The sequence below is a fragment of the Methylobacterium sp. XJLW genome (assembly GCF_003254375.1).
GTDB classification, from domain to species: domain Bacteria; phylum Pseudomonadota; class Alphaproteobacteria; order Rhizobiales; family Beijerinckiaceae; genus Methylobacterium; species Methylobacterium fujisawaense.
Genome location: NZ_CP016429.1, coordinates 6,435,233 through 6,492,903, shown reverse-complemented (window position 1 = coordinate 6,492,903; position 57,671 = coordinate 6,435,233). Strand labels below are relative to the sequence as shown.

Below are 57,671 nucleotides of genomic sequence, written 5' to 3'. Positions count from 1 at the left end.
CTTTCACGTCCCGGACCCGATCCGAACCGGTGTCGGCCCTGGGCGTCCTCAGTCAGACCTCTCCGGCACCGCCCGGCGGCGTGACCGAGCTCCATCTCGCCATCCTGCTCGCGACGGCCTCATGCAAGCCGCTCGGCGCGCGGGCCGAGACGCCATCGACCCGTCCGCCACGGCACCCCCGCCGCGGATCCACCGCCCGCCAGACTTCCAAGGAGTCCACCGTGAAGACCGTCTCCACACTGACCGGCGCAATCGCCGCACTGCTCCTCTCAGCCGGCCTCGCCGCGGCTGCCCCGTGCACGACCGGGACCACCACGAACAGCACGAGTCACCAAGCCGGAGATGCCTCCTCGAACGTCGATGGTGGCTCGACCGCGAATGTGACACCGGGCGCCAAGGCCGAATCCCCGGGCACGGTCGGCGCGATGAACAACGTGGGCGCGCAAGCGAAGCCCTCCACGAACCAGGCCAAGGCGCCGGAGGGCAAGGTGATCAAGCCCGGCGACGACGATTGCTGAGGACGGGACCACGGCACCCCGTTTTCGCCTGAGCGACGCCCGCGGAGGAGCGCGCGTCGCTCAGGTTCGTGAATTCCTGGGCTCGGCATATCCAGGGCCCCTGCGAGACCCTCGCCACCCCCAGCGCAGACGCTGGGCGCGGGGAGGGGGGCCGGCTCTGGCCTCGCCGTCCGCACCCTCGTAGCGGTTTTTGGGGATACCGGTGCCGCTGCACCGACGTGGCGCCGGCCAATCTCGACACCGGACCGGCTGGTCCCCGTCGACAAGCGGCCGGCTCGGATCGTGGCCGGCGCGACTGCCGTCATCCTGTCCGCGGGATCGCCATGGCCATTCGGCGGTGAGCGTCACCGGTTCAGATGATGACGCACCCAGCGCGTGGCGTGCTCGAGGGTGGGGAAGGCATCCACCCGCACGCCCTGGAGCGGTCCGAACCCCGCCTCCAGGAACCAATAACCCGGATGCGCATGCTCGGGTGCATCGAGGCGCACCAGCACGCCAACCAGCAGGCCGTTGGCGATTATCAGCATGCCGTCGCGGTCAAGGCTGCCGGTGTCCACCGCGATCGGCTGAAGCTTTAGCACGAGCAGCGTCTCGACGTTGCCCCGCCTGGCCATTCCTATCCTCCTTCGGCGCGGCCGGGCCAGCTCAGGTCACGCCGCTCGCCCCAGCGCGTGTTGCGCAGGTGCAGGTAGTTCGGCGTGAAGTCGCAGAACGCCTTAAGCCGCTCGACGTCGAGGATGGTCAGCACCCGCTGCTTGAGATGGATCAGGCCGAGGGCGCGCAGATCGCCCAATGTCCGGTTCACGTGCACGTCGGACAGGCCCATCGTCTCGGCAATCTCGGTCTGCGTGAGCGGGAACGCGTAGCTGTTGTCGGTGACCCGTCCCACCGCCTCCAGGCGCATCAGAAGTTCGCAGAAGAGGTGCGCGATGCGCGGAGCCGGAAGGCGCCCGCCGATGTTGACGAGCCACTCGCGCAGGACGGCGCCGTCGACCAGCGAGCACCACCAGAAGGCGCGCGCGATGCTCGCGTGGTGCGTCGCGGTCTCATCGATCGCCTGGCGCGGGATGTCCACGACCTGGCATGTCGAGATCGTGCCGATGGCGTGGTCCATCTCGTCCAGGATGAAGACGTTCAGGTCGCAGAAGTCGCCGGGCACGAGCAGGGCCATGATCTGGCGCTGGCCGCCCGGCAGGACCTTGTAGCGGCACGCGAAGCCGTCGAGGATGAGGAGGACGTTCTCGGGCTTGTCGCCCTCCTGAATCAGATCCTGGCGAGCCCCGACCTGCCGGACCTTGATCACCAAGCCGTTCAGGGCCCAACGGGCCTGATCGGAGAGGGGCTCGAAACTCTCGAGCTTGCGTGTCAACGCATGCTGCATCGGACCGCCCTCCCAAGTGAGCGGACGGCGCGACCGTCGGGGCGCGGCCCATGGGAGGAACGCGCTGCCCGGTCTGAGTGATCCCCGGCGAAGATCGGAAGTTCGACCCCGGACCTTTGCGCCCAAAGCGGCGAGCACCGGCCAGATCGAAAAGAAGCCCCGCGGCCCGGAGGGGGCTGCAGGGCCTGAGTGGGTTCGGGTCGGAAGAAGCCGTGCGGGCGATGAGGAAGCAAGGAACGCTCGCGGTGTTCGCTGCACTCACGTCACCGGGCAACAGCCAGATGCTTGTGCCAGGAATCGTGGAGACCCATTCGGTCAAAAAGCAGGATTGCGCGAGATTTTCCGATCTCAGCGCACTCTATTGGTGGTTTAATTCAAAAATAACACCTCTTGGGATCGCGTTAGCGATGATCCGACTCACGTCGATGACCGGGATCGGACCTTGCGCCCTCAACCCCACAAGGCGCTGAAGGTGCGTTCGAAATCCCCGATCAAGGTCCGGTTGCAGAAGCGGTGCAGGACGGGGCCGTCCGTCGTTCCCTCGCGCATCTCGATCGACTCGGTGTTCTGGTCGTAGGCGAAGGTCAGATTGCGGCCGCCGAGGGTGGTCGACAGGATGGCTTTAGCGCTCGCCGCATCCTGCATCATCTCGGTCGATCCCGGCGCGGCGCGCCACATGATCCCGCCGAGCAGCGCCAGGGTGACCGCCTTCATCTGCAGGTCCTCGGCTTCGGATTGCGCGATGACGCGCACCGCGTAGCGCCGCACGGCGTCGAGGTCAGTCGTCTCGGACCGGACCGGGGCGAACAGGGCCATCGGCTTATTCCCGTCTTGTCGTTATCTCGGTTGCACCGGTCGCGGTGGCGGAATAGCCGCCCCACCCCTCTGTCGAAACGGGCGACGTGCCGCCCCAGCCCTCGGCACCCCACGTCGCGAGGCGCAGCGTCGTATCGACCGAGCCAAGGTCCTTCAGGATGCCCATGACGCGGTCACGCTGAGCGTCCGCGACCACGAGGTTCAGCATCGCCGCGCCCAACCTCAGCTGCGCGCAGCAGGCGTCCAGCGCCTCAGGAGGCACGCCACACGTCTCGAGCCGATCCCGGAGGGCCTGGCCCCCGCCGGTATCCGGCGCGTCCGCCTCGGCATGGTCGGCATCCGGATCGGGAGGATCGACCACGAGCCGGATCGCCTGCTCGGGGATGCCGGCCGCGACGAGCGTGGCTGTCGCGGCCTGTGCCTTTCTCCGGCTCTCATAGAGCGCGAAAATTCCCAACCTCGCGGTCGCACCTTCCCGCGAGGGGAGGGGCTCCTCCGGCTGAGCGGCCGAATGGCCCTCGGACGCGATCTCCGTCCGCGCCGCGGCGATGAACGCGGCCTGCTGGTCCACGCTCAGCGCGAAACCGGCGCTCATCGTGGATCCCGCCATAGGGTCAGGATCCGACCACATCCGGTCGCCCGGCCCGTTGTCGAGGAAGTTACGCTGCGCGCGTTCGAGCACCGCAGCCTCGACCGGATCGTCGTTCGCCTTCTCAGCCGCGGTCATGGATTGACGCTGCGCAGGGCAGGCTGCGGGTACGCCGGATTCCCGCCCGGCACGCCCGTGCTGTTGGCCGATGACGGAGTGTCGGCTTTGCCGGATTCGGAGCCGGTGATCTGCTTGCGCGAGGCCGCTTGGCTTTGGCTGGCATAGTCCGGCGGTGCGGTCGCCCCCTGCCAGATCATCAGCCCCGCCAGGGACGTCAGCATCAGGCCGACACTGACGATCAGGACGTAGAGGGCGGGCCGACCGCGCTTGCCCTGGCGGCTGTCCTGTCCGGAAATATTGTCTGACACACCTGAACCTCGCTGGCTCGAATCTGTCGAGCCTGGGCGAACAACGTGCGATGTATGACCGAAGTTCTAGCCGTGTGACGTTATGAGCCTGTTATTTCAAATATTTACTGCATAAGATGTCAAATGATCATTATCGAGTATTCATTTGACCTCATACTGCGGAGAGGCCTCCGTCGTGATGGCCGGAACTTGAGGATCGAACCATGTCGCTCATGATGTCCGTCGCCCTGGCCGTGGCAGCCGCCGGGGGCGCCCTATCCCTGGTGATGGATTCCGGCGCTTCGGTCTCCGAGCAGATCGCGGGTTCGAATCTCGCCTTCTTCGGAGGCATCGGCGCTGTGGCGCTCGGCGGATCGGCCGCGTTGGTCTCGATGGTGACCGGTTGACGCTCGCGCCGATGCCGCGCGCCGGGCGGACCCGGTCTGCGCGGCCGGCTTCGGTCGCCCGACACGCACAAGAGGGCCGCCCGCCCGTGTCTCGGGGAACAGGCGCGGCGGTGCGGCCGCCGCGCCCGATGTCAGCCGTGCGGCTTGAACACGACCTTCGTGCAGTTGTCGGTCTTGTCCCGGAACGCTTTGTAGAGCGCCGGACCTTCCTCCAAATTGGTGGAACGGTGGCTGATGATGAAGGACGGATCGATATCCCCGTTCTGGATGTGCTCCAGCAGGGGCTTCATGTAGCGGACCATGTGGGTCTGGCCCGTCTTGAGGGTGAGACCCTTGTTCATCAGGACGCCGAGCGCCACCGGTCCGACGGGACCGGCGAAGACACCCGGCATCGAGACGTTGCCGCCGGGACGGCACGCCAGGATCGCCTGATTGAGCGCGAAGGGCCGCTCCAGGCTCACCGTGTGCTCCATGATGGCGGAGGACACTTTCTGGAGGGTCGTGTCCGCCCCGTGGGATTCCATCCCGACGGCCTCGATCACGGAATCGGGCCCCAGGCCGTGGGTCATCTCCATCAGCGTGTCCTGCACGTTCTGCTGGCCGAGGTCGATGGTCTCGGCACCGGCCTCACGGGCCAGCGCCAGCCGCTCGGGCACGCTGTCGATAGCGATGACGCGCTTGGCGCCGAGCAGGTAGCAGCACTTCACCGCGAGCACGCCGACCGGGCCGCAGCCCCAGATCGCGACCGTGTCCTCCGGGGCGATGTCGCAGTGTTCCGCGGCCTGGTAGGCCGTCGGGAAGATGTCGCTGAGGAACAGGACCTGCTCGTCGCTGAGGCCGTCCGGGACGACGATGGGGCCGACATCCGCGTAGGGCACGCGGAGATACTCGGCCTGGCCGCCCGCGAAGCCGCCGGTGATGTGTGAGAAGCCGAACAGGCCGGCGAGCGGATAGCCGTAGGTCTGCGCCTGGAGCTTGCCGTTCGGGTTTGTGCGCTCGCAGCAGCTCCAGTTGCCCCATTTGCACTGCCGGCACTCGCCGCAGCAGATCGTGAACGGCACGACGATGCGGTCGCCGACCTTCAGCTTCCGGTTCTCACGCCCGACCTCGATGACCTCGCCCATCGTCTCGTGGCCGAGGATGTCGCCGCATTCCATGGTCGGCATGAACCCGCCCATGAGGTGCAGGTCCGAGCCGCAGATGGCGCAGGCGGTCACCTTGATGATGACGTCCCGCCCCTCCTCGATCTTCGGGTCGGGCACGGTCTCGCAGGTGATCGTACCGCGGCTCTGCCAGGTGAGTGCCTTCATCGCAAATATCTCCATCGCCAAACAGCGGCGCTCTGAAATCAACCGCCATTTCACGTCGAATGATCCGGATAATTCCGCACCTCATTCCGGCAAATTACGTTGCCGATTATTTATTCATAGGATCGGGATCGATCGCTGAACTCCGGTGTTGGCATATTGCAGTGCGTCATCCCCCCGCGATCCGACGCCATCACGACGCATGCGCCGAGGACCCGCGCGCCGCGCGCCTTCCAATCGGAACAGACTCGCCCCGCGACACGGGCCGCGCCGCTTCCGATCGATTCCGCTGATCGCGGCGCACGTCCTCTCACTCGTAAGGCTCACAGCATGACGCGACGCACTGACTCCCGCACATGGCTCGTTCCGGCGCTGCTCGGATCGGCCGCGGCCCTGGGCGCGTCCGCGCTCTACGCGGCGACGATGACACGCCGGGCGGAACGGGAAACGCCACCCGTCGGCTCATTCCTGACCGTCGATGGTGTCCGCCTCCACTACCTGGAGCGCGGCCAAGGCGAGCCGCTGGTGCTCATCCACGGCAACGGCACCCTGATCCAGGACTTCCTCGTCAGCGGCATCGTGGACGACCTCGCCAAGCGCCACCGGGTCATCGTGTTCGATCGCCCCGGCTACGGCTACAGCGACCGGCCGCGCGGCTTCTGGACGCCCCGCGCCCACGCCACGCTCTTCCAGAAGGCGCTGCAACAGCTCGGCGTCACGCAGGCCGTCGTCCTCGGCCATTCCTGGGGCACGTTGGTCGCGATCGCTCTCGCGCTCCAGGCACCGCGGCTCGTGCGCAGCCTCGTGCTGGCCTCGGGCTACTACTATCCGACGCTGCGCGCCGACGTGATCCTGGCTTCGCCGGTGGCGATTCCCGGCATCGGCGACCTGCTGCGCCACACGGTCTCGCCGCTCGCAGGACGCCTCATGATGCCGGCCATGATCAAGGGGCTGTTCGCCCCAGCCGCCATCCCCGAGCGCTTCGCGCGCAGCTTTCCGACGGCCATGATGCTGCGCCCGCTACAGTTGCGCGCCTCGGCGGAGGATGCCGCGATGATGACGCCCGTCACGGTCGAGCTGCAGGCGCATTACCGGGATCTGAACCTGCCCGTCGTGATCATCACCGGTGGGGACGACCAGATCGCCGATGTCGGCCGCCAGTCGCGGCGGCTCCACCACGACGTGCCCGGCAGCGAGCTCGTGATCGTGCCCGGCATGGGCCACATGATCCATCATCTCGCACCCGAGCGTGTCGTCGCGGCCGTAGAGCGCGCGTCGGAGCGGATCCGTCCGGCGGCCTGAGGGAGGACGCAGCCATGCGGATCGAAACCTGCTTCCTGTTCGACCTCGACGGCACGCTCGTCGACAGCGTCTACCAGCACGTCCTCGCCTGGAATCAGGCTCTCGACGCGGAGGGGATCTCCCTCTCGGTCTGGCGCATTCACCGGAAGATCGGCATGAGCGGCGGCCTGTTCACGAACCAGCTCCTGCGGGAGACGGGGCGGGAGATCAGCGACGCGCATGTCGCCAAGCTGGGCCGGCTGCATGCAGAAGCCTACGGACGGCTCTCGGGGCAGATCCGGCCGCTCCCCGGGGCGAAGGCACTGCTCGATACCCTGACGGCGGCCGGGATCCCCTGGGCGATCGCCACGAGCGGCCGGATGGAGACGGCCCGGGTCAATCTCGACGCGCTGGGCGTCGATCCGGACCGGGTCCCGGTCGTGACGCGCGACATGGTCAAATACGCCAAGCCCGACCCGGACCTGTTCCTGGCGGCCGCCGACCGCCTGGGCAAGCCGATCGAGACGGCGGTGATCGTCGGCGATTCGATCTGGGACATGCTGGCCGCACGCCGCTGCCGGGGTCTCGGCGTCGGCCTCCTCTCGGGCGGCTACGGCACCGAGGAGCTGGAGCGGTCCGGGGCCATACGCGTCTACGAGGATCCGGCGGATCTGCTGGACCATCTGGACGAGGTCGGCGGACGTCGCTGATCCGGGGCGGACATCTGGGTGGCAACCGGCTCCGGCGCCCCGGCGCAGGGGAGTCAGGGCACGCGTTTTTGCGCCGTCCTCGCGTTGCGGACGAGACCAAGCACCCCCAGAACGCCGGCGCCCAGGCAGGCCGCCAGGATCAGCGAGGGCCGGATGCCGCTGCGGACGGAGGCGCGCTCCAGAGCGACTTCGAGGCTGCCGGCGAGATTGGCCGCCAGCGGCACCGCCCTGGTGTCAAAGAACAGCTTCGCTTCCGAAGGCCCCTCGGACTTCTTGAGCATGTAATCTCTCGTGACGGTCAAACGAACCTCCGTTAAAGAACACTATTTTCGCGAACAATTTAATGCGTCGGCGTGTTGAAATGTAAACGCGTCCCGAGCGCCGGTGTTTCCCAAAGTTTTTCAGGCCAGGAGTTCTACCCTTGGACAAGTCCGTATTCAGGCCCTACCGCCTTCCCTCCGGCGGATGGGGCTCGGCGCGCTCGGTCGGCAACATCCTCCGGCAGGAAGGCGTACTGGCGAGCGGGCCGATCGCGCTGACCCGCCACAACAAGGTCGACGGCTACCAGTGCAACAGCTGCGCCTGGGTGAAGCCCGCGAACCCGCTGCCGTTCGAGTTCTGCGAGAACGGCGTGAAAGCCATGGCCTGGGAACTCACCGCCCACCGCTGCACGCCGGACTTCTTCGCCAAGCACACGGTCACCGAGCTGCTGGACTGGGACGAGTACGAGCTCGAGCAGACCGGCCGCCTCACCCATCCGCTGCGCTACGATGCGGCGACCGACAGGTACGTGCCGGTCTCCTGGGGCCACGCCATCGAGGAGATCGCCCGCGAACTCCTGGCCGTGGAGGACCGGAAGACCGGCACCGTCTTCTACAGCTCTGGCCGCCTCTCGAACGAGGGCAGTTACCTCTACCAGCTCTTCGCCCGGCTCTACGGCAACAACAACCTGCCGGACTCGTCCAACATGTGCCACGAGACGACCTCGGTGGCGCTGCCGGTCAGCATCGGCCAGGGCATCGGCACCGTCTCGCTGGACGATTTCGCCAAGTCCGACTGCATCCTGTTCTTCGGCCAGAACCCGGGGAGCAACTCGCCCCGCATGCTCCACCCGCTGCAGGAGGCCAGCCAGCGCGGCGTACCGATCATCACCTACAACCCGCTGCGCGAGCGCGGGCTGGAGCGGTTCCTGAACCCGCAATCGCCCGCCGAGATGCTGAGCCGCACGGAGACCCGGATCAGCTCGCAGTACCATCAGGTCAAGGCGGGTGGCGACCTCGCGGCTTTGGCGGGAATCTGCAAATCCGTGCTGGACGCGCACGACGCTTCGCTGGCGGCCGGCGGCCCGGCGATACTCGACGAGGCCTTCATCCGGGAGCACACCCACGGCTTCGAGACCTTCGCCGACTGGTTGCGCGGCCAGGACTGGGACGCGCTGGAGCGCCGCTCCGGACTGCACCGGGCCGACATGGAGGCGACCGCGAAGGTTTACGGCGCGGCGAAGGCGACCGTCGCGGTCTACGGGATGGGCCTGACCCAGCACCAGGCCGGAGTCGAGACCGTGCAGATGCTGGTCAACCTGCTGCTGATGCGCGGCAATATCGGCCGCAGCGGCTCCGGCATCTGCCCGGTGCGCGGCCATTCCAACGTGCAGGGCCAGCGCACGGTGGGCATCACCGAGAAGCCCGAGCTGTTCCCCCTGGACCGGCTCGGCGCGCAGTTCGGCTTCGAGCCGCCGCGGGAGGCCGGCTACAACACCGTGGAGGCCTGCGAGGCGATCCTCAGGGGCGAGGTTCGGGCCTTCGTCATGCTGGGCGGCAACTTCGTCCGCGCCATTCCCGACCACGGCCAGATGGAGCCGGCCTGGCGGCGGCTGCGGCTGACCGTCAACGTGATCACCAAGCTCAACCGCAGCGCCCTGCTGCCGGGCGCGGTCAGCTACATCCTGCCGGTGATCGGCCGCCTGGAGATCGACGAGACCACGAAGGGCCAGCAGGTCCTGTCCATGGAAGACACCTCGGCCTGCGTGCACGGCAACCGCGGCCTGCGGCGCCCGGCCTCGCCGCACCTGATCAGCGAGATCCGGCTGATCTGCGAACTGGCGCAGCGGGTGCTCGAGCCCAACCCGCGGGTCCGCTGGGAGGATTACAGGACCGACTACGCGGAGATCCGGAAGGAGATCGGCGAGACGCTGCCGGAGTCCTTCTGGGACTACGAGCGGCGCATGTGGGAGCCGGGCGGCTTCCAGCGGGACCTGCCGGCCAAGCGCCGGGACTGGCACACGGAGACGGGCCGGGCCAATTTCGTCACGCCGACCGGCCTCGACGAGGATGCCGACATGCCCGAGGTCGGGCACGATTCCCTGCGTCTGATGACCTTGCGCAGCAACGACCAGTTCAACACCACGGTCTACGGCTACGACGACCGCTTCCGGGGCATCAAGAACACCCGGAAGGTGGTGCTGATGAACCGCTCGGATATCGATCGCCTGGGCCTGAAGGTCGGCCAGGCGGTGACGCTGCGGACCGTGGCGGACGACGGCGTCGACCGGGCGCTCTCGGGCCTGCTGGTGGTGGCCTACGACATCCCGATTGGCTGCATCGGCGGCTACTACCCGGAATGCAACGTCCTGATGCCGATCTGGCACTATGCCATCGGCAGCAAGACGCCGGCCGCCAAGGGCATCCCCGTCACGATCCGGTCCGACGGCGACCGGGTGATCGCTCCCCTGCTGGAATACGCCGAAGGCTGAACGGACGCCGGGCCGGGTCTGAGCCCCGCTTCAGCGCAAGCCTCGAGGCCGGCGGCTCCGGTCATGACCCGCCTCCAGGTCCGATCTCCTCGGTCAGCCGGTCAGAGGCCAGCCGTGTGGGTCGTCGCCGAGCGGCAGCCGCGTCGACCGGCAGAAACTGCGCGGTACCGATGATCAATCAACTCGCGAATCTGTCTTATGACAGAACACGAGACTGACATTGGTTTAGTCTCGCGATTATCATCAGCCGATTTGGTACAGGCTCTGGTGACTGGGAGAGCCGCGCGCTTCCGCCTGCAATGCCATGGTGGAACGATATGAGATCAGCGCCCGACCAGCATGCCCTGGGCATGCTCATCCGCAAGCTGGAGAGCATCGCCACCCTTTCCGACACCGAACGTCAGGCCATCCAGGGCCTGCCGGTGCGGATCCACCATCTCAACGCCCGGCAAGACATCGTACGCGATGGCGACCAGCCCACGCATTGCTGCCTCGTCCTCGAAGGATGGGCCTGCCGGTACAAGCTCCTCCGTCAGGGTAAGCGGCAGATCATGTCGTTCCACATTCCGGGCGACATCCCGGATCTGCAAAGCCTGCACGTCCGCACGATGGATCACAGCCTCGCCACTCTGACCAAGGCCCTCGTTGCCTTCATCCCCCACGAGAGCCTGCGGGAACTGACAGCGCGCCACCCCGGGCTCGCGGCGGTCTTCTGGCGCGACACGCTGATCGATTCGGGCATCTTCCGCGAATGGCTCGTCAGCATGGGCCGCCGCTCGGCCTTCGAGCACGTCGCGCACCTGTTCTGCGAGCTGTACCTGAAGCTGCAGGCGGTGGGCCTGGCAGGCAATTTCCGCTGCCCGCTTCCGATGACCCAGACCGATCTCGCCGACGCACTCGGACTGACACCCGTGCACATCAACCGTGTGTTGAAGGAGATGCGCGGTCAGACCCTGATCACGCTCCGCAGCAACGCACTGGTGATCGAGGCATGGGACGAGCTTCTGCGGGTCTCCGAGTTCGACTCTACATACCTGCAGCTTGAGAATCGGGCGGTCGGATGAGGCCCCGTCCGCGCCGGTGCGGGCCGCCGCGAGGAGCCACGATCTCGAGGCCGGCACCCCGTCGCTGACGGTTTTCGCTCGCATGGTCCCGCACGCAGTTCAAGAGACCGCGCGGACCGCGCCGGAACTTCGGACGGCGACTCCGAGACCGGTGGATAGGTCCGCCCGGCCTGAATTCGCCGACCGTGGTGGCACCGCATCTCGGATCGCGCAGCCGTCGGCGCGCGTGGCCTGGCGCGACCAAGCCCGGATCCTTCAGGGGAGCCATTCCGCACCGCCGGCGCAAGACATACAAGGTCTGGTTCAGGATGGTCGTGCCGCGTTGGTCCGATGGATCGCGCCCGCGGACTCAGTGTCCCAGCCAGATGGCGGCACTCAGCACGATCCCGATCGCACCGATGAACCCGCTGAACCCCAGCACGATCCAGGCGTCCAGGCTGGGCGACCGTGCGGCGCGCCTGACCTTCGCGGACGCCGCCTCGGTCTCGCGCGCCAGCGCGATACGCTGATGCGACGGTGCGGAGCCGGCCGCCTCGTCATCGGTCCCGAGCGACGACAGGCCCGGGTCGTAGACGGCGATCTTGTCCCCCGTGGCGCCGCTGTCGATATCGGCTTTCAGCATCGCCGTGGTCGGCTGGTCGGAGGCGCCCGGCTCCGACACGCGCAGGTTGCCGGGCGGCGGCGGGGTCTCGGATCGAAACAGCATGACACTCGCCTCTCGGGAAAAGCTCTGTTTGCTTCATGGGCCACGCCCATGCGTGAGTTCCGATGACTTCACCGTATGTTGGTGCACGGAACTGAGGCTTTGACCGCGGCAGGCCAGGGCTGCTCCTAGTCGCGTTGCTTGCAGGAACAGCCCCAGGTCTTGATCTGACGTGCTCACTGGCGCTGGATCAGCGGCCCTCTTCGGCAGCGAACCGTCTAGCCGCCGCTGCCGCTGGAGCCGCCGCTGCTGTTGGGCGCACCAACCTCGGGTCGGCTGGCGTTGCCGCCCGCGGCCGAACTGCTGCTGAACGCGTCTACGCCGGTCCCACCTGGAGATTCCGTGAAATCGTCCCCGCCACCCGTATTGTTGGGCTGATTCGAGATGATGGATCCCGTCGCCCCAGGATCGCGATAAGACGAGTCTTGCGCCAAAGCCGGTCCTGCCGCGGTCATGGCCGCGATCGCGAGGAGCAGTCGCTTCATGGGAGATCCTATCGATTCAGGAAGCACCGGCAGCGGCCGCCCCATCCGAACGGCGGGCGGACAGATCCGGTAGAGGCGGCAGGGTTGACGAGTCCGCGGACTCTTTTGCCGGAGACTGCAGCGGGCCGACCGTGCGAATTCCAGCCCTTGATGAAGCTCTCCCATGCCGCAAGGTTCCGCGCCGCGGAGGCTTTCGATGCAGATTGCTTTCGTTTTTCGCTAAATCCCGCCTCTGTATTGCTAGTTTCTATCAAAAGACAGATCAAAAAGACGATCCAATCCAATTTATGTTGAAGCATCGACCTGTGGCCGTGAGCCATGTTGCATCGCCGAACCCCAAGGAGGCGCGACGTGACAACCATTCCTCAGCTTGATCAGAACGAATTGAGCATCCTACAGCGCCTGGTGACAGACTTGGTGACAAAACAACTCGGTCACGCGACCGCAGGCCATGTGGATATGATTGCTCGGTTACAGCACATGGAACAGGCCGCGTGGACAACGGGCGCCGATCGCCAGACCCTCCAGGTGATCACCTCCGGCCGACGACTGCTCGGAGACGCGAGCGACCTCACGCCGGATGCGCTGAAGCGTCGACCGGTGCGGAAGCGCCCAGGAGATCGTTCGTACGCTCTCCGGCACGCCTGAACCGCCTGGGATACCGCGACGGGTGAGCAGCCGCCCTGATGGCGGCGGGGACACGGATGGCTTCCGCGGACGGCCCTGGCCAGCGGTCGGAAGCCCGCAGTATTGAGCATTGCCTGTCCGCGCTTCGCCATACGACCGGCGCCGCCCGAAGGCGGGAGCTCGGGCGGGGGCGTTCAGACGCCGCAACGGGAGATCGGCAGCGGACTGCGACAGTGAGCGTGAACGCTGCCCGTTCCTCGCAGAAGCAGACTCGGGCGACACGTCCGGCTGGTCGGCAAGACCTTCGTCACGAAGGGCGCATGCCCCGCTCTCTCACCTGACCGCAGCGGGAACCCGGTGGGGCAGATGGCCCCGCAGCCGTGCGGCTGGGGGCCTGTCGTGCCGCGGTCCCGTCAGAGGCCGCGCAGATCGTTACGGGCAGGAATGGCGCTGACCATCGTTGCCCAGATACGTGCCGCTCCGACGGTCGTACGACCGGAAACGCTGAACGCAGTAGCTGACCGAGTCGCCGGCAGGTGCCACCTCCGTCTCGACGGCACCGTAACCCTGCCCGTATCCGGCTGGGGCATAGCCACCCCCGTAACCGCCGTAACCGGCAGGCGCGTAGTCCCCGCCATAATATCCGTCGTCGAATCCGCCGTAACCATAGCCCAATCCAGCTCCAGCTAGGCCGAGACCGACGCCCAGCCCCAGGCCGCCATAGCCATAGCCATAGCCGCGTCGGCCGTAGCCTCGTCCGCCGAACCCTCGGTTGCCAGCGAAGCCTGTTCCGCGGATCCCACCGCCTCCGAGGCCCCCGCGTCCACCGAAGCCGCCACCCGCGAGAGCACCGCCGCCGAAGCGATTGCCGCCGAGCCCGCCGCCGAAGCCGCGACCTGCTACGCCACCCCGGAAGCCGCCACCGCCGAACCCGCCCCCGTGGAACCCACCGCCTCCGAAGCCGCCGCCGTGGAACCCGCCCCCACCGAAGCCGCCGCGCGCATCGGCGCTCGCCGGAAGTATCACCAGCGTCCCGAGGACGACGGCGGCCGTCAGGATTGTCTGTTTCATCGTGCCCTGCCAATCGAAGATAAATATTTCTTCCGATCCGACAACGCGCCGTCGGGCAAATAGGTCATGCTACATTATGTCCATATTCAGATGAGCAATATTAATACGGCAAGCCGAAACCATCTTTCGGCACGGCGCCGGGCTCTCGCCGCACGGCGGATCCGTCTGCATGGAATGTCCTGTGACGGGCGCCTCGCCCGAATGCCTCAGGTCGGCCGCCCTGTCTCCGCGACCTCGTCCAACGCGCGCACCAGAGGACGTTCCATGTGTCGAGGCTTGCGAGCCGAGGCCGGGACGCGGGTGATGGCTATGCCCCCGGGGCGAAGCCGACCCTGAACCGGCGGATCGCAGAAGCAATCGAATAATTACGATGCTGCTATCGACAAGCGCACCATCAAATGATGGAACGACGATAGATTAAATCCGTCACACCGCGCAAAAAACAAGCTCATCGAACTCGCACTCGACCATGATTTGGACAATCTTCGATCTGTTCCTCAGATCTGCCGATAATAACGTGGTCCGAAGGCTAAATTTTTGGCTGCTTACACCCTCAGACGCAGGCCTGTCCCGCGTTTCATGCCGCAAGGCAACAAGACGACGAGGCGAGGATTGTCTCGATGCTACCCTCGCTTCGACCGGTGAGGGATGGCATCGGATTATGCGCTCGCCGAGCGGATCCCGGATGCTGCCGACCCTTGGAAAGTCCGTTCGCCGATGCGCCTCGTCCTGGCCACCCTCACCATCCTGACCGCCGCCTTCGCGCCTTTGCCGGCGCTGGCATCGTCCGGCGCCGAGCGGATCGGTACCATCGAACAGCGTCTCGATCGCGCCGGTGCCGTCCAAGTGTTCGGCCTGCAAGCAGGACTCACCCTTCGGACCGGATCAGCCGGGGGCATGCGGGCTACCCGCCACGATGCCCCGAACGATCCCGCCCGGGTCTCGACGGCCGAGGGCGTCGGGCACGCCGACACCCTCATCGTCCGTGCCGCCGACGCGGATCGGCTCGGTGACAGGCGGTCCTGCGAGAACACCAGGCGCGCCGTGAAGGGCATGATCGGTACGCTGTCGTAGCCCGACCCGATTGCCGCAGGTTCAGTCACCCACGAGAGCACCCCAATGAATCAGTCCCTTGGGACAGCCCTGACACGCCCGTCGGGGCTGGCCATCGACCGGCCGCGCGCGCTGGCGCGCCGGTTCGGAAACGCCGCCGGAAGCCGGGCCTACGACCTGTTCGTTCCGTCCGGATATGCAGGGACACCGCTTCCGCTGGTGGTGATGCTGCACGGTTGTTCGCAGACGTCGCGCGACTTCGCCATCGGTACGGGAATGGACGCTTTGGCGGAGGCGCAGGGCTTCCTCGTCGCCTATCCCGACCAGCCACGGTCGGCCAACTTCGCCAAGAGCTGGAACTGGTTCCGGGATGAGGACCAGAGACGTGGCCGGGGCGAGCCGTCGATCATCGCCGGTCTGACATGCGCAATCATGGCCGAGTTCTCCGTCGATCCGTCGCGGGTCTATGTCGCCGGCCTGTCCTCGGGCGGTGCGGCCGCCGCGGTGATGGCGATGATGTACCCGGACCTCTACGCGGCGGTCGGCATCCATTCTGGATTGGCGTGCGGTTCGGCCGGCTCGATGTCGGCCGCCATCGCCACGATGCGGCGGGGTGCCTTGCTCCGGCCGGTACAGGCCGCGCATCCCGTGCCGACCATCGTTTTCCACGGAGACAGGGACACGACCGTCTCGCCGGTCAACGGTGATCAGGCGCTCGCCCAGGCGCAGCCCGAGGGACGACTGACCGTTACCACCGTCGCGGGACGCTCGAAGGGCGGGATGGCATATACGCGGAGGGTCCTGACCGAACCGGACAGCCAGTGGTCTTCGGAGCACTGGGTCCTGCACGGCGCTGGCCACGCCTGGGCCGGCGGCCACCCGGCCGGCTCGCACACCGATCCGACCGGTCCGGATGCCAGTGGCGAGATGCTGCGCTTCTTCCTGTCGCACGCGAAGAACCGTCGAGCGCACCGCCACTGACGTTCTTGGCGGATGTGCCAGACCCGGCGGGTTCTTGAGGAGCGCGCCTCAGGCGACCTTCCTGTCCAAGTTTTCGACTGATGGGCCGGCTCGGGCCGGAGGCGAGGGCGGACCAAGGTGCGGCTTCGGGCGGTCTGGCACGAACCGTCGCTTTATGCGGAGGAGCCCCGGCGGACCGACCGTTGCAGACGGTGCGGGATGAGGAACGAGCCGGGCCCCAATGCGGTTCATCGTTGAATGGAAACCTATGTCCTCGTCGTCGCCGGGTTCGGTGTCCTGGTGCTTCTGACGGCATGGCTGCCGATGGTGCTCCGGGCCCTTCCTCTGTCCCTGCCCATCTGCTGCGTCGGGATCGGGGCCGCACTGTCCGCCATCCCGGCTGTAGCCGCCATCACACCCCATCCGAGCCTGCATCTGAAGCTCATCGAGCATGCGACCGAGGCGGTCGTCGTCATCTCGTTGATGGGCGCGGGCCTCAAGATCGACCGGCTCATCGGCTGGAAGCGCTGGGCTGTGACGTGGCGCCTGCTCGGCATCGCCATGCCGCTGACCATCCTCGCCCTGACGGCTTTGGCATCGACCCTGCTGGGACTCGGTCTTGCCGCCGCGCTTCTGCTGGGTTCATCCCTGGCACCCACCGATCCGGTCCTCGCGTCCGACGTTCAGGTCGGTCACCCGGCCGAGGATCACGAGGACGAGCCGCGGTTCGCCCTGACTTCCGAGGCCGGGCTCAACGACGGCCTCGCCTTCCCCTTCGTGAACCTCGCCATCGCGCTCGCCGCAGGCGGCGGCTTGGCCGGCCTGTCCTGGTCGCACTGGTTCGCGGTGGACGTCTTGTGGAAGATCGCCGTGGGTGCCGTGCTGGGCGCGATCATCGGCCGGGCCCTCGGCTGGCTGACCTTTCACCTCCCGAACCTGTCGAAGCTGTCCCGAACTGGAGACGGCTTCGTGGCCCTGGGTGTGACCTGCCTCGCCTACGGCATCGTCGAAGCCGCAGACGGCTACGGCTTCATCGGCGTGTTCGCCGCGGCCCTGGCCCTTCGCTCATCGAGCCGGGGCCATGGTTATCATCGCAAGATGCACGACTACGCCGAGGAACTCGAACGCCTCCTGATGATGGTGCTCCTCGTCGGCTTCGGCGCCGTGCTCGTCGGCGGCGGCTTACTCAAGGCTCTCACCTGGCAAGCCGCTCTGTTTGCCCTGATCGCCCTTCTGGTCGTCCGTCCTCTGAGCGGATGGATCGGCATGCTGGGCAGCGACCGAGCCCTTGAGGAGCGCGCAGTCGTGAGCTTCTTCGGCATCCGGGGGCTCGGGACCGTCTACTATCTCGCCTTTGCCTGCGGACAGGCCACGTTCGAGCGCGCGGACCTTCTCTGGGCCACAGCCGGCCTGACGGTTCTGATCTCGATCCTGATGCATGGCGTCACCGTCACGCCGACGCTGCGTTTGGTAGACCGAAGGATGGGACGGGGGACGGAGAGCTCACAGCTCGGCTTGGTGTTCACGGCACCCCCACCCTGAAGCGGCCTCGGAACCAAACCGTTTCCCGAGCCCTCCAGTCATGAACCGCGCCGGGTTTTCCGGAGGCTCCAACGCCCGGGAGATTGGAGCCAGGACGCCGAATATTACGCCCGTTCGCCGAGGTTCGCGAGCGGGCGGTCCGGCCGGTCCGGGAGCATGAGGGCGAGCACGGCTCGCAATGGGCTGCATCCGGTCGGTCGACGCATCGACGGCCCACGCCCATGCGGCGCGGTCGGCCGATCCGGAGCAACTGCCGGCCCGGACCAAGCGGGACGCGCTGTGGCGCGCGGCACGATGGCCCGGCCGATGCGGGGGAGGGGCCTGACCGGCGTCGTCCGACGGCGCAGGATCCGCACCACCGGTCCCGATCCGGCGGGGCCTCGTCTGCTTCTCCGCCCGCGGGTCGCAGCGATCCTTGGACGCTATCAGTTTCGCCACTCTCGAACGGGTCGATCGGTTCTACCACCGGCGGCGGCTCGAACTGGTCGACCTCCGGGAAACACGGCGTGGCTCAGAAGGAACGGAGCTTTGAGCGTTTGGCCCGTCGGCTAAAGCGCCGAGGGGCCGCGAATCCAACGCGGCAGCTCTTCGCCCACACCCGGCATTCGATCAGGGCACGCAGACGCGCCGACGCGGTTCCGGACCGGCAACAGCAGGCGAGCTCCTTGCATCCTGTGATCCGAGGCTTGCTGTTGCACGGCCGGAGCGCCGGGCCGTGTCGGTCACCGGATCGGCACGATCATGCGGAAATGGAGACCGGCATCGTCGATGGTCCGCTGGAACTGACCGGCCAAGCTGCGTTCGATGGTCTGCGTGAGGAGCCGCGATCCAAAGCCGGTGCCGTCGGCCTTGGCGGTTCCTGACGGAGCCGCGCCTTCGGTCCAGTCGAGGGTCAGGGCGTGATCGACGACACGTCCGACCAGGTTCAGGGTGCCTCCGTTGGCGAGCGCGCCATACTTGGCCGAATTGGTGGCGAGTTCGTGGAAGATCATCGCGTAGTCGTCGACCCTGTCGGGGGCCGCCACGGCGGCGTCCTCGATATCGACCGCGATGTTGGCGCCCTGCAGGTACGGCGACAGGATACGCGCGGCGAGGTCACGCAGCCGCACGTCGCCCTGCTCGAGCCCGTGCGACCGCGTCGCCAGGGTGGTCGCCTCGTGTAGGACGTGGAACCGCCGCGACAAATCCTCGGCGAAGCTGGCGGTGGACTCGGCCTCCCGGGCTACGATGTTGGTCAGCGCGCGGGCGACGGTGAACATGTTCGATACCCGGTGCGCCAGTTCCAGGGTCATCAGCCGCTCGGCGTCCTCGGCACGCTTGCGGTCGGTGATGTCGAGGAAGATGGCCTGGATCCACGCGCCGACCCGGCCCTCGTCCCCGCCGATGCCGCGGGCAGAGATCCAGCGGACGTCCGGGTCTTCCCCGATGCGGAAGTCGAAACTGTAGGCCTTCGGGCTGGTCGCGCTCGCGAACCAGTCGAGCATCATCTTGGGTCTGTCCTCGGCATTCACCTTGGCGAACAACGCGTCGATGCTCACCACCGGCTCCGTGGTGCCCCAGAAGGCCATGCAGAGTCCGTCGAGCCGGGCGAGGCGCGCCTCCGGGGCCCAAGCCCACATCCCGACGCCGCCCCGGTGGATGGCCGCGGTGAAGCTGGCGAGCGTCCATTCGTCGCCAGTCAGATCCGTGCCCTCGACCATGCTGCTTCCCAAACCGCACCTGAAGTTCTTGGCAGGCGCATCGTTACCGTGACGGTACGAAACGCTGCCCCGCGGCCTTTGCTCCGGACCCGATCACGCCCGTCGAACCGGAGTCACAGGTCGCCCTTCCTGGGATCCACCAGCCGTCCGTCCGCGACACGCGTCGTGAAACCACGGGCGTCGAAATAAGCCAGCACCGGCATGGTCATGTTCCGACTGATCCCCGTCGCCTCGCGGAAGCGGCCGACCGTCAGGAGCGCCTGCGGATGGTCCGCCGCCACCGCGCATGCTCGCGCCGTCAACTCGGCAAGGACGCCCGGCAGCACGTAGTAATGCCCGGATATGCGCCGCAGCCATCCGAGCCGGCCGAACCTGTCGAGATGCGGCCGCAGGGTTTCCGGCTCCCGACCCACCTGTTCCGCGAGGTCCGCGAGGCGCGGTTGATCGAGACCAGCCGCCTCCAGGCGGATCCTGACCGCCTCGTAGAGGGCGGCCTCCGGCGGGGCTAGGCGGACTTCGTGGCCGGGCAGGTGGTAGAGATGCTCCCGCCGAAGAATACGGGCGTCCATGAGCAGCCGATCGAGGGCAACCCGCAGAGCGGGACGCTCCGGCAGCGCCACATGCGCGCCGATCTCCTCGGCCGACAGGCCGGGATTGTCCGGCTCCGACCGGTGTGCGGCGTCGAGACGAGCGACCACGGTTTCGCCGAGTGCTGCGATCCGCGCGCCGGCGTATCCCCGTAATCCGGCCGGCCCCGCTATCGCGACGACGCCGTGCGCGCGCGTCAAGGCTTCCAGGGCGGGCCTCGGGATATTCCGCACGCGGGCGAAATGGTCGAGGTCGACTCCTGCCTCGCTCACGTCGAGGAGGCTGGTGAGCGCCGCAGCATGATCCGGCGTGTCCAGCGCCGCGACCACCGCGCGTCGCCCCGGCGCCCAGGCTCCCCGGCGGGCTCCCTCGATGTCGATGACCCGGCCGCCGCCGAGCGTGCGGGCGGCGGACGCGTCGCGTAGCACAAAGCGGTCCCCGTGCAGCGCGCCGAGGCTGCCGTCGAGGGCGATCCGTGCGTGCGCCGCCGCGCCGGGCTCGACCGCGATTCCGGGTGACAGGAGCACCCGTCCGGTCACGGACGCAGCCCCATGATGAATGTGGACGGGCGTGCGGTGACGCAGCGGACGCGCCTCGCCCGGCAAGACGCGGAGCGCTACGTCGAGATGGCTGGCGGGGCCGTGAAGCTGCGGCGCCAGGATCCAGTCACCCCGGTGGATACCCGCGCGGGACAGGCGGGGACCGGACAGGTTGAGGGCGCAGCGCTGACCGGCCTCCGCGACATCACACGGTTCGTTGCCGGCGCGCAGGCCCCGCACCCGCGCCTCGAACCCGCTGGGGGATACGACGAGATGATCGCCGACCCGGACGGCGCCGGCATGGATCGCCCCCGTGACGACGAGGCCGGCGCCGACGACGGTGAAACAGCGGTCGACCGCGAGCCGGAACTCTGTCCCGGCGGCCCCAGGGGACGGGCTGGCTGCAGCCTCTTCCAGGTACCGGGCAAGGTCGGCGATGCCGGTCCCGCGCAGCGCCGAGCAGGCGATCATGGGCGCTTTGACGGGCGCTTGGAGCGGCGCGTTGCCGGGTGCGTGCGCGAGGCCGGTGCCGGAGAGCGCGACGCGGACCTGCGCCTCGACTTCGGACAGGCGACGGTCGTCGACCCGATCGCTCTTGGTGATGGCGACGACCGCCCGGCGCAGGCCGAGCAAGTCGAGGATCGCGATGTGCTCGCGGGTCTGAGGCATCACGCCGTCGTCGGCTGCGACGACGATCAGCGCGAAGTCGACGCCCGTGGCGCCGGCCACCATCGTACGCACCAGCCGCTCGTGACCAGGCACGTCCACGAAGCCGACGGTTCGGGTCCCAAGACGCGTGTAGGCGAAGCCCAGATCGACGGTTATGCCGCGGGCCTTCTCCTCCGGCAGACGGTCGGCGTCGATCCCGGTGAGCGCCTTCACCAGAGCCGTCTTGCCGTGGTCGATATGGCCGGCGGTGACGACGATCACGCTGTGCTCGCTCCGGATCAGAACACTTTCCTGGGGTGGCGGCGCAGGAAGCCCCGCGCCGCCTGCCGCTTCAACCCTTGATCCGGGTCTCGGCAAGCTCCGACATGCAGGTGTCGTAGGGCGTGAACGCCACGCGGTCCGACACGGCGAACAGCGTGTAGGGCGCGTACAGGAACAGGGCCTTGGCCTGGTCCTGCAGGTAGCGCTCGACCGCCCGCACCACCTCCTCCTGCTGCGGCTCGTGCGGCGTGTGCAGAAGCTTGTCGTAGAGGGCGTCGAAGTCCGGATCCTCCGGACCCTGGCGCAGGGTCGCGTCCTTCCCGAAGAACTCGCGGTGGACGCAGGCCACCGGATATTGCGGCGTCCAGTCGAAGTACCATTCGAGCTTGACGTCGAACTCCTCCGGCGGCTCCTCCTTGGCACTGACGAACCGGCAGCCGAGCCCGATCTTCGCGAGGCACTGCCCGATCGCCGCGACCACGCCCTTCCAGGCCGGCGAGGCGACGAACACGAGCTCCCGCCCGCCGATCCCGGCAGCCTCGAGGGCGCGCTTGGCGGCCTCGGGATCGTGCGGGAACGGCTTCATCTCCGGATCCGCCCCGTAACGGCCGGGCTGGATGAATGCCGGGATGACCGTGCCGTAGCCGTGCGCGCCCTGGTGGAGCACGAACTCGCGGTCGATGGCGAGGTTCAAGGCCCGGCGGGCCTCCGGGTTGCGCCAGGGTGAGTCCGGACGATTCTCGTTGAAAACGCCCGTCAGGATCGTCTTCGCCTTCTTCGTCTGGATCTTTCCATGCTCGCTCGCCGGGAAGGCGTGCGCCTCGTCCGGTGTCAGATCGAAGACCACGTCGACCCGGCCGTCACCGGCCGCTACCGACTTGATGCCCTCCGCCTTGCCGATCACGTTGTCGTAGACGATCCGGACCGTCGGCTTGCGGTCGGGATTCCAGTAGGTCTCGTTGGGCTCCATGACCACGCGGTCGGAGCGCGAGTCGATCAGCGAGACGCCTTCGGTAAGCACGAACGGGCCAGTCCCCCACGGACCAGGCGCGTCGATCACTCACCAATGGCCTTCGGCCGATCCCGTCTTCGGGTCGACGAAACCCCATTCGTTCCAGAATCGTGTCGAGGGCAGATGCATGCCCCGCAGCTTCATCAGCGCTGCGGAGTCGCCGCCGGGGAAGCGCATCCGCACGGTCCGGTCGTCTACAACCTCGCAGGTGACGTCCCGGGCGAAATTAAGGAAGGCGCCCGGCGGGTGCGGGTTGGTCCATTCCTGGACCTTGTCGAAGCCGAGCTTGAACATGCCGGCGTTGAAGGGCTCGCCATCCTGATAGACGGCCTGCCGCATAGTGAGTTCGAGCGTCTCGCTGTCGAGCCAGCGCCAGGACTCCGCGAGGCTCGGCTGGCCGATGCCGTCGTGATCGACGCGGTTGGCCTCCTCCATGGTGTTCCACGTGATGGAGAGCCAGTTGACCGGCGACGGATCGACCACCGTCACCGTGTTGTGGGGTCCAAAAGGCTGTCCGCCGACCGGATCCCCCGTCGCATGTGCGTCCATGTCTCCTCCTTGTTTCCATGCTCCGCATCACGTGCGGGCACCGTCCGGAACGGTTCGAGCCGGATCAGGAGAAAGATAGCGCGCTACCGCATTGCCCTCAATCGATCCGCTTATACCAGATGGCTGGATCGCCGCTCTGTAGAGGAGGGCAGGTCTCTTAGGCCGGTTTCCGGGTTCGCGCGCTTGGCCGATTCTGGCGGCCGCGATGTGACCGGGCTGAGAAGACGGCGACGGCTGTCCGCAGGGCCGACATGCGTCGGTAGGGGCGCGTACATGTTTCCGGCGACTCTTCTTCGGGACAGACCAACGGTTCTGGGCGAGCTTTCATCCCAACACAGAACTCGGGAAAGTGTCTCCGTCGGCTAGAGCGGCGTGGATCCGCTTTGGAGAAACCGATCGAAGCGACCACCATGAACAAATTTCGGTTCTCTCCACGGTAACCGTACCCCGCGGGGCTGAACTCGATCCCAGCGTCGAATAGTATATTTTGGCGTGCAACTCTGACTCTGATGCACTTTCGCTGCTCATCCAGGCCTTGGGCCAGCGATCGTGGCCGCACCACCTCAGCATAGCTGCCGCGGTCGCAGGGACTGATCTGGATCGAGGCGGTCTCCTTCAGCCAAGTCTGCCCGGCAGCCGACCGCGGCCCGGAAGAGGTCCATGACCACGATGTCGATGGGCTCCCCGGTGGCCGACGGGCCTTGGACCTCGCCGGTTTGTCTGCCCTGGAAACGCGGCCGCCCTCGACGACAGGCCACCACGCAGGTCTGCGGCAAGCGTGCGGATACCCGCGGGGCCGCGCACCTCGAAGTCGAGGCTCGGGTCGGGTCAACGAGATCAGGTGCGATGTTGCCATCCCACCGAATCTCGTTGCGGTCGCGGACGCTTCAAAAAAGGCGCGGACGAGCCGCGCCCTATCATCCATCATCAGCGCAGCGCGCCGGGCTCGTGGATCGGGCAGCGGTTGAAGCGCTCGCGGAACTCGGCCGAATGCCGGTAGGGGGCGTTGCGGGCGCGGTTCACGTTGCCGAGCGGCCGATGCGCGGCGAGCCCGGTCCAGACGCTGAAGCGCATCTCCTCATCAACCGCCTGGACCCTGTCCGGGTGCCAGCTGTCCTGCGGCTGGACACGGACGACGCCGACCCGCTGGAACGGTGCCTCGTCCTCCTTCCACTCCACTGTCGGATCTTCGACCGGCTGGCGTTCGAGGTCGCGGCAGAGTTGCACGCGGAACTCCCATTCCCCGGCGATGCCGGCCATCTCGGACTGGACCGTCTCGCGGATGGCGTTCGGGCGGCCGGAAGCGTCGATCTCGGTGCCGGTGAGGGCGGTCAGGGCCGGGGCGACGGGGACCAGCGAGAACTTCGCGATATAGTCGCCGTACCGGAACGGGGTCAGGCTGTTATAGGTCTCGCCGAGCGGATCGACGTTGGGGGCTCCGCCGAGGGAGCCGATGGTGGGGCTGTCGATACCGACCGCGTGGAGGGCCTTGTTGACCCCGCGCAGCACGGTGGAGGCGGCGACCTTCAGCCCCTCCACCCGGTCGGTCGTGCCGGCGAGAAGCTTCAGGCTGCCGAGGAATTTCTCGGCGTTCGGCGCCTGGAACACCGTGCCGTTGACCATGATGAAGTTCTGCGTTGTCCCCTCCGCATCCGGGAGACGCTCGCCTTCGACGTCGAGGACCTTCAAGGCAATGCCCCTGGGTAGGGAGACGGCGTCAGGCAGGATGTCACCGGCGTTGGTCGACATCCGCATGTAGACCTTGTGCTCGCCCGCTCGAGCGAACAGGCCCTGGGCCAATTCGGGGGGCAAGTCCGCATCGATCGTCAGCGTACCTTCGAGGATGCCGTGCGATTTGGCGTGGACCGAGCGCACCGCGTGCCCGGAATCCTCCGCGACCCTGGTCAGGATCTTGTCGAAGGCTGCGTTCAGCTGTTCGATGATCTGCCCTTCGTCTGGCCTCACCGCCTCGACATCGGGACTGTATCGCACGGGTGGTTGCACGGTCTGTCTCCTGCTGTCTCCTGGCGACGGCCGAGAGAGAACAGCCACGGGTAGCTGACGTTCCGGATTGCGCGACATTCAATCGCCCATGAACGAACTATGGAACGTCCGCCGGGCGGATGGCTTATCGGCGGCGCGGCTTGCCAATTCGCGCCGGAGCTATCGCCTTGCGCCTGCCTCCCATCCCCCCGAGTGAGCTCGTCAACAAGCAGCGCGATCTCTGCGACACGCTCAGGGCCGGCATCGCCAAGCAGTTCCAGGGATTCCAGACGGCCAGGGCGGACGGTGCGCTCCTCGGCCCGTTCAACCCCTGGCTCCACGAGCCGCGGATCGGCAGAGCGGTTTGGGAACTGACCGAGGCAGTTTCAGCCTGCGGCGCCCTGCCGGACAACGCACGACAGGTTGCCATCCTGGCCACTGGCGCCCGGTTCAAGGCCGCCTTCGAACTCTACGCCCATGTGAGGATCGCCCGCGACAAAGGCTTGGCCCCGGACAAGATCGCCACCATCACGGCCGGTCAGCGCCCCGCGGACCTCTCGCCCGACGAGGCGGCCGTTTACGACGCGGCCACCGCGCTCAACGCCGGCGGTGTGTTGCCGGGGCCTGTCTACGCCTGTGTCCAGGCGGCCTTCGGACCCCGGGGCATCGCCGAGTTGATCCAACTCGTCGGCCTCTACGCGATGGTGTGCACGACGCTCAACGGCTTCGACGTCCCCATCCCGGACCAGCAGGTCGATCCCGCGCCCTGACCGCGGCCTTCGTCAAACACTCCCAGAGGCGAGCCACACGCCGAGGAGACGCTCATGACCTACCTTCGCTATGCCCTCGACATCGAGACGCCGGCGCCGGACGAGCAGACGTCCATCGACGGCATCATCCAGGGGATGACCCAGCAATCGCAAGTCGTGGAGAAGCGCCAGCATCACGCGGTGCGCGCGAGCCACGCCAAGAGCTCGGCCTGCGTCGTCGGCGAGTTGGACATCCCGGAGGGCCTGCCGCCCGAACTCGCGCAGGGTCTGTTCGCCAGGCCGGGGACACACAAGGTAGCCGTGCGCTTCGCCCAGGGGCCGGGCGAGACTCTGGGCGACCGGGTGTCCACCCATCGCGGCATGTCGATCAAGGTGTTCGGAGTCCCGGGCGAGAAGCTGCCCGGCCACGACGTCGACACCCAGGACTTCGTGCTCGCGACCGGCACGACCTTTCCGTCCGGGACGGCAGCGGGTTTCCTGCGTGACGGCACGGTGATCGGCAAGGCGACCGGACTGCCCGAGGGTGTGAAGAGTGCGGTCGCCGCCACCGCACGCAACCTCAACCGGATGTTGCATGCCTTCGGCACGGAGAGTGCCATGGCCGACTTTCTCGGCCATCCCTACAGCCATCCGCTCGCCGACAGCGACTTCAGCCAAGCCCCGATGCGGTTTGGCGACTACGTCGCCAAGCTCGGCGCGGTCCCGGCTTCGCAGGCGCAGTGGGACTTGGCCGAATGGCGGCTCGACCCGCACGGTGACGAGGACGGTTTCCGCCATGCAGCCGCGGCGTTCTTCCGCGACCACGAAGTGGTCTACGAACTGAAGGCGCAGCTTTGGGCCGATGCCGAACGCCAGCCCATCGAGGATGCCTCGGTGGACTGGCCGGTTGCGATCAGCCCGTACCGCACGGTGGCGACGCTCCGGCTGCCGCGCCAGGATGCCTATTCCCCCGAGCGGGTACGCTACTTCGATGAGGTGATGACCTTTCGGCCCGCGCACAGCCTCTCGGAACACCGTCCGCTCGGTTCGGTGATGCGGGCACGGCTCCAGGTCTATCGGGCCCTCAGCGATTTCCGACATCGCGCGAACGGTGTCACCGCCGAGAACACGGCCACGCCGGACAGCATCCCGGCTTGAGCACTTGCCGCCATGCCGGAACGCGGGGTCGCGTCAGCAGTGAGTCTGCATTGAGAAGCATGGGTGCCTGAGTTGCTCATCCGCAAATCGGCGACCATTCGGTGGAGCTGGGTTCACCGAATACCTGCTTTCAGGATGCTTGCTTCTTCAACGGAATGACTGGGTTGCGTCGGGAGAGATCGTCCGCCTTTATGGCGAGCCTTTTCCGAACCAGGCATAACGCTCACAAACTGACTACGTCACGCCGGTAGGCCGGCGCGCGCAGGACTGTATGGTCCCGGAATGTGGTGTGACGGATCGAGCTTGAAGCGTTTGGGCTGTTTGGTCCAGACCTGAAGGACATGCTCGTAGGGCGTGAGGCCACAAAGGGTCTTCAGCCGACGGGCATGGTTGTAGGCGTCGACGAAGAGCTGCAGGTGCGCCCGGACCTGTTCGTGCGTGTCGTAGTGGTAGCGCTTGACCGTAGCGTCCTTAATGGTGCGGTTCATCCGCTCGACTTGACCGTTGGTCCAGGGATGGTTGGGCTTGGTCAGGCGATGCGCGATGCCGTGCTCATGGCAGACGCGGTCGAACATGTGCCGGATGTAGAGGGCAGTCGGGCCTGCGCGGTTGCGCGGGGCATGGCAGAATTGCACCCCGTTGTCGGTCAGCACCGTGTGGATCTTGTACGGCACGAACGCGACCAGCGCGCGGAGGAAGTCTGAAGCGGTGTCGCGGTTGGCCTCCGTCTCCAGCTTGGCGAAAGCCAACTTCGAGGTTCGGTCGATAGCCACAAACAGGTAGAGCTTGGCTTCCTCCGTCCTGACCTCGGCGATGTCGATGTGGACGTAGCCGATGGGGTAATCGGCAAAGCGCTTCCTCTTGGGCTTGTCGCCCTCCATCTCGGGCAGGCGGCTGATGCCGTGCCCCTCAAGGCAACGGTGCAGCGACGAGCGGGTCAGTTGCGGAATCGTGGGCTGCAGGCCGTAGAGGCAGTCGTCCAGCGGCAACAGGGTATGCCGGCGGAAGGCGACGATGGTCGCCTCGTCCTCCAGTGTCAGGACCGTCGACCGAGCTTCTTTCGGCCCCATGGCGGCATCGGCCGTCGACTGCCGTCCGCGCCATTTCTGGATCGTCGTCGGGCTGACGCCGTGGCGCTTGGCCGCCGCTCTCACACTCTCTTGACGTAGCTGTATTGCGCGACGGATCGCCTCCGTCGTGCGGGCGCTGCCGTGGAGAATTTGGCCCATAGCCCATCCCTCACCGCATGGTGGTCAACCGTACCACCACATCGCGGGATCAAACACCTAGCGGGAACACCTCCGCCTCGTAGAGCATCACCCCGTCTCGGGGCGACATCGGCGAAGAACGGCTGTCTTCGAGCCAGACGGTCGTTCACGTCCTGGTCGCTTGCGCACGATGACGTTGCGCGGCATCGCCAGCCCCTTCGTCACCGTCAGCACGCTGCTGCCATGTAAGCCCCAGCGCTCCGTAAACCGACCTTATGCGACGCTCGATTCGAGTTGGGAGCGTCCGTTTAGAGGGTGCCGTCACAGCCCGTTGAATGGCCGGGATAGGCGCAAGGGCGAACGACCGGTTTCGCGCGCGATGGCGGTCAAGTACGACGGAGACTGGCCGCAAGTGGAAGGTGTGCTTTGAGATAGATCTGCTGTAAAGGCAGACGGGCCCGTCACCAACCGACTGGCGCGCTGAGCGGCACATTAATTTCATTCAATGCAGTAAATCTGCAGATGTAATCCAATCATATTTCAAAGTTATCTAAGAATGTAAATTCTGAAAATATTCATAAGCCGATCTATTAAATTTTTCCATCTTGACCGAAATCGAAGATAGATCAAAACTCGACAAGAAAAAATAATGACTTGATTGGAAGCTCGATCGAGTCGTCGTTGCCTTGAATCCGACAAAAATCTCGCCAGACAAAATATTATATTTGGATTTACCAAAACTCAATATCCAGAGTTGTTTTATAGCATCAAGGTCGCTCAGATTCGGGGCAATTTTGAAATATACAAAGGTTGACAGCCTGTGGAATATCCCTCCCGGTTGCTCGCCCCGTCTACGTAACTTTCCGTTGCCCTTTTTCAGGGCCAGGCAACCTAAAATATGCAAAATGCGATCGATCCCCCTTCACAGCGCCCTGAATATGGCTAAGCTTAGATCAGGACGCGGCCACTTCTGAGCCTGGTCTGTAGAGGGTGAGTTGATGCGAGGGCGTTTCTTGTTGTCGGCCGGCGCGGCTGGTGCGATCATCGCACTGGGTCTGGCTCCAGCGCCCTCCCACGCGCAAAGCGCGGGCGCCGTATTCGGCGGCTTGGCTGGAGGCGTCCTCGGCGGCGTCATCGCCGGCTCGATTGCCGCGCAGGCGGCGCGTGAGCGACCCGTCGTCGTTTATGCCCCGCCGCGCCGTACCGTCCGTGTCATCCATGAAGTGCGGCGCGTGCCAGCTCCCCGGCGGAAAGTAGTCCGTGCGAACCGTCAGCCCATGCAGCCCGCCGCCGGCCCGACGGGGGCGCAGGTCGTGAACGCGTCCGCAGATCCCTTCGCCTCGCCGCGGGGCAATGCCACGACCTCGATCAACCAGACGCGCTGAGAGCCACTTCCAAGACGCACGCCGGATCGACGCGCATGTCTCGCATGAAGGTTGCCTTCGCTGTTCTGGCGGTCGTCGGCGGCGTGGCTCACCCCGCCGCGGCCTCGCCCGCACCACCGAAGCTGACGGTCGACAAGAGCTTCGGGAAAGTCGCGGGCTGGTCCATCGGCTACAGCGAGAGCCTCGGCGGCTGCCTGGCGGCGGCGAGCTACGGCGACGGGACCACGCTGTGGTTCGGCTTCAACGGCGCCCGTGGCGCGTCGTACTTGGCCCTCACCAACGCCAAGTGGCGCTCGCTGGAGGTCGGCGGGCAGTACGAGCTCCGGATGATAGCGGGCCGCCAGAAGTGGCAGGGGACATTCACAGGGTTCGAGCGCGGGGACGCGCACGGGCTGTACCAGTCGGGGCTGAAGGAACGCTTCGTGGCCGACCTGTCCGCGTCCGGCAGCATCAACGTGATCTTCCAGGGACGTCAGATCGCCGTCCTGTCCCTCGTCGGATCCACGGAGGCCTTCGACGCCGTCATCGGCTGTCAGAAGGACGTGACGACGGCGGCCGCAAAGGCGGAGCCCGCGCCCGATAGCCCGCGCAAGCGCGAAGCCGGCATGACCAGCACCGGAACCGGCTTCTACGTGTCGGAACGCGGGCATCTGCTGACCAACAACCATGTGGTCGAGGCGTGCTCGGATATCTCTGTGCAGCAGCCCGGCCATACCGCCCTGCGGGCCCGTCTCGTGGCCCGGGACGCCGCCAATGACCTCGCGGTGCTGACCACCGATTTCCCGCAGAAAGCGGTGCCGCCGCTCTCGATTCGCGCGCGGCTCGGCGAGAACGTCTATGTTTACGGCTATCCCCAGAGCAATGTCTTGGCTTCGACCGGCAATTTTACCATCGGCAGCGTGACGGCGACGGCGGGTTCAGGCGACGACACCCGCAAGATTCAGATCTCGGCGCCGGTCCAGCAGGGCAATAGCGGCGGCCCCGCCCTCGATCAGTTCGGCAACGTGATCGGGGTGGTGCAATCGAAGCAGGTCGCGTTCGCCTCAGGCGATGTGCCGCAGAACGTCAACTTCGCAATCAAGTCGACGATCGCCCTCAACTTCCTCGAGGCGAACGGCGTCGAGGCGCCGATAAACGTGCGCATGACGGACCCAATGGACGGAGCCGCGATCGCCGAGAAGGCTCGCGATTTCACGGTCCAGATCACCTGTCATTGAGGCCGGCACGGCCGCAGCCGCATCCACTTGCGGCCGCTGCAGGTTTCGGCGGCGTCGTACCACGATGGGAAGCCCCGGGACGTGTGTGGCTTCCTCGCCATGGCGTGCGGCAAACACTCTGAGTTGCCTTGTACAGGCAGCTGCGCGACCGCTTTAACCACTTGAGATTGTATATGCGTTAACCCGCAAGCGCTTAGGTAGAAGCAGCAATCGTGTTCGAGAGACACTCTAGTGCTAGCCTTGAGCAGATCTAGCAGAAGCAAGCTAGTATTCACGATAAACCTTGTGTCCTCCGTGCTGAGCGCTGCGATGTCCTGCGGCGCGTCATCTGCACGCGACGGCGATATGGGTTTGGGGGTTATCCAGTCCTGCGACCATCTGGCGAGCGCTCCGTGGGATCCAGACGCCCCCGACGCACAGCGGACCGTCAACTTCCGGGATCTGCGCGCCAGCGCGGCCGTCGCGGCGTGCCGGGCAGCAATCGCTGAGGCCCCGCGCCTGCGTCGCCTCCACTTCCAGCTCGGACGCGCCTACGACCGGCAGGGCGCAAACCACGATGCCTTCGAGGCCTATCGGCGCGCGGCCGAACTGGGCAGCGGTGCAGCCAAGGTCAATATCGGCATCCTCTATCAACAGGGGCGCCGATTCGAGAAAAGTGATGCCAAGGCGCGCGCTTGGTTCCGCGATGCGGCCGAGACAGGCATTCCGGAAGGGATGTACTGCTACGCGGTCGCCCTCGACAACGGGATCGGTGGCTCTCCGGACGCGGCGGCGGCCAGAGCCTGGTACGTGAAGTCCGCCGAGCGCGGCACCACGAAGGCGCGGGACGCGCTCGTGCGCCTTGAACTCGACGGCTCCGGCACGGGCGTGCGCTGTGATTAGCCGGCGGCCGCAGGCAGCGTGGGCGGTGCGGTCATGACCGGCGCCACGCGCTTCGTCGCCAGCCGGACGCTGACCGGACTCGATGCGGTGCGCCTCGATGACCGGCCGGTCATCGAGGCGTATGACCGGCTGCGGCGGCTCCTGCGCCAGCACGGCGGCGACGCCGCTGCCGAACTGTTCGCCGAACCGGTCATCTCGCGCAGCAACGGGGCGGCCGCGGCACGCGTTGACTGGTACACGAATCTCGAGGGCGCGATCCGGCCGCTCGCCGACCTCGATCCAGACAGTGCAGCCCGCCTCAGGCACCGCCTCGGGGCCGCGCTGGCGGCGCTGGAGCCGGTGCTGCGGGACCGCGAGGCGGGGGCGTTCACGGCGGCGTGCCTCAACCTCGCGGGACCTTCCGCCGTGCTGGCGGTCGGGGACGTCCCGCTCCTCGTCGACTGGGGATTGCTTCCTCAGGGATTGGCCGCGGACGAGCGCGGACGCGTGCGCCATCACGCATCCACGCTCGGCGCGGTCGCACCCGAACACCTGCCCTATCCGCCGATCAGCCGTGAGGACTGGGCCGCACGCTTCAAGCCGACGGCTTCAACCAGCCAGGATCCGTCGCCCGGACCACGGCACGGGATCGCCGCGCGGCCGGCCTGGCGCGGCAGCATCGCGCCGGTCGTCGCCGCCGGGACGGCGGCGGCCCTGGTCGCGCTCTCCTACGTGCCGGGCGTGCTGGTCTTCCCGCCTCTGCCCCGGGTGGTCTCGGCCGAGTCCAGGGCCTTCCAGACGGCCTGGCTCGACGGCCTTCGCCGCCGGCGCGATGCCCTCGCCGCGGCGGAAGGCTTCGCCTGCCCCCGTCTCCGGACGGAACTTCCGGGCCTGGTTCCGCAGAGCCCTGCGGGTGTGCGCCTGCCCGCGGATCCGGCCGCCCCGCCCGCGGCCCGCGCCGCCGTCGAGCCGTCAACGTCGCCGGCAGAATCCGTTCGAGCCGGCACGCCGGCCACCGACGGGCTCATCGACCGGCTGGAGCGCAGCACGGTCCTGGTCCTGGCCGGCGACGCGACCGGCTCGGGGTTTTTCATCGCGGACGATCTCGTCGTCACCAATCGCCACGTCGTCGAGGGCGCCGCAACGCTGATGATCGCCGGGCGGCACGCCGGCGTCGTCCCGGCGACCCTGGTGCAGGTCGGCGCTCCGGGTACCCTGACCGACTTCGCCCTGCTGCGGGTCCCGCCGCGCTCGGGGGGGCGGCCCCTCGCCCTCGCGAAGCCGGGCCGGCCGCTGACGCCGGTGGTCGCGGCCGGGTTCCCGGGCCTCTATCTCGGCACCGACCCGACCTTCGCGCGGCTCCGGGACGGCGACGCTGCCGCGAGCCGCGACTTGGTCCCGGTGGTTCAGACCGGCGTGGTCAACCATCTGCAGCGCTACGACGAGGCCGCAGTGACACTCGTGCTGCACGGTGCTGAGATCGCACCGGGCAACAGCGGCGGCCCGCTCGTCGACTATTGCGGCCGCGTCGTCGGCGTGAACGCCTTCGGCCGCACCGATGACCGGATGCCGGTCACCGCGCGCTACGCCCTTGGCGCCGACGGTCTCGCGGCGTTTCTGGCAGGCGCCGGCGTGACCGCGGCTCTCGATGACCGCCCGTGTGATCTCCAGGCGACGCCCCGCCCTGCAGTGACTGCCGCGGCGGAGCCGGCCGAGGCTGCCGCAACGACGCCGGCCCAGGCGCCAGCCGCACCGGCGGGTCAGACGGCTCCGCGGCCGGACGCGCGAACCGCCCCTCGGCCGGGGCGCGACGCCCGCCCGCCGGCACGCTGAGGGGCCGTCATCATGCCAGCGACCACAAAGCTCACCGAGACGCCGCGCCTCGGCCTCGACCCGGTCAATCCGAAGCTCGCGCAGCAATACGAGCAGCTCGTCGACCTGTTAGCGCGCCGTCTGAGTCCGGCGCATGCACACCTGTTCGCCGAACCGGCCCCCGTCGCGGTCGCCGGCACTGGACGTCCAGGCTTCGCGTGGTTCGCCGCGGTCGACGGTGACGCGCGGCCCGTGACCGCGCTCGATCCCGTCGCCGCCACGACCCTGCGCGAGACCGCGGCCCGTCTGGTCGCCGAGATCACCGCCTTCGCGGATGGCCTGGAGCGCGAGGGCGAGGCCTCGCGTGACCTTGCCCGTCTGCTGCGGGACGCGCTCGTTGTCCCGGACGCCGACCACCTGTGGTCGGTCGACGGCCAGCCGGTCCTGGTGGCCTGGGGCTACCGGCGCGCCGGCTCGGACGGCCCGGCCGTCGCGCGGGGCGCCGCGATCACGGCGAGCGCCGCGGCGGTGGAAGCGCCGGCCAGCCCCTGGGCGCCGCCGCCGGCGCCGCCTTCCGACACGGCCGGAGCGCCCGCGCCGCGGCCCGGCGTCCGGCTCGCGCCCACGCGGCGGCCATGGCTCGCGCCGATCCTCTGGCTCGTCTTCGTGCTGCTCTGCGGCGTCTTGGCGGATCGGCTCCTCCGTGCCTGCGCCGTCGGCAGCGGCGACTGGCCCGCCTGGATGCGCGCGGCGCTGCCCGATCACTGCCCGGCACCGTCGGTGGCCCTCGATCCCGACGGCAGCGCGATCCTCGCGGCGATCCGGACCACGGATGGCGCCGTGCGGGCCGCCGAACTCGCCCTCACGCGCCGGGCGCTCACCTGCGATGCGAGCTGCCCGGTGCCGCCGCGGCGAGCCGCACTCGAGGCCCCGCAGGTGATCCCGCCCGACCTCGCGCGGCGTCTCACCGGCATCGAGCGCGGGCAGGGTCTCGAACTGACGCTCGCGTGGGAGGGCGCGTCCGATCTCGACCTCCAGGTCGTCTGTCCGGACCGCACGCGCATCAGCTTCGACCACCGGGCCTCCTGCGGCGCCCGCCTCGTGGCCGACCAGAACGAGAAGGGCGGGAGCAGCGCCAGCCGGCCGGTGGAGCACGTGATCTGGGACGATGCCCCCGCCCCAGAGGGCCGCTACGGCGTCGAGGTCGGGCTTTTTGCCCGTCACGGTGAGGCGAGGCCGGAGATCCCGTTCCAGATCATCCTGTCGCGTCACGGCGAGGTCGTCGAGCAGCGCACCGGCCGGATCTCGGCGGAGAGGGTCGCGCAGGCCGTGCTGTCCTTCGACCTGCCGATTCCGGCAACGCCGCAGAGCGGGCCCCAGGCCCCGACCGGGAACGCTGCTGTGCCCTGACCGACCCGACGCCAAGAGTTGCTCCCTGACCCGCCGTCCCGCGTCACACGAGACCCGCCACCCGCGATGTTCGTCGATCCCGTCCCCTTCGGCCCCACGATCCGGCTGGTCCCGCACAGCGGCGTCCAGTTCGTGGAATACGCCTTCCACATCGACACGGTCGGCCGCCTGTCCCGCCGCTTCGTCGAGCGCGCTGTCTCAGGCTCGCCCGGAGCCGACGGACGCCGGACCTACCGCCTGCTCCCGACCTGGAACGAGGACGACCCGGGCGCCGACGCGGTCGAGACCGCGCAAGGCGACGACCGGGAATACGCGGTCGGCGAGCGCGGCGCCCTCGAGGTCTTCCTGGAGAAATGGACCCCGGTGCCGATGCTGCGGGTCAAGGCCGGAGTCGAGGGCGGCGAGGAACTCGACCTCGGGCCGACCAACTGGGCGCGCGTGCGGATCGTCGAGGTCGCCGACCGGGCGCCGGACAGCCCGATCAGCCACCGGGTGATCTTCGCCTTCGACACCGAGCTGCTCGAGCGGCGCCCGAACCGGCCCTACACGGCGCCTTGCCTGGAGGATGCCGCCAGCGAGCACGAGTTCCGCTTCGCCCACCGCTTTCGCGACATCGGCTGGTTCCTGGGCGCGGCCGGGGAGGACGAGGAGACTCGCCGGCTGACGGGCTTCCAGGAATGGGTCCCCGCGTGGCTGATGGAGCAGTTCCGCGAGTTCAAGGCGGCGCAGCGGCCCGATCGCCCCCTGCGCGACACGGACTTCCCGAATGCGCTGGAGCATTATGCCCGGTATCTCGTCTTCCTCGAATACCTGCAAATGGCGGTCCGGCCCCGGACCCTGCGGCTGACCGATACGGTGACGGCCGAGCCGGCGATCCGGCCGGTCACGGTCGACCTGATCCTCGATATCGGCAACAGCCGCACCTGCGGAATCCTGATCGAGTCCCACCCCAACGAGGACCGGGTCGATCTCAACAACTCGTTCGTGCTGCAGCTGCGCGACCTGTCCGAGCCCGAGCAGGTCTACACCGAGCCGTTCGAAAGCCATGTCGAGCTGTCGCACGCCCGGTTCGGCCGCGATCACCTCTCGCGCCTGTCGGCGCGCCCGCGGGCGTTCTTCTGGCCAAGCCCCGTCCGGGTCGGGCCCGAGGCCGGCCGGTTCCGCGAGCTTGCCCAGGGCACCGAGGCGGTGGGCGGCCTGTCGAGCCCGAAACGCTATCTGTGCGACGTCCGCCCGGTGAACCAGGAATGGCGCTTCCCCGACCGCGACTACGGCGCCGACGGGACGAGCCCGCTGATCGACCGCACGATCCGGCAATTCGTCAACAGCCGCGGCGACGTCATCGCGCAGCTCGACGCCGACAGGAAGCGCTACGGAATCCGGGTCCTGCCGGACGACCGCGTCGGTGCCTCGCGCCTGACCTTCTCGCGCTCGTCCTTCTTCACCTTCATGGTCGCCGAGGTGATCTGCCACGCCCTTTCGACCATCAACAACGCCGGTGTGCGGGAGCGGCGGCGCACGAAGGACGCCCCACGCAAGCTGCGCCGGATCATCCTCACCCTGCCGCCCGCCATGCCGGTCCAGGAGCAGCGCCTGCTCCGGTCCCGCGCCGAGGGAGCAGTCAAGCTCATCTGGCAGCTCATGGGCTGGGCCGACAATCCGCCCCCCGGCCTGACCCAGCCCGAGGTCCACGTCGCCTGGGACGAGGCAAGCTGCGTCCAGTTCGTCTACCTGTACGGAGAGATCACGCAGAAGCTCGGCGGCGCGGTCGACGGCTTCCTGCGCCTCGTCGGCCGCCCCCGGCCCTTCGCCGAGCCCGACACCACGCCCGGCCCCGAGATACCCCCGGAACCATCGGTGCGGATCGCCAGCATCGATGTCGGCGGCGGCACCACCGACCTGATGATCACCACCTACTACGCGGAGGGTAACCGGGCGATCAAACCGGTGCAGAACTTCCGCGAGGGCTTCCGGATCGCCGGCGACGACATCCTCAAGCGGGTGATCGAGCGCCTCGTCCTGCCCACGATCGAGGCGGCCCTGCGGTCGGCCGGGCATCCCGACCCGCACGCCCTGCTGCTGGAGCGCTTCGGCGGCGACCGCGCCAACATGGCCGAGCAGGAAAAGCATCTGCGGCGGCAATTCGTGTCGCGGGTGCTGGAGCCGATCGGCCTGCGGATCCTCGGCGACGTCGAGGCGGGCGCGGAGATCACCGCGCGCCCGTTCGCCGAGTTCTTCCCCGAACGCGGCGGCCGGATCCTGCGCCGCGCCCTGCCGCAGCAGCGCCTGCTCGACTTCCTCGAGATCCCAGCCCGCGCGGGCGGCGCGGCGGATTTCGCCCTGACCGACTGCGTCTTCGAGAGCCGGGCCGACGTGGTCGGCGCCTGCGTGGTCGCGACGCTCGACCTCGTCCTCGACAACCTGTGCGAGGCCGTGCACGCCCTCGACGTCGACGTGGTCCTGCTCTCGGGCCGCCCCTCCCGGCTCCAAGCCTTCGTCGACTGCCTCGTCGACAAGCTGGCGGTCTCGCCGGACCGAATCGTGCCGCTCCACCAGTATCAGGCCGGCACGTGGTACCCGTTCCGGGAACGGGACAACCGCCGCATCGGCGACCCCAAGACCACCACGGCGGTGGGCGGCATGCTCTGCGCGCTCGCGGAGGGCCAGCTCACCAACTTCACCCTGTTCACCCGCCGCCTCGCGCTGCGCTCCACGGCCCGCTACATCGGCGAGCTGGAGCTGAGCGGCCAGCTCCGCGACGCCGGCCTGGTCTTCCGCGAGGTCGATCTCGACGCCCCGGCCTCGGCCCGGCGCCAGGGACCCGCGATGAGCGCGAAGCTCCGGTACTACGCGCCGATGCGCCTGGGGTACCGGCAATTGCCGGTGGAGCGCTGGATCGCGACACCGCTCTACCGATTGCGGATGCGCGCCGGCCAGGAGGCGACGCAGCTGCGGCTGCCCCTGGAGATTACCTTGGAGCGCAGCGGCGACGGCCGGCCCGACGATGAGGGGCCGGATGCCCTGCTGCGCTCCGAGTCGATGAAGGAAGAATTCGAGATCACCGACGCCTACGACGCGGGCGGTCTCGACGTCAGACGCAAGATCGAGCTCGTGCTCGATACCCTGGCCTCGGAGCAGGGATACTGGCTCGACACCGGCATCCTTGCCCTGGATTGAGATCAAACATGTCGACCGAACATCTGGCGCAGGATTGCAGGAATACGGGTCGGCTGGCCGAGGACGCCGAGCAGTGGCTCGGCGACGAGGCCAATGCCGGCGCGGTCGGACGGGAGCGCGCGGATCTCATCCGCTACGTCCGGAAGGCGGCCAACCGGGCCGAGCGGCTGGCCCGCGCGGCGGCACGGCCGATGTGCGCGGGCGTGTTCGGGCCGAGCCAGGCGGGCAAATCCTATCTGGTCGAGGTCCTGGCGCGTCCGGAGGACGGTGCCCTGCGGGCGCGCTTCGACGGGCACGAGCCGGTGGACTTCCTGGCCGAGATCAACCCGATCGGCGAGAAGGAGGCGACGGGGCTGGTCACCCGCTTCACGGCCGGTGCAGGGGCCCCGGCCGGGCAAACGCCGCCCGGTGCGCCGGTCCGCCTGAGGGTCCTCAGCGAGGTCGATCTCGTCAAGGTCCTGTGCAACACCTTCTTGCACGATGGCGACGCCACCAAGGACACACCGCCGGGTCCCGAGGCCATCGCCGCGCTGCTGGCGAGCCTGAAGGCGCAAGCCCGCCCCGGTATGTCGCGCTTCGGCGACGTCGCGATCGACGACCTGCAGGATTACGTGCGCGACCAGGCCCGCGGCACGCGGCCTCTCGACGATCTCGCCCGCTACTGGGACGAGGCCCGCAGCTTGGCCGGGAGCCTCGACCTCGACGGGCGCGCCCGCCTGTTCGCGCCGCTCTGGGGCGGCCACGCGGCCTTCACGGCCCTCTACCGCCAGCTCGCGGAGGCGCTGGAGCGCCTCGACCATCCGGAGGAGATCTTCGCGCCGCTCGCCGCTTTGGTACCGCGCGAGGGCAGCATCCTCGATGTGGCGACCCTGGCGGGTCTCGGAGCAGCGCGTTCGGACGACAACCTGACGGTGCACGCGGCCGGCGGCAGGGCCGTCACGCTCGCCCGCGCCACGGTGGCTGCGATCACTGCGGAGCTGCGCATCGAGATCGCCGACACGCCCCGGGCTTTCCTCCAGGAGGCGGACCTGCTCGACTTCCCTGGCGCCCGCAGCCGGCAGAAGGTCGATCTGACCCACTTCCTGACCGCGCACCCGGACGCGCTGAAGGAGACCTTCCTGCGCGGCAAGGTCGCCTACCTGTTCGACCGCTACGTCGCCGAGCAGGAATTGACCGCGATGATGTTGTGCGTCCGCCCCTCCAACCAGGAGGTCGTGACGCTGCCCGACCTCGTGGAGCGCTGGATCACGCTCACGCACGGATCGAGCCCGGAAGCGCGGGCGCAGCTGCCGAACCTGCTGTTCCTCGTGCTCACGTGGTTCGACAGCCACTTCGTCGACAAGGCCGGCGACGTCGGCCAGGATGCGGGCCTGCGCTTCCGCAACCGGATCGAGGCCTCGCTGCTCGGATTCTTCGGGAAGGCGCACACGTGGCCGCGGCAATGGATTCCGGGCGAGCCGTTCCGCAACACCTACTGGTTCCGGAACCCGAACTACCCGGCGGAATCGGTCATCCGCTACGACGGGCGGCGCGAGGTGGCGTTCCTGCCCGAAAAGCAGGAGCGGATCGCCGAGCTGCGCGCCGGCTTCGCCGCCCTGCCGGAGGCAACCGCGCATTTCGCGGATCCGGGCCGCGCCTTCGATGAGGCCCTCCGCCTCAACGACGGCGGCGTGAGCTACCTCGTCGAGAACCTGTCGCGGGTCTGCCGACCGGCCCTCAAGGCGCAGCAGATCGCCTCCCGGCTGGAGGCCCTGCGCGCCGAGATGCGGGAGCGGCTCGCCCGCTTCCACGTCGCCCTCGACATCGAGACGCGGTTGGCCGCGCGGCGCGAGGCGGCCGGCCAGGTCTTCGACGCGCTCGATGGGGTCGTGGCGGCCGGCCAGTTCGGCTCGCTCCTGCGGGCGCTCATGGTGGACCCCGCGGCGCTCGCGCACGCTCTGCACGGGGCCGAGGGCGCGACCACCGAGGCCGCGCTCCCCGTCGCGGCGCCGCGCATCGCTCGCCCCGGGGCGATCCCGCGGCCGGGCGCGGCGCCGGCGCTCCGGGCCGAGCCGTCGAGCCCGGGCAACGACCGGGAGCGCGCGATGGCGCGGGCCGTGGTCGCCGCCTGGATCGGGGCCTTGCGCCGCACGATCGAGGCCGAGGACTTCGCGCGCCGCTTCGCCGTCCCGCTGACCGCCCTGGAGATCGTGGTCAGCGAGCTGATCGTCCTGGCCCGCCGGGCCGACATCGAGGGTGGCATCGCGTCCGACCTGCGGGATTTGGCGACCGTCGAGCGCTCCGAGCAGTCGACGGTCAAGCTCGCGCTGATCGCCGCGACCCGCCTCAACCGGCTGACCGGCAGCCTCGGGTTCACCCTCGTCCCGCCGGCCTGCGAGCGCCCCGCGATCCAGGACGAGGCGGGGGATCGGGTCGCCTTCGCCCACCGGCCGGTCAGCTACGATGCCCGCAGCATCGGGCAGGCCCCCGCGACCTTCGCCCATACCTACGCCACCGACTGGTTTCACGGCTTCTACCGGGTCGTTGAGGACAACGCGAAGAGCGCGTCCGGCGTCACGATCGACCTCGCGCAGAACGCCCGGATCGGCGCGATCCTCGCCGGTCTCCAGGCGCGCGCCGCCTGACCGCCTCGCCCGCTCCACCCGCTTTGACCAAGAAGCCTTCGCCATGACGATCCGCATCACCGAGGACGAGGACGAGTCCGGCGGCTACGCCTTCATCGATCTCGGTCGCCCGCTGGCGTCGCCGCTGCTCTCGTTCCGCCGCCAGGATACCGAGCCGCGGCATCTCGGGGCGGAGGGCTGGCAGCCGGAGGTCGCGTGGCTCGCGCCGCTCGCGGTGACCGAGCGGGACGGGCGGGCCGTCGCGCGCTTCGGCCCCAACGTCGTCGACCGCATCGAGGAGCTGGTCCCGATCGAGATCGTCGCGCAGGACGGCACCTCTTTCGGCGTAATCGCGTGGCCGTTCATACCGCCCGCGCCGTCCGGAGGGGGCATCCTCGCCGGCCTTCCAGCACCGGCTCCGACGCTGACCCGGGCCGGGACCGGCAGTCCGGCCGTCCCGGTCGCCGAGGCCGTGCCTTTCCCGGAGCCGGAGCCGGCCCCGCCGCAGGACGCCGCGCCCGCGGTTCCGCCGGTGCCCGAGCCGCCCGCGCGCAAGAGCCGGCTGCTCTGGCCGCTGGTCGCGCTGATGCTCCTCGCGCTGGCCGCGGGCGGCGCCTACCTGTACCGCGACCGGCTGCCCGAGATCATGGCCCGCCGTGAGTTACCCTCCCAGGAGCCGGGCCCGCCGCCCGCGCCTCCCGAGCCGGAGTCCCGCCTGACGGCCGCCGAGCTGCGGCAGCGCTACGCCCGCCTCGTCGACGAGCGCGCGCCGGCCGGCGCTTTCCTGGCGCTCGGCGAGACGGCGCTCGCCTCCCGGCAGGGGAGCGCGGCCTTCCGCGCCTTCGAGGAGGCCGATCCGGTCACGAGCGCGGACGCGGCCTGGCAGCTCGCGCGCTTCTACGACCCCGGCAACGCCGACGCGGCGTACCGCGAGGCGGCGCGGCCCGACATCGTGCGGGCCGCCTACTACTACGCCCTGTGGCGCAACCGCTCCCCCCGCCACACCGAGGCGCTCCGGGCGCTGTGCGAGGGCAACGCCGCCAGCGACCGCCTCCGGGCGATCTGTCGTCCCTGATGGCCCCAACGCACCCCACGATGTTCGTCCGTCCGCGCGTTTCACCCCGTCCGATGCCGAGGATCCCCGACATGGCTCCGCCCGCCCGAACCGGCCGTCGCTGGAGGCGCCTGGCCGCCGCGACCGCGCTCGGTCTCGCCGCCGCCACCGGCGGGCACGCGGCCTCGCCCCGCCTGACGGTCCAGGCCGCCGCCGCGCGCAGCAGCGCCGTCACCGGGCAGCGGATCGCGCTGCTGATCGTGCCGCAAGCCGCGGCCTCCGGCGGCCGGGCGGCGACGGCCAACGCCGACGAGGAAGCCTATCGCAAGCGCCTGCGCGACATCGGCTTCGAGGTGTGGACGCTCGGGCCGGCCGACCGCCCGCAGCTGGATCGCGGATTGCGCGAGGCCGTCGGCCGCCTGCCGGAGGATGCCCAGGTGGCGGTCTTCGCCCTCGGGCCGACCATCGGCGGCGCCGACGACATCTATCTAATGCCGCAGGACACCCCGGCCGATGCCGGACAGCGCCCGGGCCTGCTCGACAGCGAGGGCGTGCGGCTGAGCGACGTGCTGCGCCGCATCGCCCGACGCCGGACCCGCGAACTCGTCGTTGTGATCGACGAGTGTCAATCCTCGGCGGGCGGGCGTTGCGACTTCGATGCCGCGGCGGGGAGTTCCGGGGCGAGTGTCATCGGCGGCGAACGCGCCGGCCGCCGCACTGCCTCGGGCGCGCCGCTAGCGGGCCGCGCCTCGCTGCGCGATCCCATGCTCGCCGCGATGGCGCAGGAAGGCGAGACCTTTCTGCAGTCGCACGAAACGCTGAAGCGGGGCCTCGCCGGCAGCGATCTGGAGCCCCGGGCGAGCGGCGCGCTCACCACGTCGTTCGCCTTCATCCCGCAGGGGTTCTTCGCGGGCCTGCGGACGGAGTGCAACAAGATCGACCCAAATGCCGAGCCGGCCGCGCTGCGCGGGGTGAACCTCGATGCCGCGATCCGCGGCTGCGAGGCGATGACGGGGACCTATCCCTATGCCCGTCCCTTCGAGGACCGGCTCCAGGCGGGGCGGGAGCAGCGGGCCTATCAGCGGGCCGTCGCCTCCTGCGACGATCCCACGGCCACCGCGAGCTACAGCGCGTCCTACCCGGCTGGGCGCTTCCGCGCCCTTGTCGATACCTTCGCGGTCGAGTGCGGCCGCACGCGGGATCGCCAGGACGAAGCCCGCCGCCAGCAGGCGGACGAGGCTCGGCGTCAGGAGGAGGACAGGCGGAGACGGCAGGAGGAGATGGATCGGCAATGGGCGGACGCCCGACGTCAGCGGGAGCAGGACGAGCAGCGCCGCCTGGAGGAGGAGCGGCGCCAGCGTGAGCTGCAGCAGCGCACCACGGTCGGAAGCGCCTCCGGCTGGACGCTGAACTACTCGACCAACCTGCTCGAGATCTCGCCGCTCGCCAACGACCAGTTCGATCCGCAGAAGCAGACCTACACGACGATCTGGCACTCGCGGCAGCACGGCGAGCAGGTGGTGATGTACGTGCAGGTCAGCCCGAACGAGCGTTGCGGGAGCGCGCAACAGTTCATCACGGAGCAGATCCGGCCGCGACGGAGCCAGATCAGCCGCGCGCAGGAGGTCAATACATCGCCGGTTCGCGCCGGGTTCGTGCTCGAAGGCCGCGGCACGGCGGTCGCTCAAGGCAGTTTCGACGACAGAAGCTTCTACGATTTTGCGACGATCCGGCGCGACGACCGCAGCACGATCACGAATATCGGGGGGCGTTTCCCGGCCGAGTTCAGCGATCTGTACCGTGCCGAACTGCTCCGCATGATGAACTCGATGCAGCTGCCCGGCCGGGACGTCTTCAACAATCGCTGCAACTGAGAGCGATGAGCCGCCCGACAAGCCGGAAGCAGGATTGATCGATTATGCGTGCACCATTACGCACCCTCACCGTATGTGTACACGCCGGCCTGATGGCGGCGATCGTGCTTGCAAGCCCCTCCGCTCTGGCCGATGCCGCCCAGGATTGTCGGTCTGGGAACCCGGAGATGCGCGTCGGCGGATGCAGCCGCCTCCTGGCCGAGGCCCGGACACCACGGCAGCGCGCGATCGCACTCGATGGGCGTTGCTGGGCGAACATCGACCGGGGTGCGTTTGCGGATGCTCTCGCGGATTGTAATAGCGCTATCCGGGCGGACGATCAGTACCCCTACGCCTTCCACAATCGCGGGGTCGCCTATGCCGGCCTGCAGAACCCGACCGCCGCGATCGCGGACTTCAACCGTGCGCTGGCGATGCGGCCGACCTTTTCCAATACGCTCATCAACAGGGCGAAAGCTAACATCACCCTCGGAAACACGCAGGCGGCTGTTCGAGATTACGAAGAGGTCCTTCGTCTTAAACCTGATAATGAAGAAGCCAAAAGTGCCCTTAACATACTGCGCGGATCTGCGAGCACATCCTCGTCGATCAATCCAACTAATTCGCTCTGCGGTAGCGTTGGATGTAATTAATTCTTGTCCCCGGCGCATCGACCGATTTTGATCATTCTCCCCAGAGACTTGTATTTTTCACGCACGAATTTCTTGGAGGACAATCCAACCAGACGCCAACGAACGTTTGCCTCGCGATGCCGCAACATTCAATTGAAGGTCGCCAACTGTGGCCGGCCCATTCACAGCATATGACGATGGCGCGGTGCATGCCAGCCTTCTTGTGTTTCTGCAATCGAATGCACGGTTGATGTCCGCTTCGCGGCCAGTGCTGAACGCGCATAAACGGCCGGATTGGGCGCAAGGCCGAATGGCCGTTTTTGCGCGCGAGGGCGATCAAGTGTGACGAAGTCGGGCCGTCAGCGGCTGGTCTGCTTCGGTGCGGGACTTGCCGCAAAAGCGGACAGCCTTCTATCAACACATCTCAGCCGTTCAGCTCCTCGGCGCAATCGTCCAGAGGCGGACGCCTGCGTCCTGCTCATACGACCATCAACTGGCTGGCGGCAGAGACGCGCCGACCGGCTGACCGAACCCAGATGTGTCCGGTCCTCCGCGCCCGGCGATCCTGCGTCACGTCCCGATCGGCAGGATGGACACGTGGGCGGACACCACCTTCCATCCGAGACCGGGCAAGCGCATCCAGGTCTGGCTCTGACGCCCGATGCCGGCCTTGCCGCGCGGCTTGAACTCCAGATTGACGGTGGCGAAGTCGCTCCCAAGCGTCAGGATCTCCAGCCGGATCCGTGCCTCCTTGGTGCCGCCCGGCGGCGGATCGGCCGCATCGCGGGCAGCGTGGATTTCGGCGAATCCGTAGCAGTTCTCGGCCAGCGCATAGCGGATCGTGTGCGGACTGTCCCAGAAGGTCGCGTCGAGGACGGCGACATCCTTCTCGATGAGCGCCTGCTCGTAGCGCTCGAACAAAGCCGCGATCTCGGCCACGATCTCCGGGCGGTTCACCGTCACGTCCATTCAACCCTCCAGGGCGACCGCCAGGCGGATCAGATCGAGGTCGGTCCCGCGCGCCCCGAGGATCGACAGGCCGACCGGCGCGCCATCGACGTGGGCGCCCGGCAGATTGACCTGCGGGACGCCGGTGAGGCCGCCGTGGCTCGTCAGGCAAGCGATCCGCTCGCGCAGCGGATGCAGCGCGCCGAGCGGCAGCCCGCGCGGCGGCGCCGGAAAGGGGGTCGTCGGGAGGCACAGGATCGTGCCGGGGGGCAGGAGCCGCGCGAGGCGGGCCCTTGCCTCGATCCGCATCAAACTCGCGGCGCTGCGCTCGGCATCGGTCATCATCGAGCCCTGGATCAGCGAGCGAGCCACCGAGAAGGCCATGCGGGGGTTGCAGGCATCGAGCCAGGGCTCGAAGGTCTGCCACGCCTCGCTGCTCTGCAGGACGCGCTGCGCCCGCTGCCACACGGACAGGCCCTGCGGCGCGAGCGTCACGTCGCGGCGATTGCCGATGAGGTCGGCCAGACGCTCGATCTGCGGGGCCAGCGCCTCCTGCACGGCGGCGTCCGCGAAGCCGAGCGCGTCGGCGGCCACGAGCAGCGTGTGGGGCAGACGGTCCGGCATGCCTTGGCCGAACAGGACCTCGCCGACCCGCGCGAAGGTCGCCGCGTCCCGGGCGAACCAGCCGCAGGTGTCCGAACTCGGCGCCTGGACGCAGATCCCGGAAAAGTCGATGCGGCCGTGCGTCGGCCGGATGCCGTAGAGCCCGCAGAAGCTCGCCGGCACGCGCACGGAGCCGCCGGTATCGGTGCCCAGGGCGAAGTCGCAGGCGCCCGCAGCCACCGCGGAGGCCGAGCCGCTGGACGAGCCGCCGGGCACCCGGTCCGGCGCCGCCGGATTGAGCGGCGTGCCGTCGTGGGCGTTCTCGCCGAGGATTCCCAGCGAGACCTCGTCGGTCACCGTCTTGCCGACGGCCGAGGCGCCCGCATCGAGCAGCCGCTGCACCACGCCGGCATGGCGGGTCGGCGTGGGGTAGACGCGCGGCCAGTCCGGGTTGCCGCCCCCCGTGGGGGTGTCCGCGACGTCGATCAGATCCTTGACGGCGAAGGTGAGGCCGGCGAGCGGCCCCGTCGCGGATCCGGCGACGCGGACGCGCGGCCCGGGCAGGAACGGGTCCGTCGAGAGGGGCTGCGCGGTCGTCATGCGGGGATCGGGTCCTGCCATTGGGCGCCGGGCACGGCGGCGAACAGCGCCTTCGTGTAGGGGTGTTTCGGCGCGAAGAAGATCTCGGACGTCGGCGCGACCTCGACCACCTGACCGGACCGCATCACGGCGATCCGGTCGCAGACCTGCAGCGCGACCCGGAGGTCGTGGGTCACGAACAGCATGCTGAGCTGCAGCCGCGCCTTGATGTCGGCGAGCAGCGCCAGGACCTGCGCCTGCACGGAGACGTCCAGGGCCGAGACCGGCTCGTCGGCCACCAGGATCTCGGGCTTCATGGCGAGCGCCCGGGCGATGCCGATCCGCTGGCGCTGGCCACCGCTGAACTCGTGCGGGAAGCGCTGCGCCGCCGCGGGGTCGAGGCCGACCAGCGCCAGCATCTCGCACGCCTGGACCCGCGCGATCCCAGGCTCGGTGCCGTGGATGATCGGCCCCTCGGCGACGATGTCGACCACGCGCTGGCGCGGATCGAGGGAGCCGTACGGGTCTTGGAACACCATCTGCACGCGCCGGCGGTGCGGGCGCATCTGGCGGCGGCTCAGCTCGGCGACGCTGTGTCCGGCAAGCAGAATTTCGCCGCCATCGACCGGCATCAGGCGGGTGAGTGCCCGCGCCAGCGTGCTCTTGCCCGAGCCGCTCTCGCCGACGAGGCCCAGGGTTTCGCCCCGCCTGAGCAAAACGTCCACGCCGTCGAGGGCCCGGGTGACGCGCCCCCCGAACAGGCCGCGGGCGCCGTAGGTCTTTTCGACCCCCCTGGCCTCCACCACCAGGGGGGCGGTGCTGGCGGCGCGCCGCGGCGGCGGCACGAGCTTCGGCACGGCGGCGATGAGGGCGCGCGTGTAGGGATGCTTCGGGGCGCCGAGGACCGAGGCCGCGGGCCCCTGCTCGACCAGGACGCCCTTCTGCAGCACCGCGACCGTGTCGGCGATGTCGGCCACGACGCCGAAATCGTGCGTGATGAACAGGACGCTCGTGCCGTGCTCGCGCTGCAGGTCGCGGATCAGGGAGAGGATCTGCGCCTGCGTGGTGACGTCGAGCGCCGTGGTCGGCTCGTCGGCGATGAGCAGCCGCGGGTTCAACGCCAGCGCCATGGCGATCATCGCCCGTTGCCGCTGGCCGCCCGAGAGCTGGTGCGGGTAGGAGCGCAGCAGCCGGGCCGGGTCCGGGAGGTGGACGCTTTCGAGCAGCGCGAGGATGCGCGCCCGGCGGTCCGCGCGCCCGAGCGGCGTGTGGATGCGCAGGACCTCGTCGATCTGCCGCCCGATCGTGTGGAGCGGGTTCAGGGCCGTCATGGGCTCCTGGAAGATCATCGCGATGCGCGCGCCCCGGACTTTGCGCATCTGACGCGGGGTGATCGCGGCGAGATCCGCGCCCTCGAACAGGATGCGGCCACCCCTGACGCGCACGCGCGGTCCCGGGAGCAGCCCGAGGATCGCGCGGGCCACCATCGACTTGCCCGATCCGCTCTCGCCGATCAGGCAGGTGACCGCACCGGGCCGCAGGACGAGATCCAGATCGGTGACGGCATTGGGCCGGTCCGCGCCATCCGGCAGCGTGATCGTGAGCGTCTCGATCTCGAGGACGGCGTCGCTCATCGCTCTCGGAGCCTCGGGTTCAGGACCTCGTTCAGGCCATCCCCGACGAGGTTGATGGCGAGGACGGTCAGCAGGATCGCCAGCCCGGGAAAGGTACAGATCCACCACGCCGACCGGAGGACCGCGCGGCCCGAGCTGATGATCAGGCCCCAGCTCATCACGTTCGGATCGCCGAGGCCCAGGAAGGCGAGCCCCGCCTCGATCAGGATCGCCGTGCCGATCAGGAGCGTGCCGACCGCGATGATCGCCGCGGTGCAGTTCGGCAGCATGTGGCGGAAGACGATGCGGGCGTCGCCCGCCCCCAGGCCGTCGCAGGCCAGCACGAACTCCCGGCCGCCGAGCGCCACGAACTCGCCCCGGACCAGGCGGGCGATGCCGGGCCAGGAGACGGCCACGATGGCCACGACCTCGCTGAAGAGCGACGGCGACAGGATCGCCACAATCAGGATCGCCAGCACGAAGGCGGGGATCGTCTGGAAGAACTCCGTAAGCCGCATCAGCGCGACTTCGACGCCGCCCCGGTAATAGCCGGCGAGCCCGCCGATCAGGGTCCCGAGCAGGATTGCCGCCCCGGTCGCGCTGAGGCCGATGATCAGGGAGGTGCGGGCGCCGTACGCGATCTCGGCGGCCACGTCCCGGCCCAGCGTGTCGGTCCCGAGCAGAAACCGGCCGCCCGGCGGCTGGAGGGCGGGGCCGACGAGCCCGAACGGATCGCCTGGATAGAGGAGCGGCGTAAGCGCCACGAGGACGACCAGCCCGAGGAGCACCGCCGCGCCCGCGAGCGCGAGGCGGTTCCGGGCGAACCGCGCCAGAGCCGTACGCATCGCTAGAGCTCCAGCCGCGGATCGAGGCAGACGTAGACGAGGTCCACGGCGAGGTTGATCACCACCACGAGGCAGGCCGAGACGAAGAAGATGCCGAGGAGCAGGTTGAGGTCGCGCGACTGGAGCGCGTTGAAGGCCAGCGTGCCGACCCCCGGCCAGCCGAACACCGTCTCGACGACGATCGAGCCGCCGATCAGGTTGCCGGCCTGCACGCCCGCCATGGTGACCACCGGCAGCAGCGCGTTGCGCAGGACGTGCCCGGTCATCACCCGCGCCTCGGTCTGCCCCTTGGCGCGGGCGGTGGTGACGTAGTCCATGCCGACCTGTTCCAGCACGGAGGCGCGCATCACCCGGGCGTAGACCGCGAGGTAGAACAGCGCGAGCGCCACCGCCGGCATGACGAGGTGGCGGCCGACGTCCCAGACCTCGTCCCAGCCCTCGTTGTCGGCGCCGACCGTGTCGTAACCACTGGTGGGCAGCCAGCCGAGACGGATCGCGAAGACCACGATCATCATCAGTCCGAGCCAGAACCCCGGCGTCGCGTAGGCCACGAGGCTGACCAGGGAGATGACCGCGTCGCGCCAGCTGTTGCGCCCGGTCGCGGCTACGAGGCCGAGGAGCGTGCCGATCAGCAACGCGGCTGCGAAGGCGGTCAGCATCAGCAGCCCGGTGGGCCAGAGCCGGTCGACGATCAGGCTTCCCACCGGGCTGTCGTTGCGGAACGAGTAGCCGAGATCGAGGTGGAGCATGTTGAGCAGATAGACGCCGAATTGCGTGGCAAGCGGCTGGTCGAGCCCGAACTTGTGGCGCAGCTGCTCCATGTATTCGGGGCTCGCCGCGCCGCTCTCGCCCGCCAGCACGGAGGCCGCGTCGCCGGGCGCGAGGTGGATCAGGAAGAAGTTGAGCACGACGATGCCGAGCACCACCGGGATCGCCAGCAGCAGCCGGTAACCGAGGAACCGCGCGAGCCGCACGGGACTACGTGTCCATCCAGGCCCGTTCGAAGGCTTGCTGGGTTCCAAGGGGGCCGGTCGTGTGGTCCTTGAGGCGCCGGTTGAAGACGCTGACGTACTGCACGTCGATGAGCCAGATCATCGGGCTGTCCTCCGCCAGGATCTGCTGGACCTTCTTGTAGAGCGCGGCGCGCTTCTCGGCATCCGGCTCGCGCGCGCCCTCGCCGAGCATGCGATCGACCTCAGGATTGCTGTAAAAGGTGTCGTTGACGAAGGTCACGCCCTTGCGGATCTGGCTGGTGAGGAACTGCTTGTTCAGCCCGTAGACCGGGTCGACGCCCTGGCTGAGGAACGGCTCGTTCAGGTCGTAATCGTAGTTGGTGTAGACGCGCCGCAGCCAGGTCGCGGTGTCCTCGGAGCGCAGCGTCACGGCGATGCCCACGACGGCCAGCGCCTGCTTCAAATATTCGGCCTGCCGCAGCCACTGCTCGCCGAAGGAGTTCACCTCCAGGTGCAGGGCGAAGCGGGTCCCGTCCGCGCCGCGCGGGGCGCCGGCCTGGTCGAGCAGCTTATTGGCGATGTCCAGCCGGTCCGGCACGTCGTACTGGCGCACGTCGTCGGTGTAGAGGCCGGCGGTCTTGAACTTGCGGCTGAGCGGGCCGGTGGCGGGCAGGCCGTAGCCGAACATCACGTCCTTGAGGATGACCTTGCGGTCGATGGCGTAGGCGATCGCCTGGCGCACGTCCTTCTTCTGGAGATGCGGGTGACGGCCGTTCAGCTCCAGGACGCTCTGGGCCGGCGTCATCTCGTAGCCCTTGGTCGTCAGATCGAGGATCGGGTTGGTCTTCATCCGCGCGAGGTCGGCGTAGTTCACCGCGCTGTACCCGGCGAAATGCGCCTCCCCCGCCTCCATGGCGGCCGAGCGCGTGGCCGCATCCGGGATGAACCGGGCGACGATCCGGTTGAGATACGGCAGGCCGGGCTTCCAGTACTGCTCGTTGCGGTCCAGGCGCACGAATTGGCCGCGTTCCCAGCTCGTGAACTTGAACGGACCGGTGCCGATCGGCTTGTTGGCGCTGGGGTTCTGCAGGACATCCGTGCCCTCGAACACCGAGCGGCACAGGATCGGCAGGTCCCGCCCGGACAGCGCCTTCATGATGTAGGGCGCCGGATTGGCGAGCCGCAGGATCGCGGTCATCGGGTCCGGCGTGTCGACGGCCACCAGCTCCGCGAGCATGACCGGCGCGATCGGATTGTACTTCTTCAGGATCTCCATGAAGGAGTACTGCACGTCGGCGCTGGTGAACGGCTTGCCGTTGTGGAAGGTCACGCCGTCCTGGAGCTTGAACGTGATGGTCTTGCCGTCGGGCGCGACCTGCCACGACTTCGCGAGGTTCGGCTGCGGGTTCTGGTCCCAGTCGTAGGTGCAGAGCCCCTCGTAGACCTGCGTGGCGATCGGCGGGATGTTGCCCGCCGACACCGCGTAATGGGCCAGGGTCGAGGGCTCGGGATGGACGATCATCACCATCGTGCCCCCGCGTCTCGGCTCGGCGGCGCGCGCGCCGCTCGCGGCCGCTGCGAGGCCGAAGGGAAGCGCCAGAACGGTGCGGCGGGAGAGATCGGTCACGTCGGACGTGCGGGACAAGCCAGAGGACTCCTGAAGCGTCCAGCCCGTTCGCAACACGCGTGCCAAGCAGGTTTCGGACCGACCGATCCATTACATCGCCGGGCTGGGGAAATATTTTTCCGACACAAATTATTACACCGAAGTACGCATTAGATCTTCCGTGTATCTCAGTCCGACACCGGGCGCGCTGAAGGCCGGCCCGACCTGGAGCGGGCGGCCGGCACGATGGACGACAACGGCCCGACCCACACGCGCACGACCTTGACCAACGGCCTCATGCGGCGCCTCATGTGGGCCATGCCCGTCCACACCGAGCACCACCTCTATCCGTCGATCCCGTTCCACAGCCTGCCGGACGCCCATACCGCGATGCGCGCGCGGCCCGGCGTGCCGCAGCGGGGCGACAACCGCTGGCAGGTCGGCTTCGTGCGGACGCTGCGCCCGTGAGCGGCTGGGCGACGGCCACCGGAACCTTCGAACTCGGCGACCTGACGCTTCAGTCGGGGGCGGTGCTGCCAAGCGCGCAGCTGCGCTGGAAGACGCACGGCACCCTGTCGCCCGGGCGCGACAATGTCGTGCTCTACCCGACGAGCTACGGAGCCCAGCATCCGGACCTCGAATGGCTGATCGGCCCCGACGGGGTGCTGGATCCCAACCGCTGGTTCATCGTCATCCCCGACATGTTCGGCAACGGGCTGTCGTCGAGCCCGTCGAACACCCCGGACTGGCCCGCCCTCGTCACCGCCTGGGACAACGTCCACGCGCAGCGCCGCCTGCTCGCCGAGATGTGGGGGATCGAGCGCCTGCACGCCGTCTACGGCTGGTCCATGGGGGCCCAGCAGGCCTATCACTGGGCCGCCCTGTTCCCCGACCGCGTGGCCCGCGCGGTGATCAATTGCGGCAGCGCCCGCACCGCCACCCACAACCGCGTGTTCCTGAAGGGCCTCATGGCGGTGCTGGAGGCGGCGCCGGAGCATGGCGGCGGGGGCCGCTTCTCGGCCGAGCCGGCCGCCGCCCTCCGGGCCTTCGGACGCATCTATGCGGGCTGGGCGCTCAGCCAGGACTTCTACCGGGCGGACCTCCACCGCACCGCGCTCGGCGCCCCGGACCTCGACAGCTTCCTGCGCACCGACTGGGAGGAACGCTTCGCCCGCCGCCCTGCGGCCGATCTCTACGCGCAGCTCTGCACCTGGGAGGCGGGCGACATCAGCCGCGACCCGCGCTACGGCGGCGATCTCACCCGGGCGCTCAACGCGATCACCGCCCGGCTGCTGCTGATGCCGGGCGAGACGGATCTCTACTTCCGCGTCGCCGACAACGCCGCCGAGCTGCCGCATCTGCGCGACGCCGTCCTGCAGCCGATCCCGAGCATCTGGGGCCACCGCGCCGGCAACCCGTCGATCAACCCGGCCGATGCCGCCTTTCTCCGCGACACCGTGCAGGCCTTCCTCGCCACGGCCGAAGCGGGCGCGCCCTGATCGGGCGCGGAGAGCGGTGACGCGCCGGCCTCAGGGCGTGCGCCGCATCAGACCGCTTCCCGGTTGAGCCGAACCACAAGCTGATCGGCGAACTTCGCCGCCGCGACGGAGAGCGATCGCCCGCGCAACTGCGCGAGGACCAGCGTCATCGGCGTCAGGTCGCGGAGATCGATCGGGCGGCTGTGCAGGCGCGGATCCTGGGGGATGCCGCTCGGGATCTGCAGGCTGATGAGATCCTCCCGCAGGACGAGGTTGCGGAGGAATTCGAGCGAGCCCGACTCGACGACCGGCCGGAGCTCGACCCCGCGCCGGGCCAGGGCGTGCTCGATGTGATGGCGGATGGCGAGCGAGTGGTCGGGCAGGGCCAGGGCATGGCCGAGGCAGTCGCGCAGCCGGACCGGCCCGGTCTCCGACGCCAGCGGATGCCCCGTGCGCATCAGCGCGCAGAGGGTCTGGTGTCCGGAGAAGAGCGGATGCAGCTCCGCCGAAGGCGGCGGTTGCAGGATCAGGGCGAGATCGGCCTCGAACGCCGCCAGGGCCGTCACGGCCTGCGCGTGATCGCGGACCTGGACCATGAAGCCGACCTGGGGGAACCGGGCCCGGTAGGCCTCGACCTCCTCGGGCACCACCTGCGTGACGAAGGCTTGGCTGCAGGCGAGCGACACGTGACCGCGGCGCACCCCCGACAGATCGGCGATCTGCGACCTCACCCGGTCGAGATCCGCCACTTGGTCGCGGATGTGCCGCGCGAAGAGCTCGCCGGCCGCGTTGAGCCGCATCCCCTGCGGCAGGCGCTCGAAGATCGGCGTGCCGAGCTCGTATTCGAGATCCTGGATCTGCCGCGTCAGGGCCGAGGGCGTCAGGTTCAGCCGCTCCGCGGCGCGCCGGATCGAGCCGGCACGTGCGACCTCGGCGACGTAGGTGACGGTGCGCAGGTGCTTCACGCCGGCATCGTGCGCCCCCGTTGCCGAAGATGCAACGACACGCTCAGAAAATAGCACTTCCTTGCAACAGGGAGCGCACCTAGCGTCACGGCGATAGCGATCCCGCAGGAGCCGTTCGATGATCCGCCGCCGCACCCTTCTGGCCGGTCTCGGGGCCGGCTTCGCCCTCGGTCCCCTGTCGCGGGCACGCGCCGCGGGCACGCCGGTCACGATCCGGATGGGCTCGCTCAAGCTGATCCACTCGATCGCGCCGAGCTTCTATGAGCGCTTCACCCCCGCGGGCGTGACCGTGGAGGTGGTGCCCTTCGAGAGCCCCACCGAGTGCAAGAACGCCGTGGTCACCAAGTCGGTGGATTTCGGCACCTTCGGCATCGCCGCCGCGACGCTGGGCGCCGCCGCCGGTGAGCCACTCGTGGTGATCGCCTCCACCTGCAACCGCGGGATGGCGGTGATCGCCAAGAAGGGCTCCGAGATCCACGCCATCAAGGACCTGCGCGGCAAGCGCGTCGCGATCTGGCCCGGCAGCACCCAGGAGGTCTTCGTCCTGGAGCGGATGCGCATGGAGGGGCTGTCGGTGAAGGACATCACCCCCGTGCGCGTCTCCTTCTCGGAGATGCATATCGCGCTCGCCCGCGGCGACGTCGACGCCTATGTCGGCGCCGAGCCGGGGCCCGGCGTCAGCCTCGCCTCGGGCGTCGGCCAGCTCGTCGAGTACCCCTACGGCACCGAGATGGGCGCGCTGAACATGGTGTTCGGCGCCCACCGCGACACGCTGGCCGAGCGGCCCGACCTCGTCCGGACCATGCTGGAGATCCACCGCAAGGCGACGGATTTCGCGGCCGGCGACCGCGACGCGATGATCGCCATGGCGGTGGCCAAGCTCGGGCAGAAGCGCGAGGCGCTGGAACTCTCGGCCCCGAACGTCGAGCTGACCTGGCGCCTCGGGCCGAACGAGGTCCGGCAGGCCGACGCCTACGCGCAGCACATGCTGGCGCTCAAGCAGATCAAGCGGCTGCCGGAGCCCGGCTTCATCGACACCCGCTTCGTCGATGCGATGGGGCGGGCGTGAGCACCGGCATCGAGGCCGGCCCTTTGCCGGTGGCGGCGCCGGTGACTTCGCCGGTGACGCCGGCCCCGGCCCGCGGGGCCGGCCGGGCCGGGGCCGGGCTCGCCCACCTGCGCCGCTTGGCCCTCGCCTGCGTGGTGCCGGCCGTGCTCGTCGCGGTCTGGCAGGTCAGCACCGCGGGCCGGCCCTACAGCCTGATCCCGCCCCCCGCGGAGGTCTGGGCCGAGATGCGGGACCTCGCCGTCGGCGGCGTCAACGACGACGCGTTCAGCGGCACGCTCTGGACCCATCTCGCGGCGTCGCTGAGCCGGGTCTATGGCGGCTTCGCGCTGGCCGCCGCCGCCGCCCTGCCGCTCGGCCTGCTGATCGGCCGCGTGCCCCTGATCCGGGCGCTGCTCGACCCCGTCCTGCAGGTGCTGCGGCCCGTCCCGGTCACCGCGTGGCTGCCGCTGGCGATGATCCTGTTCGGCCTGGGACCCCGCTCGGCCTTCTTCCTCGTGTTCCTCGGGGCGTTCTACCCGATCCTGGTCAACACCGTGTTCGGGGTCCGCTCGGTGGAGCCGCGCCTGTTCGAGGCGGCCGCGATGCTGGGCTGCACCGGCCCGGCGCAGTTCGTCCGGGTGGTGCTGCCGGCGGCGCTGCCATCGATCTTCACCGGCCTGCGGCTCGGCCTCGGCTTCGCCTGGGTGGTGATCGTGGTCGGCGAGATGACCGGGGTCCAGACCGGCCTCGGCGCGATCATCATGGAAGCGCGCCAGCTCTCGCGCACCGAGATCGTGATCTGCGGCATGGCGGTGATCGGGGTCGCGGGGTTCGTGTCCGACTGGCTGGTCATGCAGCTCGGCCGCCGGCTGCTCGCCTGGAGCCCCAATCATGGCTGATCCGACGATCCCGATCCTCGACATGCGGGCGGTCTCCAAGACCTACGCGGCCGGCGGCCGCCGGACCGAGGCCCTGCGCGAGGCGAACCTCACCGTGGCGCGCGGCGAGTTCGTCTGCCTGCTCGGCGCCTCGGGCTGCGGGAAGTCGACGCTGCTGCGGATCGCCGCCGGCTTCGAGGCCCCGACCGCCGGGGAGGCCCTGATGTGGGGCAAGCCGATCGCCGGGCCGGGGCCGAGCCGCGGCATGGTCTTCCAGGATTACGGCCTGTTCCCGTGGCTCACCGTGCGCGACAATATCGGCTTCGGCCCGAAGGCCCGCGGGCGGCCCGCCGCCGAGGTGCGCGACACCGCCGAGCGCTACATCGCGCTGGTCGGCCTCCAGGCCTTCGCCGACGCCTACCCGCACCAGCTCTCGGGCGGGATGAAGCAGCGGGTCGCCATCGCGCGGGTGCTCGCCAACGAGGCCGAGGTCGTGCTGATGGACGAGCCCTTCGGGGCGCTCGACGCCATGACCCGCGAGCGGCTGCAGGACGAGCTGCTCGACCTCTGGTCGCGGACGGGGCTGACGATCCTGTTCGTCACGCACGCCATCGAGGAGGCGATTTTTCTCGCCGACCGCATCGTGATGATGTCGCCCGGCCCCGGCCGGATCGAGGCGATCCATCCGGTCGAGCTGCCGCGGCGGCGCGACGTGTCGAGCCCGGCCTTCAACGACCTGCGCCGGATGCTCGCGGCCCAGCTCCACAGCCACCACGCCCCGCGGGCCGCCGCCTGATGGACACCGCCCCCGACGATCCCCGCCGGCCCGAGAACCGGCTCGCCTACCGCGCCGCCGTGGACCGGCCGCGCCTGACCCTGCCCGGGGGCAAGCACGTCGCCGTCTGGCCGGTGGTCAATGTCGAGCACTGGCTCATCGACCATCCGATGCCGCGCCAGATCCTGGTGCCGCCGACCGCCGCGAGCCTGCTCCCGGACATCCCGAACTGGGCGTGGCACGAGTACGGGATGCGGGTCGGCTTCTGGCGCTTCCTCGAGGCTTTTTCCAGCCGCGGCATCCGCCCGACCCTGTCGATCAACGGCTCGGTCTGCACGGCCTATCCCCGCATCGCCGAGGCCGCCCATGCGGCCGGCTGGGAATTCATGGCCCACGGCTTCCATCAGGTTCCGACCCACCGGGTCGAGGACCAGCCGGAGATGATTTCTCGCACCATCGCGGCGATCACCGCGACCACGGGGCGCCCGCCGCGCGGCTGGCTGGGGCCGGGCCTCACCGAAACCCTCGACACGCCCGACCACCTGCACGCGGCCGGCGTCGACTATGTCGGCGACTTCGTGGTCGACGATCGGCCCTGTCGGGTGGCGACGCGCACGGGGTCCCTCGTGGCGCTGCCCTACTCGGTGGAGCTGAACGACATCCCGTTGCTCGCCATCCAACACCACCGGGCCGACGAGTTCGTGGAGCGGGCGCTCGCCAACCTCGACCGCCTCGCCGCCGAGGCGGCGGGTCCCGGTCCCCTCGGCGGCGCCAAGGTGATGGGCTTCGCGATCCACCCCTACATCACCGGCGTCCCGCACCGGATCGGTCTGCTGGAGCGACTGCTCGACGCGATCCTGGCGCGCAGCGACGCGGTGTTCATGCAGGGGGGCGAGATCCTCGACTGGTACCGCGCCACCGGCGACGAATCCTGAGCAGCGACCCGAGGAACCGCCGTGCCGCCCTTCCCGACGATCCCGCTCCTGCACGCGGCCTACGCCGACGGCCGCGACCCGCGCACCGTCGTGGCCGAGGCCTACCGCCGGCTCGCCGCGGTTGACGACCCCGGCATCTTCCTGGCCCTGGTGCCGGAGGCCGAGGCGCTGGCGCAGGCGGCCGCGCTCCCGCCCTTCGACCCCGTGTCGAGGCCGCTCTGGGGCGTGCCCTTCGCCGTCAAGGACAACATCGACGTGGCCGGCCTGCCGACCACCGCGGCCTGCCCGGACTTCGCCTACACCCCGACCGAGACCGCGCCCGCCGTGGCCCGATTACAGGCGGCCGGGGCGA

General features: G+C 68.7%; 50 protein-coding genes and 2 pseudogenes (1 of these 52 cut by a window edge). 30 read left to right on the top strand and 22 right to left on the bottom strand.

From position 1 onward, the window contains the following. Window positions 1-29: 29 nt before the first annotated feature. The gene (locus A3862_RS32280; protein WP_236961616.1) at window positions 30-518 is read left to right on the top strand and encodes a hypothetical protein; all 489 of its coding nucleotides are present in this window, start codon (window positions 30-32) and stop codon (window positions 516-518) included. A 344-nt stretch (window positions 519-862) separates the two neighbouring features. Here A3862_RS32280 and A3862_RS30095 read toward each other — a convergent pair whose 3' ends face one another. The 5 genes from A3862_RS30095 to A3862_RS30075 all read right to left on the bottom strand — a co-directional run bounded on the left by A3862_RS30095 (window position 863) and on the right by A3862_RS30075 (window position 3,732). After that, window positions 863-1,132 (bottom strand): hypothetical protein, encoded by a 270-nt coding sequence (locus A3862_RS30095; protein WP_043755316.1) that lies wholly within the window; start codon window positions 1,130-1,132, stop codon window positions 863-865. A gap of 2 nt (window positions 1,133-1,134) precedes the next feature. Next, on the bottom strand, window positions 1,135-1,899 hold the full coding sequence (locus A3862_RS30090) for a Crp/Fnr family transcriptional regulator (protein ID WP_111474284.1): 765 nt from the start codon (window positions 1,897-1,899) through the stop codon (window positions 1,135-1,137). 450 nt (window positions 1,900-2,349) lie between these two features. Continuing rightward, on the bottom strand, window positions 2,350-2,715 hold the full coding sequence (locus A3862_RS30085) for a hypothetical protein (RefSeq protein ID WP_043755320.1): 366 nt from the start codon (window positions 2,713-2,715) through the stop codon (window positions 2,350-2,352). Window positions 2,716-2,719: 4 nt separating this feature from the next. Beyond that, window positions 2,720-3,442 carry a hypothetical protein gene (locus A3862_RS30080; protein ID WP_043385481.1) on the bottom strand — a complete coding sequence of 241 codons (723 nt, stop codon included), beginning with the start codon at window positions 3,440-3,442 and terminating at the stop codon, window positions 2,720-2,722. Next, window positions 3,439-3,732 (bottom strand): hypothetical protein, encoded by a 294-nt coding sequence (locus tag A3862_RS30075; RefSeq protein WP_043351807.1) that lies wholly within the window; start codon window positions 3,730-3,732, stop codon window positions 3,439-3,441. Before A3862_RS30075 ends, A3862_RS30080 begins: the two co-directional genes overlap by 4 nt. A 203-nt stretch (window positions 3,733-3,935) precedes the next feature. Between A3862_RS30075 and A3862_RS30070 the strand changes: the two genes are divergently transcribed. Then, window positions 3,936-4,118, top strand: a complete 183-nt coding sequence (locus A3862_RS30070; protein WP_043755322.1) for a hypothetical protein — start codon at window positions 3,936-3,938, stop codon at window positions 4,116-4,118. Between the two features lie 131 nt (window positions 4,119-4,249). Here A3862_RS30070 and A3862_RS30065 read toward each other — a convergent pair whose 3' ends face one another. Next, window positions 4,250-5,428 carry a zinc-dependent alcohol dehydrogenase gene (locus A3862_RS30065; RefSeq protein ID WP_111474283.1) on the bottom strand — a complete coding sequence of 393 codons (1,179 nt, stop codon included), beginning with the start codon at window positions 5,426-5,428 and terminating at the stop codon, window positions 4,250-4,252. A 327-nt stretch (window positions 5,429-5,755) separates the two neighbouring features. Between A3862_RS30065 and A3862_RS30060 the strand changes: the two genes are divergently transcribed. Further along, window positions 5,756-6,727, top strand: coding sequence for an alpha/beta fold hydrolase (locus tag A3862_RS30060; protein WP_043755326.1), 972 nt, complete (start codon window positions 5,756-5,758; stop codon window positions 6,725-6,727). A gap of 14 nt (window positions 6,728-6,741) precedes the next feature. Continuing rightward, a complete protein-coding gene (locus A3862_RS30055; RefSeq protein ID WP_043755328.1) occupies window positions 6,742-7,416 on the top strand; it encodes an HAD family hydrolase in 675 nt (224 codons plus the stop codon). Window positions 7,417-7,469: 53 nt separating this feature from the next. Here the strand turns inward: A3862_RS30055 and A3862_RS30050 are convergent, their stop codons facing one another. Beyond that, complete coding sequence (locus A3862_RS30050) at window positions 7,470-7,697, bottom strand: hypothetical protein (protein WP_236952839.1); 228 nt, start codon at window positions 7,695-7,697, stop codon at window positions 7,470-7,472. Window positions 7,698-7,837: 140 nt separating this feature from the next. Here A3862_RS30050 and A3862_RS30045 point away from each other — a divergent pair, with 140 nt between their 5' ends. Beyond that, window positions 7,838-10,168 (top strand): FdhF/YdeP family oxidoreductase, encoded by a 2,331-nt coding sequence (locus tag A3862_RS30045; RefSeq protein ID WP_043755331.1) that lies wholly within the window; start codon window positions 7,838-7,840, stop codon window positions 10,166-10,168. Window positions 10,169-10,485: 317 nt separating this feature from the next. Next, a complete protein-coding gene (locus A3862_RS30040; RefSeq protein WP_043385463.1) occupies window positions 10,486-11,232 on the top strand; it encodes a Crp/Fnr family transcriptional regulator in 747 nt (248 codons plus the stop codon). Between the two features lie 349 nt (window positions 11,233-11,581). On the opposite strand, the gene A3862_RS30035 is transcribed toward A3862_RS30040, so the two are convergent. Both A3862_RS30035 and A3862_RS31285 read right to left on the bottom strand, forming a co-directional pair. After that, the gene (locus A3862_RS30035; protein ID WP_043755333.1) at window positions 11,582-11,938 is read right to left on the bottom strand and encodes a hypothetical protein; all 357 of its coding nucleotides are present in this window, start codon (window positions 11,936-11,938) and stop codon (window positions 11,582-11,584) included. Window positions 11,939-12,153: 215 nt separating this feature from the next. Further along, window positions 12,154-12,420: a hypothetical protein gene (locus tag A3862_RS31285; protein ID WP_124263045.1), complete on the bottom strand. Its 267-nt coding sequence runs from the start codon at window positions 12,418-12,420 to the stop codon at window positions 12,154-12,156. Window positions 12,421-12,771: 351 nt separating this feature from the next. Here A3862_RS31285 and A3862_RS31280 point away from each other — a divergent pair, with 351 nt between their 5' ends. After that, window positions 12,772-13,068 carry a hypothetical protein gene (locus A3862_RS31280; protein WP_124263044.1) on the top strand — a complete coding sequence of 99 codons (297 nt, stop codon included), beginning with the start codon at window positions 12,772-12,774 and terminating at the stop codon, window positions 13,066-13,068. Between the two features lie 411 nt (window positions 13,069-13,479). On the opposite strand, the gene A3862_RS30030 is transcribed toward A3862_RS31280, so the two are convergent. Beyond that, window positions 13,480-14,118 (bottom strand): BA14K family protein, encoded by a 639-nt coding sequence (locus A3862_RS30030; RefSeq protein ID WP_111474282.1) that lies wholly within the window; start codon window positions 14,116-14,118, stop codon window positions 13,480-13,482. A gap of 717 nt (window positions 14,119-14,835) precedes the next feature. Here A3862_RS30030 and A3862_RS30025 point away from each other — a divergent pair. The 4 genes and pseudogenes from A3862_RS30025 to A3862_RS32680 all read left to right on the top strand — a co-directional run. Next, window positions 14,836-15,192 carry a hypothetical protein gene (locus tag A3862_RS30025; RefSeq protein ID WP_043760669.1) on the top strand — a complete coding sequence of 119 codons (357 nt, stop codon included), beginning with the start codon at window positions 14,836-14,838 and terminating at the stop codon, window positions 15,190-15,192. Window positions 15,193-15,237: 45 nt separating this feature from the next. Continuing rightward, entirely contained in the window at window positions 15,238-16,152 is a 915-nt protein-coding gene (locus A3862_RS30020; RefSeq protein WP_043755336.1) for an extracellular catalytic domain type 1 short-chain-length polyhydroxyalkanoate depolymerase, read from the top strand. Window positions 16,153-16,389: 237 nt separating this feature from the next. After that, window positions 16,390-17,673 (top strand): cation:proton antiporter, encoded by a 1,284-nt coding sequence (locus A3862_RS30015; RefSeq protein ID WP_043755339.1) that lies wholly within the window; start codon window positions 16,390-16,392, stop codon window positions 17,671-17,673. Window positions 17,674-17,878: 205 nt separating this feature from the next. Then, a pseudogene (locus tag A3862_RS32680) lies at window positions 17,879-18,048 on the top strand (IS3 family transposase); the annotation flags it as partial. 347 nt (window positions 18,049-18,395) lie between these two features. On the opposite strand, the gene A3862_RS30005 reads toward A3862_RS32680, so the two are convergent. The 4 genes and pseudogenes from A3862_RS30005 to A3862_RS29985 form a co-directional block, all read right to left on the bottom strand. Further along, entirely contained in the window at window positions 18,396-19,373 is a 978-nt protein-coding gene (locus A3862_RS30005; protein WP_043755341.1) for an HWE histidine kinase domain-containing protein, read from the bottom strand. A 113-nt stretch (window positions 19,374-19,486) separates the two neighbouring features. Next, entirely contained in the window at window positions 19,487-21,430 is a 1,944-nt protein-coding gene (gene selB, locus A3862_RS30000) for a selenocysteine-specific translation elongation factor (RefSeq protein WP_043755343.1), read from the bottom strand. A gap of 70 nt (window positions 21,431-21,500) precedes the next feature. Beyond that, window positions 21,501-22,781: pseudogene (locus A3862_RS29995) on the bottom strand (ABC transporter substrate-binding protein). Window positions 22,782-23,918: 1,137 nt separating this feature from the next. Continuing rightward, window positions 23,919-24,995, bottom strand: a complete 1,077-nt coding sequence (locus A3862_RS29985) for a catalase family protein (protein WP_164706413.1) — start codon at window positions 24,993-24,995, stop codon at window positions 23,919-23,921. Window positions 24,996-25,162: 167 nt separating this feature from the next. Here A3862_RS29985 and A3862_RS29980 point away from each other — a divergent pair, with 167 nt between their 5' ends. Together A3862_RS29980 and A3862_RS29975 are read left to right on the top strand one after the other, a co-directional pair. Beyond that, window positions 25,163-25,744 (top strand): carboxymuconolactone decarboxylase family protein, encoded by a 582-nt coding sequence (locus tag A3862_RS29980; RefSeq protein WP_111474281.1) that lies wholly within the window; start codon window positions 25,163-25,165, stop codon window positions 25,742-25,744. 54 nt (window positions 25,745-25,798) lie between these two features. Further along, on the top strand, window positions 25,799-26,881 hold the full coding sequence (locus tag A3862_RS29975) for a catalase family protein (RefSeq protein ID WP_111474280.1): 1,083 nt from the start codon (window positions 25,799-25,801) through the stop codon (window positions 26,879-26,881). 239 nt (window positions 26,882-27,120) lie between these two features. Here A3862_RS29975 and A3862_RS29970 read toward each other — a convergent pair whose 3' ends face one another. Continuing rightward, window positions 27,121-28,110, bottom strand: a complete 990-nt coding sequence (locus tag A3862_RS29970) for an IS481 family transposase (protein ID WP_111474279.1) — start codon at window positions 28,108-28,110, stop codon at window positions 27,121-27,123. Between the two features lie 992 nt (window positions 28,111-29,102). Here A3862_RS29970 and A3862_RS31275 point away from each other — a divergent pair. From A3862_RS31275 to A3862_RS29925, 10 genes are all read left to right on the top strand, one after another. Continuing rightward, window positions 29,103-29,474: a hypothetical protein gene (locus A3862_RS31275; RefSeq protein WP_124263043.1), complete on the top strand. Its 372-nt coding sequence runs from the start codon at window positions 29,103-29,105 to the stop codon at window positions 29,472-29,474. A gap of 35 nt (window positions 29,475-29,509) precedes the next feature. Continuing rightward, window positions 29,510-30,691 carry a S1C family serine protease gene (locus tag A3862_RS29965; RefSeq protein WP_043755352.1) on the top strand — a complete coding sequence of 394 codons (1,182 nt, stop codon included), beginning with the start codon at window positions 29,510-29,512 and terminating at the stop codon, window positions 30,689-30,691. 285 nt (window positions 30,692-30,976) lie between these two features. Continuing rightward, window positions 30,977-31,573 carry a tetratricopeptide repeat protein gene (locus tag A3862_RS29960; protein ID WP_236961614.1) on the top strand — a complete coding sequence of 199 codons (597 nt, stop codon included), beginning with the start codon at window positions 30,977-30,979 and terminating at the stop codon, window positions 31,571-31,573. Window positions 31,574-31,606: 33 nt separating this feature from the next. Beyond that, window positions 31,607-33,385 (top strand): trypsin-like peptidase domain-containing protein, encoded by a 1,779-nt coding sequence (locus tag A3862_RS29955; protein ID WP_043760671.1) that lies wholly within the window; start codon window positions 31,607-31,609, stop codon window positions 33,383-33,385. A gap of 12 nt (window positions 33,386-33,397) precedes the next feature. Next, window positions 33,398-34,774, top strand: a complete 1,377-nt coding sequence (locus A3862_RS29950) for a hypothetical protein (RefSeq protein WP_043755355.1) — start codon at window positions 33,398-33,400, stop codon at window positions 34,772-34,774. A gap of 66 nt (window positions 34,775-34,840) precedes the next feature. Beyond that, window positions 34,841-37,951, top strand: coding sequence for a virulence factor SrfB (locus tag A3862_RS29945; protein WP_111474278.1), 3,111 nt, complete (start codon window positions 34,841-34,843; stop codon window positions 37,949-37,951). A gap of 8 nt (window positions 37,952-37,959) precedes the next feature. Continuing rightward, window positions 37,960-40,575 carry a virulence factor SrfC family protein gene (locus A3862_RS29940; RefSeq protein ID WP_043755357.1) on the top strand — a complete coding sequence of 872 codons (2,616 nt, stop codon included), beginning with the start codon at window positions 37,960-37,962 and terminating at the stop codon, window positions 40,573-40,575. Window positions 40,576-40,618: 43 nt separating this feature from the next. Continuing rightward, the gene (locus tag A3862_RS29935) at window positions 40,619-41,629 is read left to right on the top strand and encodes a hypothetical protein (RefSeq protein WP_043755358.1); all 1,011 of its coding nucleotides are present in this window, start codon (window positions 40,619-40,621) and stop codon (window positions 41,627-41,629) included. Between the two features lie 71 nt (window positions 41,630-41,700). After that, window positions 41,701-43,482, top strand: coding sequence for a hypothetical protein (locus A3862_RS29930; RefSeq protein ID WP_043755359.1), 1,782 nt, complete (start codon window positions 41,701-41,703; stop codon window positions 43,480-43,482). Between the two features lie 92 nt (window positions 43,483-43,574). Beyond that, on the top strand, window positions 43,575-44,114 hold the full coding sequence (locus tag A3862_RS29925; protein ID WP_111474401.1) for a tetratricopeptide repeat protein: 540 nt from the start codon (window positions 43,575-43,577) through the stop codon (window positions 44,112-44,114). Window positions 44,115-44,663: 549 nt separating this feature from the next. Here the strand turns inward: A3862_RS29925 and hpxZ are convergent. Genes hpxZ through A3862_RS29895 form a run of 6 tightly spaced genes read right to left on the bottom strand, consistent with a single transcriptional unit; the run spans window position 44,664 to window position 51,279 of the window. Beyond that, window positions 44,664-45,062, bottom strand: coding sequence for an oxalurate catabolism protein HpxZ (gene hpxZ, locus A3862_RS29920; RefSeq protein ID WP_193376713.1), 399 nt, complete (start codon window positions 45,060-45,062; stop codon window positions 44,664-44,666). Continuing rightward, window positions 45,063-46,244 carry an amidase gene (locus A3862_RS29915; RefSeq protein ID WP_111474277.1) on the bottom strand — a complete coding sequence of 394 codons (1,182 nt, stop codon included), beginning with the start codon at window positions 46,242-46,244 and terminating at the stop codon, window positions 45,063-45,065. Next, a complete protein-coding gene (locus tag A3862_RS29910) occupies window positions 46,241-47,857 on the bottom strand; it encodes an ABC transporter ATP-binding protein (RefSeq protein WP_111474276.1) in 1,617 nt (538 codons plus the stop codon). The genes A3862_RS29915 and A3862_RS29910 overlap by 4 nt, the downstream gene beginning before the upstream one ends. Then, window positions 47,854-48,681 carry an ABC transporter permease gene (locus A3862_RS29905; RefSeq protein ID WP_043385407.1) on the bottom strand — a complete coding sequence of 276 codons (828 nt, stop codon included), beginning with the start codon at window positions 48,679-48,681 and terminating at the stop codon, window positions 47,854-47,856. Before A3862_RS29905 ends, A3862_RS29910 begins: the two co-directional genes overlap by 4 nt. 2 nt (window positions 48,682-48,683) lie before the next feature. Then, entirely contained in the window at window positions 48,684-49,655 is a 972-nt protein-coding gene (locus A3862_RS29900; protein WP_043755366.1) for an ABC transporter permease, read from the bottom strand. A gap of 4 nt (window positions 49,656-49,659) precedes the next feature. Continuing rightward, window positions 49,660-51,279: an ABC transporter substrate-binding protein gene (locus tag A3862_RS29895; protein WP_111474275.1), complete on the bottom strand. Its 1,620-nt coding sequence runs from the start codon at window positions 51,277-51,279 to the stop codon at window positions 49,660-49,662. A gap of 207 nt (window positions 51,280-51,486) precedes the next feature. Here A3862_RS29895 and A3862_RS29890 point away from each other — a divergent pair, with 207 nt between their 5' ends. Continuing rightward, entirely contained in the window at window positions 51,487-51,708 is a 222-nt protein-coding gene (locus A3862_RS29890) for a fatty acid desaturase (RefSeq protein WP_111474274.1), read from the top strand. Then, window positions 51,705-52,739: an alpha/beta fold hydrolase gene (locus A3862_RS29885; protein WP_111474273.1), complete on the top strand. Its 1,035-nt coding sequence runs from the start codon at window positions 51,705-51,707 to the stop codon at window positions 52,737-52,739. The genes A3862_RS29890 and A3862_RS29885 overlap by 4 nt, the downstream gene beginning before the upstream one ends. Before the next feature lie 47 nt (window positions 52,740-52,786). Here A3862_RS29885 and A3862_RS29880 read toward each other — a convergent pair whose 3' ends face one another. Further along, entirely contained in the window at window positions 52,787-53,683 is an 897-nt protein-coding gene (locus A3862_RS29880) for a LysR family transcriptional regulator (RefSeq protein WP_043354034.1), read from the bottom strand. A gap of 118 nt (window positions 53,684-53,801) precedes the next feature. On the opposite strand from A3862_RS29880, the gene A3862_RS29875 reads away from it, so the two are divergent. The 5 genes in view from A3862_RS29875 to atzF are tightly spaced (at most 21 nt apart) and all read left to right on the top strand, a layout consistent with a single transcriptional unit that may run on beyond the window. Further along, complete coding sequence (locus tag A3862_RS29875) at window positions 53,802-54,752, top strand: ABC transporter substrate-binding protein (protein WP_043755372.1); 951 nt, start codon at window positions 53,802-53,804, stop codon at window positions 54,750-54,752. Further along, a complete protein-coding gene (locus tag A3862_RS29870; protein WP_091955313.1) occupies window positions 54,749-55,630 on the top strand; it encodes an ABC transporter permease in 882 nt (293 codons plus the stop codon). The genes A3862_RS29875 and A3862_RS29870 overlap by 4 nt, the downstream gene beginning before the upstream one ends. Next, a complete protein-coding gene (locus A3862_RS29865; RefSeq protein WP_043755374.1) occupies window positions 55,623-56,405 on the top strand; it encodes an ABC transporter ATP-binding protein in 783 nt (260 codons plus the stop codon). The genes A3862_RS29870 and A3862_RS29865 overlap by 8 nt, the downstream gene beginning before the upstream one ends. Next, window positions 56,405-57,319: a polysaccharide deacetylase family protein gene (locus A3862_RS29860; protein WP_043755377.1), complete on the top strand. Its 915-nt coding sequence runs from the start codon at window positions 56,405-56,407 to the stop codon at window positions 57,317-57,319. Before A3862_RS29865 ends, A3862_RS29860 begins: the two co-directional genes overlap by 1 nt. Window positions 57,320-57,340: 21 nt before the next feature. After that, window positions 57,341-57,671, top strand: the start of a protein-coding gene (gene atzF, locus A3862_RS29855) for an allophanate hydrolase (RefSeq protein WP_043755379.1). 1,475 nt of this gene lie beyond the right edge of the window; the window shows 331 of its 1,806 coding nt (coding positions 1-331); it begins with the start codon at window positions 57,341-57,343; the stop codon falls past the right edge of the window.

Excerpts from the sequence above, each read along its gene's own strand:
- A3862_RS29970 (WP_111474279.1), bottom strand. The coding sequence starts at position 28,110 with ATGGGCCAAATTCTCCACGGCAGCGCCCGCACGACGGAGGCGATCCGT.
- A3862_RS30065 (WP_111474283.1), bottom strand. The coding sequence starts at position 5,428 with ATGAAGGCACTCACCTGGCAGAGCCGCGGTACGATCACCTGCGAGACC.
- A3862_RS29905 (WP_043385407.1), bottom strand. The coding sequence starts at position 48,681 with ATGCGTACGGCTCTGGCGCGGTTCGCCCGGAACCGCCTCGCGCTCGCG.
- A3862_RS30090 (WP_111474284.1), bottom strand. The coding sequence starts at position 1,899 with ATGCAGCATGCGTTGACACGCAAGCTCGAGAGTTTCGAGCCCCTCTCC.
- A3862_RS31285 (WP_124263045.1), bottom strand. The coding sequence starts at position 12,420 with ATGAAGCGACTGCTCCTCGCGATCGCGGCCATGACCGCGGCAGGACCG.
- A3862_RS30050 (WP_236952839.1), bottom strand. The coding sequence starts at position 7,697 with ATGCTCAAGAAGTCCGAGGGGCCTTCGGAAGCGAAGCTGTTCTTTGAC.
- A3862_RS29930 (WP_043755359.1), top strand. The coding sequence starts at position 41,701 with ATGGCTCCGCCCGCCCGAACCGGCCGTCGCTGGAGGCGCCTGGCCGCC.
- A3862_RS29935 (WP_043755358.1), top strand. The coding sequence starts at position 40,619 with ATGACGATCCGCATCACCGAGGACGAGGACGAGTCCGGCGGCTACGCC.
- A3862_RS29910 (WP_111474276.1), bottom strand. The coding sequence starts at position 47,857 with ATGAGCGACGCCGTCCTCGAGATCGAGACGCTCACGATCACGCTGCCG.
- A3862_RS29865 (WP_043755374.1), top strand. The coding sequence starts at position 55,623 with ATGGCTGATCCGACGATCCCGATCCTCGACATGCGGGCGGTCTCCAAG.
- A3862_RS29875 (WP_043755372.1), top strand. The coding sequence starts at position 53,802 with ATGATCCGCCGCCGCACCCTTCTGGCCGGTCTCGGGGCCGGCTTCGCC.
- A3862_RS30030 (WP_111474282.1), bottom strand. The coding sequence starts at position 14,118 with ATGAAACAGACAATCCTGACGGCCGCCGTCGTCCTCGGGACGCTGGTG.
- A3862_RS29945 (WP_111474278.1), top strand. The coding sequence starts at position 34,841 with ATGTTCGTCGATCCCGTCCCCTTCGGCCCCACGATCCGGCTGGTCCCG.
- A3862_RS29950 (WP_043755355.1), top strand. The coding sequence starts at position 33,398 with ATGCCAGCGACCACAAAGCTCACCGAGACGCCGCGCCTCGGCCTCGAC.
- A3862_RS29955 (WP_043760671.1), top strand. The coding sequence starts at position 31,607 with ATGACCGGCGCCACGCGCTTCGTCGCCAGCCGGACGCTGACCGGACTC.
- A3862_RS30035 (WP_043755333.1), bottom strand. The coding sequence starts at position 11,938 with ATGCTGTTTCGATCCGAGACCCCGCCGCCGCCCGGCAACCTGCGCGTG.
- A3862_RS30040 (WP_043385463.1), top strand. The coding sequence starts at position 10,486 with ATGAGATCAGCGCCCGACCAGCATGCCCTGGGCATGCTCATCCGCAAG.
- A3862_RS29925 (WP_111474401.1), top strand. The coding sequence starts at position 43,575 with ATGGCGGCGATCGTGCTTGCAAGCCCCTCCGCTCTGGCCGATGCCGCC.
- A3862_RS30055 (WP_043755328.1), top strand. The coding sequence starts at position 6,742 with ATGCGGATCGAAACCTGCTTCCTGTTCGACCTCGACGGCACGCTCGTC.
- A3862_RS30080 (WP_043385481.1), bottom strand. The coding sequence starts at position 3,442 with ATGACCGCGGCTGAGAAGGCGAACGACGATCCGGTCGAGGCTGCGGTG.
- A3862_RS30060 (WP_043755326.1), top strand. The coding sequence starts at position 5,756 with ATGACGCGACGCACTGACTCCCGCACATGGCTCGTTCCGGCGCTGCTC.
- A3862_RS29975 (WP_111474280.1), top strand. The coding sequence starts at position 25,799 with ATGACCTACCTTCGCTATGCCCTCGACATCGAGACGCCGGCGCCGGAC.
- A3862_RS30070 (WP_043755322.1), top strand. The coding sequence starts at position 3,936 with ATGTCGCTCATGATGTCCGTCGCCCTGGCCGTGGCAGCCGCCGGGGGC.
- A3862_RS30015 (WP_043755339.1), top strand. The coding sequence starts at position 16,390 with ATGGAAACCTATGTCCTCGTCGTCGCCGGGTTCGGTGTCCTGGTGCTT.
- A3862_RS30095 (WP_043755316.1), bottom strand. The coding sequence starts at position 1,132 with ATGGCCAGGCGGGGCAACGTCGAGACGCTGCTCGTGCTAAAGCTTCAG.
- hpxZ (WP_193376713.1), bottom strand. The coding sequence starts at position 45,062 with ATGGACGTGACGGTGAACCGCCCGGAGATCGTGGCCGAGATCGCGGCT.
- A3862_RS30025 (WP_043760669.1), top strand. The coding sequence starts at position 14,836 with ATGCGCCTCGTCCTGGCCACCCTCACCATCCTGACCGCCGCCTTCGCG.
- A3862_RS29890 (WP_111474274.1), top strand. The coding sequence starts at position 51,487 with ATGGACGACAACGGCCCGACCCACACGCGCACGACCTTGACCAACGGC.
- A3862_RS30085 (WP_043755320.1), bottom strand. The coding sequence starts at position 2,715 with ATGGCCCTGTTCGCCCCGGTCCGGTCCGAGACGACTGACCTCGACGCC.
- A3862_RS29965 (WP_043755352.1), top strand. The coding sequence starts at position 29,510 with ATGTCTCGCATGAAGGTTGCCTTCGCTGTTCTGGCGGTCGTCGGCGGC.
- A3862_RS29940 (WP_043755357.1), top strand. The coding sequence starts at position 37,960 with ATGTCGACCGAACATCTGGCGCAGGATTGCAGGAATACGGGTCGGCTG.
- A3862_RS29915 (WP_111474277.1), bottom strand. The coding sequence starts at position 46,244 with ATGACGACCGCGCAGCCCCTCTCGACGGACCCGTTCCTGCCCGGGCCG.
- A3862_RS29860 (WP_043755377.1), top strand. The coding sequence starts at position 56,405 with ATGGACACCGCCCCCGACGATCCCCGCCGGCCCGAGAACCGGCTCGCC.
- A3862_RS30005 (WP_043755341.1), bottom strand. The coding sequence starts at position 19,373 with ATGGTCGAGGGCACGGATCTGACTGGCGACGAATGGACGCTCGCCAGC.
- A3862_RS30020 (WP_043755336.1), top strand. The coding sequence starts at position 15,238 with ATGAATCAGTCCCTTGGGACAGCCCTGACACGCCCGTCGGGGCTGGCC.